The following is a 56,766-nucleotide window of genomic DNA, read 5'->3' on the forward strand; positions in this document are numbered from 1 at the left end:
CCCCCCCCCGCCCCCCCCCCCCCCCCCCCCCCCCCCCCCCCCCCCCCCCCCGCCCACCGCCGCGCCGATGCCAGATTCCCGCGATGCCACAACCGCAGCAATCCCCTCCCCCTGACCCCCTCCCCCAAGGGGAGGGGGAGATTTCGGGTGGCGATTGTCAATCCGTGGCGCGAGGAATAGATTTCGGCGAACCGCCCGCTTCCGCTATCCTGCGCGCATGACCGCCCCGCCGCCGCGACCTGCCGAAACCACAGGCGACGAGTTTCACGACGACCTGGGCGACCGGCGCGGCCTCGATCCCGCCATCATCAAGGAGCTGACGCGGCTCGATCCGCTGCGCTCCACTCTGTCGGTGCTGCAGACCTGGCTGGAAATCGCCGCGCTGCTCGCGCTCGCCGTCCTGTTTCCGGAATGGTGGATCGTCGCGCCCTGCATGGCGCTGCTGGCGACAAGGGCGCAGGCGCTGTTCGTGCTGTCCCACGAGGCGGTGCATTACCGGCTGTACGAAACCCGCTGGCTCAACGACCTGGTCGGCCGGATCTGCGCGGCGCCGGTCGGCATCTCGATGTTCGCCTACCGGGTGATCCACAGGCTGCACCACAACCACCTGTTCGGCGCGCAGGACCCGGACACGCCGATCCACGGCGGCTATCCGCGCGGCCGGGCCTATCTCGCCGGCAAGCTGCTGAAGGACGCCGCCGGGCTGACGGCCTGGAAGACCTACGCCTATTTCTGGGGGGCGCCATCCGCGGCCCGGCTCGACGGAACGAAGACCGATCCGCTCGGCGACACCGCGCCGAAGCTGCGCCGCGACGCGCTCACCGACCGCTGGGTCGTGGCGGGGTTCCATCTGGCGCTACCGGCAGCGGCGCTCGCCTTCGGCTTCTTCGCCGAATACCTGCTGCTCTGGGCGATCCCGCTCTGGTTCCTGCTCCAGCCGCTGATGCGCTTCCGCTCGATCCTCGAACACGGCATGACGACCGAGACCGGCGACGCCTGGCGCGACGCGCGCACCAATCTGGGGCCGAAATGGCTGATGTGGCTGCTCTTCCCCCACAACGTCCATTACCACCTGGAGCACCATCTCTACCCGTCGCTGCCGCACTACAGCCTGCCCAGGGCCCACCGCGCCCTGCGCGACGGCGGGCTTCTGGAAGATGCGGAGGTGCGGCCGGCCGGCTACGCCGCGCGCCTCGCCTGGGGAACGCCGGGCGGATAGTTCTGCGGCCGGAGAGTGCCGAAACATTGTAGGGGAGGATTTGAAACCCTCCCCTGCGTACTAGCGGGTAACCGCCCTTCCCGTCATTTTGACCGGAATGGTCCGGAGGACCATGGAGCGGAGAAATCTTTCACCCGCAGCGCATGGTCCTGAGCGCCAGGCGTGAAAGATTTCTCCGCTTCGCCCCGGAAAAGTCCGGGGCTTCGGTCGAAATGACGGGGAAGGGTCCCGGGTTGTCGATGCCGGAGGGCGCAATGCCCGACCGGAACCGCAACCGGAATCAGAACGGGATTTCGTCGTCGAAATCGGCGCCGGAGGATTGGGGGGCGCCGCCCTGCTGCCGGTCGCCGTAGCCGCCGCCGTCCCGCTGGCCGCCCCCGCCGCCGGAGTCGTAGGAGCCGCCCCGGTCGCCCCGGTCATAGGAGTCGCTCGTGCCGCCGCCGTCGCGCCGGCTGTCGAGCATCGTCATTTCGCCGCGATAGGGGCGGATCACGACCTCGGTCGTATAGCGCTCCTGGCCGGTCTGTTTATCCTCCCATTTGCTGGTCTGGAGCTGGCCCTCGATATAGACCTTCGAGCCCTTGCGCAGATATTGCTCGGCGACTTCCGCGGTCCGGCCGAAAATGACGACGCGGTGCCACTCGGTGCGCTCCCGCATCTCGCCGGAGTTGCGGTCCTTCCAGCGTTCGGAGGTCGCGACGGAGAAGTTCGCGACCTTGTCGCCGCTCTGCATCGTGCGGACTTCGGGATCGCGGCCCAGGTTGCCGACCAGGATGACCTTGTTGACGCTGCCTGCCATGATGTTCCCCGTATGTTCGGTTGGCGACTCTTGTTTAATTCGCCTAGCCCGCGTCGGCAAGCCGTTTATAACCTGCCCGAAAATCAAATCGAATGGAAAAGGCCCCAATTCGAAGGCCCGAACCGGAAAGATTCGCCATGCTTCTCGAAGGCTCCTGCCATTGCCGCGCCGTGACGTTCAGCGTCGAGAGCCGCACGCCCTACCCGTTCAACTATTGCTACTGCTCGATCTGCCGCAAGACGACCGGCGGCGGCGGCTACGCCGTCAACATCATGGGCGACACGCCGACCCTGCGCATCGAGGGCGGCGAACATCTCGCGGTCTACCAGGCGACCATCGACGGCCGGACGAGCACGGCGATGCGGCATTTCTGCAAGCGCTGCGGCAGCCATCTCTGGCTGTGGGACCCGCGCTGGCCGGAGCTGGTCCATCCGCTCGCCGCGGCCATCGACACCGAACTGCCGGCGGCGCCGGAGCGCGTCCACCTCATGCTCGGCGCCAAGCCTGTCTGGTGCCCGGTCCGGGAGGAGTCGGCGGAGGAGCGGCATTTCGAGGCGTATCCCGAGGAAGCCATCGAGGACTGGCACCGGAAGCGGGGCCTGCTGGCGGAATAGGCGGCCTTTCCCCTGGGGAAAGTCAGGAGGTGTGACGGTCTGCCCCTGCACCGTTTTCCGTGATGTCGTATCCGTAGCCTCAAGAACTCCGCCCTCCATGTGCGCGTCAATTCAAGGAGCTTCGAATGCACCCCGCGGTTCAGGCCAGACTCGACAGAACACTGGGCCAGGCCGCTCAGCGCCACAGGGCGCCCGTGGTGCGCGGCTTCGGCGCCTTTCTCTGGGACAAGCGCTGGTTCTTCATCGCGCTCGCGGTCGGCGCCGTGATGATGAGCTTTTCGCCGCCGGAAGGGCTGGACCAGCGCGGCCTCATCCTGATTGCGATGTCCGTCGTCGCGATCATCCTGTTCGTCACAGAGCCGGTGCCGCTGCCCACGGTCGCCCTGATGATCATTCTCGGTCAGGTCGTGCTGCTCGGCATCGATTCAACCTCCGTGGCCGAAAGCCTGATGAGCGATTCCGTCCTGTTCATCATGGGGTCGCTGATGCTGGCGGTCGCGGTCGTCAAGCAGAAGCTGGACAAGCGGATCGCCTACTGGATCGTCCGCATGACCGGCACCGGCACGGTCAACGTCTGCGTCGGCATTTCGGTCGTTTCGGGAATTCTCGCCTCTTTCATCGGCGAGCATACCGTGGCCGCGATGATGCTGCCCGTCGCCATCACGCTCATAACGCTGACGTCGGAAGATTCACGGAAGGTACGCGGCCTCGCCGCGGTGCTGCTGTTTTCGATTTCCTACGGCTGCTCGATCGCCGGCATCGGGACGCCGTCCGGCGGCGCCCGCAACGCGATCATGATCGGCTACTGGAAGGAATTCTTCTACGATCCGGCAAATCCGGAAACGGCCAAGTTCGTCGTCGATTACCTGACCTGGATGCTTTACGCCTATCCGATATTCCTGATCCAGCTTCCCTTCGTCACGCTGATCCTGTTTTACACCTTCAAGCCGGAGCACCGGAACATCTCCCGGGCCGTCGTCCGGCTGCGGGAGCAGATCAGGGCCCAGGGGCCGATGAAATCGGCCGACTGGGTTTCCATCGTCGCCTTTGCCGTTGTCCTGTCCGGCTGGCTGACTTTCTCCGATACGCTCGGGCTTGGCACCGTCGCGATATTCGGCGCGGTCGCCTTTCTGGTCATCGGGCTGGTGCGCTGGGAGGATTTGAACTCCGGCGTCAACTGGGGCGTCGTGCTCCTTTACGCAGCCGCCATTTCGCTCGGCGTCCAGATGAAGGACAGCGGCGCGGCGCTCTGGGTCGCCAACAACTTCCTCGACCTGCTGTCCCCCCTCGGCATCGAAGGCGGCATACCGCTCTGGACGGCGGTATCGGCGCTGACGACCGGCGTGACCAACCTCATGTCCAACGGCGCCGCCGTCGCGGTCATCGGGCCCATTACCCTGAAGATGGCGGCGGCGGCCGGCGAAAGCCCGCTCCTCATCGGATTCATCACCGCCATTTCGTCCGCCTTTGCCTATCTCACGGTCATCGGGACGCCGGCCTGCACCATCGTCTACGCATCCGGCTATCTCAAGACCACGGATTTTCTCCGCGTCGGATACCGCATGGTCATCGTGTCGACGGTTCTGCTGATTATCTCGGCTTACCTTTTCTGGCCCCTGATCGGGTTGTAGGATGGCGGGCGAAGCATCGCGAACGACTCCGGAAACCGGGGAGCCGGCACTGCGCGATTCAGAAAGCCCTGAGGACGTTCCCGAAGCCGCCGGCCCGCCGCGGTTCAGCATTCTCGTCTGCATCGACGGGACCGACGCCTCCTACCGGGCGCTGCGTCATGCCGTGCGCATCGGCTCGGGAACCGACGCCGACCTGACGCTGCTCTACGTCCGGCCGATCGACCGGGACCTGCAGACCGGCGGCATGCAAATCTCGGTCGTGCGCGAGAACCTTCTCGACTGGGGCCTCGAATTGCCGGGCGCCGTGGCCCTGCGCCGCGGCCGCGAAATGCTCGTCGAACTTGGGTGGCTGGGCCGGGACTGGCAGGCGGAGTTCGCCCATGTCGACGTGCAGGGCGATCCGCTCGGCGACAACGCGATCATATATTCCAGCCCGAAAGGCCGCTCGGTCGTGCTGCGGCTGCTGATTGCCCCGTCCGTCCCGTCCGGAATACTCGACGAGGCGAAGCTCGGCGAGTTCGACCTGCTGATCGTCGGCATGCCGGAAGGAGAAAAAGGCTCCGGACCGGGTTTCGTTTCGCGCAAGATTGCAAGACGGGTTGCCCGGGAGCATACCGGCGCCGTTCTCGTCACGCGGGCGCGGGAGGAAAGCGACGGCCATCTCGTCTGCATCGCCAATTACGAGGGCTCCATCGTTGCGGCGCAAAAGCATGCAGATATTGCAGGCCGCTGCGCCGCCCCACTCTTCCTGCTGTCGGTCGCGCGGGCGGCGGATATTCTTGCGGTATCGAGGAAGACGGTCGCGACCGCCAAAGAGCGGATCGAAAAGGCGGGGACCCCGGTATCCGGCACGACGGCGCTGGTCGGAGATCCCGTGAACCTGATCGTCGAGCAGGGCCGGCCGCACTCCGTCATCGTCGTATCGCGGTTCCAGAAACGGACCGGATGGCGCCAGATCTTCTCCAACAGCATCGCTTTCAAGGTGCTCAAACGCGCCGAAAACTCGGTCATGATCACCCGATAAGGTCGGCGAGGCCTAGGCGCTGGCGGCCATCGACACCGAACTCCTGGCGACGCTGGAGCGGGAAGAGCGGAGAAGCTGGCTTCGGGCGTATACGAGACCGGCGTGCCGAGATATTGTTGGCCGCGCAATTCGTACAACGGCGAGACAGATGGCGGTTTGGGGGAAGACGCACGAAGTCGAGATTGCCGCGGCGCTCAGGAAAGGCCGCCGCGCTTCGAGGCCAATCTATGTGACGGACAGCGGTGCTGCCTATTGCGGTGACGCTTTCAAGGTGCTCAAGAGCAAGCCGTTCGAGGAGTACCAGGGCAGGGTCCAGCTCGCGTTCACGTCGCCGCCATTCCCGCTCAACACCAAGAAGAGCTACGGCAACCTGCAGGGTGAAGATTACATTCGTTGGTTTTCCAAGTTTGCCCCCCTTCTTCGAGACATGGTCACGGACGACGGCTCGATCGTTATCGAGATCGGAAACGCGTGGGTGCCGGGCGAGCCAGTCATGTCAACCCATGTTTTGGAGGCGTTTCTCCGCTTTCTCAAGAAGGGCAACCTACACCTTTGCCAGGAATTCATCTGGTACAATCCGGCGCGACTGCCTTCGCCCATCGAGTGGGTTAACAAAGAGCGAATTAGGGTGAAGGATGCCTTCACTCGCATCTGGTGGATGTCCCCTACGACGCGCCCAAAGGCCGACAATCGGAAGGTTCTTCGCAAGTATAGCGCCAGCATGAGGAGGCTAATTGAGACCGGGAAGTATAACCCGGGTATCCGTCCCTCGCAGCACAACATCGGTGCGGAGAGCTTCAAGACAAATAACAATGGTGCCATCCCGCCTAACGTCGGAGCTGCGGACGCGCTTCCCTCTCTGGACGGCATGATCACGCCAAGGGGCTTCTCTGAGTACCTCCAGGAGACGACTAACCTACTCAAGGCGGCCAATACACTTTCGAGCGGCAGCTACCGCAAGTTTTGCCTTGATCGAGGCGTGCCGCTGCATCCCGCACGGATGCCCTCGTCGCTTGTCGAGTTCTTCGTGAATTTCCTGACGGACGAGGGGGACACGGTACTTGACCCGTTCGCAGGCAGCAACACCACTGGAGCGGTGGCGCAATCGCTCGGGCGGCGCTGGCTGTCCGTCGAGGCCGATTGGGTATACGCAGCGCACGCGATTGGACGGTTCGACCCGGAGATCATCACTCCGAGGTGTGACGAACTAGTCGTGACCAAGACCGATATTTCTGAGGTCGACGAGGTGGCTGACGGCAATGATCACGCGACTGCCTCGTCGTCACCCTCCAAGCCAGATATGCCGCTCTTCACTTCTTGAGAGGCTACCATCGCAGCGATTACCGCGAGGCGCGCGCGCTCCTGGCGCCCCATCTCCTCGGCAGCTTCCTCTGGCAGGTTCGGGGCGCTCTCGCTCTGCGTCTCTTGGTACATCAGCAGCGAGTGCACGGCGAGCCATGTCTCGTAGCGCGATCGAAAGGACTTCGCTAGCGTCTCGTGCTGTCTCTCGAAGCGGCGAACTTCGGTAGTGAAGCGCGGGAACGACTCGCAGTAATAGACATAGAGCGTACCCTCATTCATCACGAAGTTGCTGGCGTGCCGCCGCACGTCCGTGTCGTCCGGATCCTCGCAGATGTTTTCCCATTCGTCGTCTGCGGGACCAGCGACAGGAATCACCCGAAAGTCCGGAAATGTGCTGCGCCGCTCCGGCTCCTTGGGCATTGGCGGATCGACGACGCGGTACTCACACTCGTCGCTTAGGGCGGGCAGGCCCTTGCGGTACAGCTCGATCCTAATCGAGCCTGTCGAACCCACGACCACACTGTCTCGACACTCGACTCCAATTCGCATCCGCCCGCCTTTCAGCGGACTGGTGCCGAAAACGCTGAGGTCGTCGCCCACAGCGACGTTAAAGCGCGACGCGCTGGGATCGTCGGGATCGTGATAATCGGAGTTAGCGTCGGTCTCCACGCGGACGTATCTCCGCTGTCCGGCATAGAAGGGTATGTCTTTCTCGTCATCCCAGACGATGCGTAAGAAGGTTGGCGGGTCCTTAGGCTCGATCGGCAGGGGTCTAGGGCGTGGCCGCCGCTGTACGATCTTCTGCTGTCCCTCCTCCGAATCCTTCGTACCGCCGGTTTGTTCAAGCGCCGCTCCGGCGATGCGCAGGAGTTTGGCAACTTCGCGGCGCATATTCTTCTGGGTGTCCTCGTCCTTCTCCTTGAGGCTCTGCTCGCGGGCTTCCTCGTTGAGACGCACCAACTCGTCGTCCGCCTTGAGGGCGCCGATCAATTCTGACCTGATGCGCTCCAGCATATGGCCCTCTCGCGACTGCTCTCGGGTGCTGGCAAATAGCTGTCTTTTCGCGTTGGGCGAGAGCCGGTCACAGTTAACGTGGCAGATCAGCCGTCCCTGAGTCTGGAGAAACGGGAGGTCAGCGCCGTGCTTGGCATCTCTGATGATCCTGCCGGTGAGGTCGCCGTGGTTCTGGCCGTTGTGCGTGAGGACCATGGGTTTGGTCGCGTCTACGAAGTTCTCAGCTGGCTTGGTCCGTTTCTTCCCCTTGATGGTTTCGAGCCGGGCGAGCACCCAGTATTCGATCCCAATAGACCCATAGTCCCCCAACTCCACGCTGAACATTGGGACGTGGTGGTCGAGCGACGGCCCTCTGGTATCGTCGTCCCCTTCGTCCACGGCGCCGTTGAGAGCGTTACGGGCGCCCTTGATGGTACGGTTCCACTTGTTGACTTGGTTTTCGAACCGGATCGCTGAGACGGGATCAAACAGTATCCGCCCAAGAACGCCGTACACACTCTTCGAGCCGAGAACTGAGGTATATCCGGTGAGGTCGTAGCCGAAGTGACGTACGATAGTGCCATGCTCGATGTCACCTGCCGCTGCCGGTACTTCCAACGGTGAGTCGTGGGTGGCAAGAAACACATAGCGTCCGGTCTTGAATTCCTCTGCGGGCAGGTCCTCGTACTTGACCAGCGTAAAACCTAGCCGATCAGATCCTCTGCGCCTCGAAACGATCAGCGTATACTTACAGAAAGCAAACGTGCTGGAGCCACCCTGACCGTAGGTACCCGCGAGGTAGTGTTTCTGAATTTTGTTGCTCTCGTTGAGGCTGAGAATCGTGGTTTCCAAACTATCGGGCTCGATTCCGATACCCTTGTCGATAGTGGTAAGGATCCTGGACTGCGAACCCTCACCAGGCTCTAGTCGGACGATTGCTCGTGCGGCGAGATCCTGGCGCTCTTTCCTAGTAAGAGCGGAAAGCCCGTCCTTCTCCGACACGCCCAGCCAAGCGCTAGCCGCCTCTCGGGGCGAGCGGCAATTCGGGATTCCTCGGTGCTGCTCATGCTCTAGCTCAAGGAGTGCATCTAGCATGTTGGTCACCCGCTCGATCATTGAGCGGCCGGCGTCCGACGCGACTTCGATCGCGCCGCGATTGTTTGGCCTGCGCCCGACGGGCTCAAACCCGATGACGAGAGGACTTGCTGCGACGTAAGTTTCGAGCGCCACCTCCACCTGCTGCGTATTCGTTGCGTGAAGGAGTGCGTTGAGGAATTCCCGTTCATTCATTGGTTATCTGACTCGCGAATCTTGGACTGTGCATGACGCTGACATTAGCTGAGGCGGTGTCGTTCTGATTGCCAGCGGAAACCTCCAAGCGGTCTGTTGGACGGGTAGAGATAGAGTAAATTGGGCTTGTACGGAAGCAATGCTGGCGGAGGGATGGATCCGGAGAGCGCAGGATGTATCGTAAGCATCTCCCAAAAGCTACGGGGTATTCCGCGCCGATTGGTGCGGTGAGTGATACCGGCAATGAAGCGCCGAGCGGAACTCGCCTAGTCCGCGGTGCTGGACGCCTCGGCGCAGGAGCGGCATTTCGACGGATATCCGGATTAATCCATCGAAGACCGCCACAGGAAACGGGGCTTGTTGAGGGAATGACCGCCGCTGACCGTTTCTCTGGCCGGAGCAATGGCCGTCTGTGTTTGATCGAGAGGACGCAAACGTGAAAGGTAAGGATAGCTTTACCGCCGGGGAGGCCAAGGCCATCAGAGACTTGCTCAGGCAAGCAAGGCGTAAGGATCGGAACGAGCAAAAGAGACTCAGGCGTATCCTGAGAAAGCAACATTGTTTCTATATTACTGACTTCGACCGAAGCAGCGCGGGCTTTACCGCGTCGGACTTCGACAACCTGATCGCGCGCGGCGCGATCATCATAAAACGCTCCTGAAGCAGCGGCACCGGCCTGCTGCGCCAATTCCGAGTCGCTTTCCCGGCCTTCCCGTCCCATATTGCCGGCACGCGGACGGGCCGACGGCCGAATTGAATTTTCCTTCCAGAACATGCCCGATTTTCCTGCCGATCCGATGCCCCGGACCCTCGATACTGTTGCCGGACCCGCCCCCGACGCCGATGTTTTCGAGGGGGCCGGCCTGACCCACATCCGCGTCCGCGGCGCGCGCGAGCACAATCTCCGCAACATCGACGTCGAGATCCCGCGCAACAACCTGGTCGTCATCACCGGTCTCAGCGGCTCCGGAAAATCCTCCCTCGCCTTCGACACGATCTATGCCGAGGGCCAGCGCCGCTATGTCGAGAGCCTGTCGGCCTATGCCCGGCAGTTCCTCGAGCTGATGGAAAAGCCGGACGTCGACCATATCGAGGGCCTGTCGCCGGCGATCTCCATCGAGCAGAAGACGACCTCGCGCAACCCGCGCTCGACCGTCGGCACGGTGACGGAAATCTACGATTACATGCGCCTCTTGTGGGCGCGGGTCGGCATCCCCTATTCGCCGGCGACCGGCCTGCCGATCGAGAGCCAGACCGTCTCCCAGATGGTCGACGCCGTGCTGGCGATGCCCGAGGGCAGCCGGCTCTACCTGCTCGCGCCCATCGTGCGCGGCCGCAAGGGCGAATACCGCAAGGAGTTCCAGGACCTGCAGAAGCGCGGATTCCAGCGCGTCAAGGTCAACGGCGAGATCTACCTGGTCGACGAGGCGCCGGCGCTCGACAAGAAGTTCAAGCACGATATCGACGTGGTGGTCGACCGCATCGTGCTGCGCGACGACCTGGCGGCCCGGCTCGCCGATTCCATCGAGACGGCGCTCGAACTGTCGGACGGGCTGCTGTTCGTCGAGGACGCCGACAGCGGCGCACGCACGACCTTCTCGGCCCGGTTCGCCTGCCCGGTTTCGGGCTTCACCATCGACGAGATCGAACCGCGGCTGTTCTCCTTCAACAACCCGTTCGGCGCCTGCCCGTCCTGCGACGGCCTCGGTGTGCAGGCGGAGTTCGATCCCGAGCTGGTCGTGCCGAACCCGACGCTCAGCCTGGACGACGGCGCGCTCGCGCCCTGGGCCGACACCAGCTCGAAATATTACGGCCAGACCCTCAAGAGCCTCGCCGCCCACTACGGTTTCAAGCTTTCGACGCCGTTCGCGAAGCTGCGCAAGAAGGACCGGGAGGCCGTCCTGTTCGGCTCCGGCGGCACGCCGATCACGATGCGCTACGACGACGGGCTGCGCAAATACGAGACGACGCGGCCGTTCGAGGGCGTGATCCCTAACCTGGCCCGGCGCTACCGCGAGACGGATTCGAGCTGGGTGCGCGAGGAATTGAGCAAATACCAGACCGTCGCGCCCTGCGCGGCGTGCAGCGGTTTCCGCCTCAAGCCCGAGGCGCTGGCCGTCCGCGTCGCGGAGATGCACGCCGGCGCGGCGGCACAGATGTCGATCGCCGGCGCGCGCGACTGGTTCGCCGCGCTGCCGGAACGCCTCACCGCCAAGCAGATGGAAATCGCCGGGCGCATCCTGAAGGAGATCAACGAGCGGCTCGGCTTTCTCGTCAATGTCGGCCTCGACTATCTCACCCTGTCGCGCAATTCGGGCACGCTTTCCGGCGGCGAGAGCCAGCGCATCCGCCTCGCCTCCCAGATCGGCTCGGGCCTCACCGGCGTGCTCTATGTCCTCGACGAGCCCTCCATCGGCCTGCACCAGCGCGACAACCGCCGGCTGCTCGACACGCTGGAGCGGCTGCGCGACCTCGGCAACACCGTCATCGTCGTCGAGCATGACGAGGAGGCGATCCGCGACGCCGACTGGCTGATCGACATGGGGCCGCGCGCCGGCGTGCATGGCGGCGAGGTCGTCGCCATCGGGCCGCCGGCCAGGGTCTTCCAGGTCCCGGGCAGCCTGACCGCGGACTACATCACCGGCCGGAAGGAGATCCCTGTGCCGGCGCAGCGCCGTGCCGGCCCGGCGGGCCGGGCCGTTACCGTGAAAGGCGCCGCGGCCAACAATTTGCAGAAGATCGACGCCGCCTTCCCGCTCGGCGTGTTCACCTGCGTGACCGGCGTCTCCGGCGGCGGCAAGTCCACCCTGGTGGTCGAGACCCTCTACAAGGCGGCGGCCCGGCGGCTCAACGGCGCGCGCACCCTGCCCGGCGCCCATAAGGGCATCGACGGGCTGGAGCATCTCGACAAGATCATCGACATCGACCAGTCGCCCATCGGGCGGACGCCGCGCTCCAACCCGGCGACCTACACCGGCGCCTTCGGCCCGATCCGCGACTGGTTCGCCGGCCTGCCGGAATCCGGCGCGCGCGGCTACAAGCCCGGCCGCTTCTCCTTCAACGTCAAGGGCGGGCGCTGCGAGGCCTGCCAGGGCGACGGCGTGCTCAAGATCGAGATGCACTTCCTGCCCGACGTCTACGTCCAGTGCGACGTCTGCAAGGGCAAGCGCTACAACCGCGAGACCCTGGAGATCGCCTTCAAGGACAAGTCGATCGCCGACGTGCTCGACATGACGGTGGACGAGGCGCTGGAATTCTTCCGCGCCGTGCCGGCGATCCGCTCGAAGATGGAGACGCTCCAGCGCGTCGGCCTCGGCTACATCAAGCTCGGCCAGCCGGCGACGACGCTTTCCGGCGGCGAGGCCCAGCGTGTCAAGCTGTCCAAGGAACTGTCGAAGCGCGCCACCGGCCGCACCCTCTACATCCTCGACGAGCCGACCACCGGCCTGCATTTCGACGATGTGCGCAAGCTGCTCGACGTGCTGCACGAGCTGGTCGAGGCCGGCAACACGGTGATCGTGATCGAGCACAATCTGGAGGTCATCAAGACCGCCGACTGGATCGTCGACCTTGGCCCCGAGGGCGGCGACAAGGGCGGCCTGATCGTCGCCGCCGGCACGCCCGAAGACGTCGCCGCCGTGCCCGACAGCTTCACCGGCCAATACCTCGCCCGCTTCCTCGAAACCGCCGGCGAGGCCCGCCGGAGCGCGTGAGGCCGCCCCCTTCGACAGGCTCAGGACAGGCTTTCGATACGCCCCGCCCTTCGATACGCCCCGGCCGGGGGCCGGGGCTACTCAGGGTGAGGGTGAAGGGGAGTGAACGCACTACAACACCCTCACCCCGAGTAGGCGCGCTTGCGCGCCGTATCGAGGGGCGCGCGCCTACACCAGCTCGATCGGCCCCCGCGGGGCGGCGGCGGCGCGGAGGATGGAATACCAGGTCGAAGTGAGCATTTCGGTGCCGGAGACGCCGACCGCGGGCTGGCGCTTCTCGGTGCGCAGCAGGCCGCCGCTGGCATCCCAGGCCTCGACTTCGGCGACCGCGACGTCCAGCGCCGGATCGGCGATCAGCCGGGCCTCGCAGTTGTCGAGGCCGGTCGAGACCAGGGCGCAGGTCACCATGGTGTTGACGTTGCGCGGATAGAGCTTGGCGACGCCGCGCACCGGGCCTTCGTAGATCACCGTCTCGCCGTCGATGCTCGCCGGATCGAGGCCACTCTCGGAGAAATCGAGATTGTCCGGGTGCTTGCGGAAGGTGATGCGCACCCGCTCCCAGCCGCCGCGGCGCATCAGCAGCTCGTCGCCGCCCAGGAGCGCGCCGGCCGGCACGACCAGCCGGGTCCCGTGCGCCGCCGCCGCGGCCTCCAGCCGTTCACGCAGGGCGTCGTCGGCCAGCGCCGTCACCGACAGCGGCATGTAGTCGGCGCATTGCAGGAAGGATTCGCCGTAGCGCGCCGAAATCGACGGATGGGCGCATTCGACGATCAGGCCGGGATCGCGGGTTCCGGCCTGCTCCGGATCGTCCAGCCGCAGGGCCGGGTCGAGGTCCGCGAGCGCCGCCGCGCTGCGGTTATGGACGAACGCGGTCTCGAACCGGCCGCCGCTCTCCGCGATCCGTTCGGCGATGAACCGGCCGATATAGCCGTAGCCGACGATCCCGATGCGCATGGCGGCCGCCCGCGGTCTCTCCGCCCTACCCGAACGCGACCGGCCCGAACGCGACGGGCAGCGTCCGCGGACCGCGCACCGTGCCGTCGGACCAGCGCACCTCGCCGTCGACCCGGTAGTCCGGGATTCGCTTCAGCCATTCCTCGATGCCGACCCGCAACTCCATGCGCGCCAGGTTCGAGCCGACGCAGCGGTGGATGCCGAGGCCGAAGGCGCCGTGGCGGTTCTCCTGCCGGTCGAGCACCACCTTGTCGGCGTCCGGGAACATGGCCGGGTCGCGGTTGGCCGCCGGGAAGGACAGGAGCACCATCTCCCCCTTCTTCATCGGGCAGCCGCCCATCTCCACGTCCTTCTTGATCTCGCGCGCCATGGTGACCGGCGAATAGGCGCGCAGCAGCTCCTCGATCGCCGTCGGCATCAGTTCCGGCTCGTCGAGCAGGCGCCGCCGGTCTTCCGGGTGCTGGCCGAGATGCATGATCGCGGCGCCGATCGAACTCCAGGTCGTGTCGATTCCCGCGATCATCAGCAGGTTGAGCGTGCCGAGGACGTGGTTTTCCTCGAAGGGCACGCCGTTCAGCGAGCCGTCCATCATCACCCGGATCAGGTCCGGCTCCGGCCCGTCGGGATCGGCTTCCGTCCGGCCTTCCTTGCGCAGCGCGATATGGTGGCGGAAATAGTCGCGCATCGCCTTGGTCGCGTTCTTGCCGATCTCGTCGTCGACGATGCCGACCTCCAGAATCTCGTGGATCCACCGGATGAACCGGTCGCTGTCGCGCACCGGCACGCCGAGCATGTAGGCGATGATGCGCACCGGGATGTGGCGGGCGTAGTGCTGGGCGGCGTCGCAGCGCCCGTCGGCGATGAAGTCGTCGATCAGCTCGTTGCAGACCCGGCGCGCCATCGGCTCCAGCTTGCCGACCTCCTGCGGCGTGAAGAAGGGCAGCAGCACCTGCTTGTGCGCCTTGTGCTCCGGCGGGTCGGAGGTGATCGGCGGCGCAGGCAGCGGCGGGTCCTCGTATTTCTTGTGGCGCAGGAGGATGCGGCGCGACGTGAAGTGCTCGGTATCGTAGGCGATGGCCTTGACGTCCGCGTAGCGGGTCGGCAGCCAGGCGCCTTCGAAGCGCTCGGTGCGGGCGATCGGGCCCTTGCGCAGATCGTCCCAGATCGGGAAGGGGTTGTCGCGCCACTGGGGATCGAGATGGTCCCAGTCGGTGCGCCAGTCCGTGACCGGCGGCCGTTCCAGCGCCTCGTGCGGGGATTGCCCGGCCGGCGGCTGGCCGGTGACCGGGCAGGCGCCGGCTTCGGTGCCGGGTTCCGGCCCGGCGTTCCCGCGAGTTTCGCTGCCGGGCTTGCTGTCGCTCATCCCGCATCCTCCGCAATCTCGACGGCGTATTCCGGGCAGTTGGCCACGGCCAGGCGCGCTTTTTCTTCCATGCCGGGCGGCACGGCGCCGTCGCCCACCGCCGTCGCGTTGCCGAAATCGTCCAGCGCGAACAGTTCGGGCGCCAGCGCATGGCAGCGGCTGTGTCCCTCGCACCGTTCCGGATCGACCCGTACTTTCATGCCCGGTTTCCCTTGCAGGTTGTCCGTCCGCCTGCCCGTTTGCGCGCATGTTCCACCGGCCGGCGGAAAAAGGAAAGGGCGCGGCGTGACCCAACGGCCGTTTGGTTGCGGCGGCCGGGTTCCTTTTCAGGCGAGCAGACCGGAGAAACAGGCGTAGAGCGCGGGCATTGTCTCGATGCCGAAGCCGGGCGCGTCCGGCAGCGTCACCCGCCCGTCTTCGACGACGGCGCCGCCCGGCAGGCCGCCGATCGGCAGGGCAGCATCGAGCGCGACCTCGGCCATGCCGAGTCCGAGCGCCGCCACCGTGTGGAGCGCGAGGACATGGCCGGCATGGGGCGCGAAGCGGCGCGGCGACCAGCCCTTCGCGGTGAAACAGTCGACCATCCGGACATATTCCGGCAGGCCGTAGCTGAGCGAGATATCGAACTGCAGCCAATCGCGGTCCGGCCTGAGGCCGCCGTGGCGTTCGAGGTTGCGGGCGTCGTCGAAGGAAAACAGGTTCTCGCCCGTGCCGATGGGCACAGGAAAGCGCCCGGCGAGCGCGGCCAGCCCGGCATAGTCCAGGGGGGAAACCGGCTCCTCGACCCAGGCGAGGTCGTAGTCCGCCAGCGCGGCCAGCCATCCGGCCGCCGTTTCCGGCTCCCAGACACCGTTGGTGTCGAGCGCCAGGGCGCCCGGCCCGGCAATCTCCAAGGCCGCCTCGACCCGGGCGAGATCGGTCGCCAGCGGCGCGCCGCCGATCTTGATCTTGAAGGTCCGGAAGCCGCGACCGCGCGCGTCGGCGAGGCTCTCGCGCAACGGCTCGGTATCGGCGGCGTCCGCGCCGTAATGGCCGCCCGTGCCGTAGACAGTTACGTCCGGCGCGCCGTCGAAGCCGAAATAACCGGCGATCGTGCGCCAGGCCGGCTCGCCGCGCTGGCGCGCCCGCAGGTCCCACAGCGCCATGTCCAGCACCCCGACCGCGCCGGCGCGCTCGCCGTGGCCGCCCGGTTTCTCGTTCGCCATCATGGCGCGCCAGGCGGCGGCCGGGTCGATCAGGCCGTCGCCGTCCACCAGCTCGCCGGGCGGCGCGTCGAGCAGGCGCGGGATGAAGCGTTCGCGCAGCAGCGCGCCGTGGCCGTAGCGCCCGACCGAATCGAAGCCGAGGCCGCGCAGGTCGCCGTCGGTCTCGACGACGACCGCGCTGGCGGTCATGGCATCGTAGGCGATGCCGGCGTTGCGCAGGCCGGAGGCGAGCGAGACCGTCTCTTCGCGGATCGCGGTAATCTTCATGGCCGGCGGCAGCCGCCCCGCCCTGCTATCCGCCCTGTTGCCCGGCCTGGGTCCAGTCGTGGTCGGAAATGTCGAAGACGATGCCGTGATTGTCCTTGTACTTGGTCTCGGCGTCGACGCCGGGATAATGGTCCGGCAGCTGCATGAAGAAGGTTCCGCCGGCGTCCTCGATGCGCCGGCCGGTCTCGTCGAGGTCGTCGACGACGAAGCCCATATGGTGCAGCCCGGCCCAGTCCGGCCCGTTGACCTGGCCGCCCTTGCCGTCCGGGAAATGGAGCAGGGTGAGGTTCATCACCCCGTCGCTCAGCATGACGGCGTTGCCGATCGGGCTCTCCGCCTCGCGCACCCGTTCGAGGCCGAACACCCGCTCGTAGAACCCGGCCGCCTTCTCGAGGTCCGGCACCTGAAGCGCAATGTGGCGCAGTTTGGCCATGACGCGCTCCCTCCGATTGACGATGGCAGAGGCCATTGTCGGCGAAAGGGGGCGGGGCTGTCCAGCCGGAGAGGCGGCGGGGAAGCGGTAAGGATCGTAGGGGAGGGTTTGAAACCCTCCCCTACAAAAGACGGCCGGACGAAATCCCTATCCCGTCATTCCGACCGAGCGAAGCGAGCGGAGGAATCTCGACTCGAACCCGATGAACAAGAACCCTGAGTCCGGCGCCGGGATTCCTCCGCTCCGCCCCGGATTGAATCCGAGACTCCGGTCGGAATGACGGGCGGAGCGAATCGTTGGAGGGCCGTAGGATACGGTGCCGGGCCACGGATTCCGACGGGCCGGGACCGGCGTTCCCGGTTGACGGGCTCTGCCGGAAACGGCCATAATGGAATAAGTCTAACATAGGAGGAAATGAATATGTCCAAGAAAGCCGACCTGTTCGAACTCTACGCCGAAGACCCGGAGAAAGCCGACCGGATCGTGTTCGGGCGCGAGGCGCATCCGGACCGCCGCGGGTTCCTCAAAGGCGCCGGCCTCGCCAGCATGGGCGCGCTGATCGGCGCGGCGATCCCGTTCCACCGCAACATGCCGTCGGGCTTCATCCCCGAAGCGCTCGCCGCCAACAAGATGGCGATCGAGGGCAAGGACGGGCTCACGGTGCTCAACGACCGGCCGGTCAACGCCGAGACCCCGGCCCATCTGCTCAACGACGCGGTGACGCCGACGGCCCGGCATTTCATCCGCAACAACGGCCTCGTGCCGGAGGATATGGACCCGGCGGCCTGGACGCTGCGTATCGACGGCCTGGTCAACAGCCCCGCGACCTACAGCATCGACGACCTGAAGAAGAAGTTCGAGGTCGTGACCCAGCAGCTCACCATCGAGTGCGGCGGCAACGGCCGGGCCTTCTTCGACCCGCCGGCGCGCGGCAACCAGTGGACGGTCGGCGCGGTCGCCAGCTCGAACTGGACCGGCGTGCGGCTGGCCGACGTGCTCAAGGCCGCGGGGGTCCAGCCGAACGTCGTCTACACCGCCCATGTTGGCGCCGATACGCACCTCTCCGGCAAGGAGGGCAAACTGCCGATCTCGCGCGGCGTGCCGATCGACAAGGCGATGAACCCGAGCAACCTGATCGCCTTCGGCATGAACGGCGGGCCGCTCCATGCGATGAACGGCGCGCCGCTGCGCCTGGTGATCCCCGGCTGGCCGGGCTCCTGCTCGCAGAAATGGCTGCGGCGCATCTGGCTGCGCGACAAGGTCCATGACGGGCCGAAGATGACCGGCAGCGCCTACCGGGTGCCCGACTATCCGGTCTCGCCCGGCGAGAAGGTGCCGAAAAGCGCCATGGGCATCATCCACGCCATGCCGGTGAAATCGCTGATCACGACGCCCAAGACCGGGCTGACCATCTCCGGCCGCGAGCTGGAGGTCGGCGGCCACGCCTGGGCGGGCGACGACACGGTGGCGCGGGTCGACGTGTCGATGGACTTCGGCGCGTCCTGGCAGCGGGCCGAGCTCGGCAAGCCGGCGAACCCCTATGCCTGGCAGCACTGGAAGGCGGCGCTGAAGTTCCCGCAGAAGGGCTATTACGAGGTCTGGGCCCGGGCGACCGACTCCCGCGGCGTCATCCAGCCCTTCGCCATCGCGTGGAACCCGAAGGGCTACCTGAACAACTCGATGCACCGCATCTCCGTACGGGTCAGCTGACCGCCATGCCATCGCCGGCACGGGCCGCGGCCTTCGCCGCCGCGGCCCGGACGATCCTGGCCGTAACGCTCGCCGTCCTGTTGGCGATGGCGGGCGGCGCGCTGGCGGCCGACGCGCCGGCCGGCAAGGCCGAACCGGAAAAGGCTGCGAACGCCCCCGCCGCCGGGTCGGGCGACGATGAGGACGAAGACGAAGACGAAGACGACGAGGACGAGAACGAAGACGACGAGGACGATTACGAGGGCATGCCGCCCGGCGACGGCCGCGACGAGGTCTTCGCCTACTGCAGCGCCTGCCATTCCATGAAGCTGGTCACCCAGCAGGGCCTGACGCGCGCGGACTGGGCGGAGGTGCTGGTCTACATGGTCGAGGAGCACGAGATGGCGGAAATCGAGCCGGAGGACGAAAAGCTGGTCCTCGACTATCTCGCCCGCTTCTACGGCCGGGACCGGCGGGCGCGGAAGATGGGACGCTAGCCCGGCGCGCGCGACGGCGGTATCCTGCCGCCGGCAACGGCGTTACGGGCGGGTTTGCGTGGAGCAGGAATTCCAGGCCGTTCTGGACGGCATCGAGGGCGACCGGGAAGCGCTGGCCGAGCTGTGCCTCGCCCTCGGCAACCTGCCCGACTATTCCGGCGAGGAACGGCAGGTCGGCGAGGCGGTCGTCGCCTGGCTGCACGAGGCCGGCATCGAGGCCCGGCTCCAGTTCATGGCGCCGGAGAGCGTCAACGCGATCGGCCTGGTCCGCGGCACCGGCGACCGCGCCGGCGGCGGGCGCTCCCTGATCCTCAACGCCCATATCGACACCCAGGGCGCCCGGCCCGCCGGCGGCGAGGCGGCCGAGCAACGCCTGCGCGGCGCCTGGATCGAGGACGGGCAGGTGTTCGGCCGCGGCCTCGCCAACGACAAGGCGCAGCTGGCGGCCCAGATGATCGCCATGCGGGCCATCGTCCGGTCCGGGCTGACGCTCAAGGAGGATTTTTTCCTCGCCGGAAGCGGCCAGGAAACCTCGGCGCCGCCCGCGGCTGCCGCGGACATCGCCGGCTGGTCCGGCGTCGGGCCGGCAGCCAGCCAGGTGCGCGAGGGCTACGGCGCGCGCTGGCTGGTCGAGCACGGCGTGGTCGCCGACTACGCGCTGATCAGCGAGGTTTCCGATTTCCGCGTCACGGTCGCCCAGGCCGGCTATCTGCGCCTGCGCATCGCCGTGCCGGGCAACCTGGCCTACACGCCCGGCCTGCGCCGCAATGACGGGCCGGCCGGGAGCCCCAACCCGTTCGAGCGTGCTTCGCGCGTGGTCCTGGCGCTGGAAGACTGGGCCCGGCGCTACGAAACCGAAGGGCAGGAGACCTTCCGGGGCGGCACGCTGATCCCCAAGGCGCAGGTTCTGGAAATGCGCCCGGCCGGGCCGCCCTGGACCGAGGAGCGGGACCATTGCCACATCTTCTTCGACGTGCGCCTGATGCCGAATGCCCATGCACCGTCGATCCGGCGGCAGGTGCGCGAGGCCGTCGCCGCGACCGGTATCGAGGCGCAGATCGACGCCTACGATTTCAAGCGCGGCTATATCGCCGAAAACGCCGAACCGCTGCTCGACGCGCTGCGCGCGGCCCATGAAACGGCGGTCGGCGGCCCGCTCGACTATACGTCGGCGCTCGAAATGAGCATGTGGCGCGACAGCAACGCCTTCAACGAAGCCGGCATCCCCGCCATAGGCTACGGCCCGCCGGTCGCCGATCCTGGCGGGCCGCGCGGCGCGGCGGGCGTACAGCGGCCGGTCGCCCTCGACGACCTGGTCAAGCTGGCGAAGGTGTTCGCCCTGACGGCGCTGCAGGTTTGCGGCGTCGCTGCGTGAGACGGCGAAAGCGAACACGACGCCCAGAACGATGTATGGCCCGATCGACAGCCCGGCGGACTGGCGCGGCCCGGACCTGGCAAAACGAAACGACTGGGTCTACCAGCTGACGGCGGGCGACCGGGCGGAGATCGGGGCCGGCCTCGACCGGTGCATCGCCGCGGGCCGCCCGTTCGCCGCCATGACCGCCGCCGACCTGCCGTTGCCGGCCTTTGCGCATCGGCTGCTGCATGCGCGGGACGTGCTGGAAACCGGCTGCGGTATCTTCCTGTTCCGCGGTTTCCCGGCGGAGGGCCGCAACATCGACGATCTGCGCCGGCTCTACTGGGGCATCGGCCGGCATATCGGCACCGCCGTCTCCCAGAGCAAGCGCGGCGACATGCTGGGCGACGTGCGCGACATCGGCACCGACATGTCCGGGCGCGAGGGCCGGGGCTATACCAGCCGGGCCGAACTGGAGTTCCACACCGATTCGGCGGATGTCAGCGCCCTGTTTTTCCTCAGGACGGCCAGGTCCGGCGGACTGAGCCGGTTCGTCAGTTCGGTGGCGATCCACAACGAGATTGCCAGGCAGCATCCGGAATTTCTGAAAATTCTGTATGAACCGTTTATCTGGAGCCGGCAAGGCCAGGAGCAGCCGGGCGAGGCGGCGTGGTACGGGCAGCCGATCTACGGCGTCGAGCGGGGCCATTTCGCCAGCCGCTACATCCACACCCATATCCTGTCGGCCCGCAAGCACCACGATGCGCCGCCGCTGACCGGGCTGCAACGCGACGCGCTGGCGGCCATCGACCGGCTGGCCGGCGATCCGGCCTTCTGCCTCGACATGATGCTGGAGCCGGGCGACATGGTGTTCCTGAACAGCCACACGACCTACCACGCGCGCACGGAATTCGAGGATCATCCGGAACCGGCGCGCAGGCGCCACCTGCTGCGCCTGTGGCTCTCGGTGCCGAACAGCCGCCCGCTGCCGGAGGGCTGGTCGGCCGTCTACCGCGACCGCCGGCCCGGCACCGTGCGCGGCGGCTTTCCCGGCCACGCGGACCGGCCGGCCTACGCCACGGAATAATCGGGCGGGCGCCTACCAGTTCCGGCTGCGGCCGAACCGGTCCTCGGTCGCGGCCCAGTCGTCGAAGCCGACGATCCGCTTGTACTCCTCGAAGCCGACACCGGTCTCCCACAGCTTCATCTTGCCGGAGCGGAAATCGGCGAGCGCGTCCTGCATCGTCCGCGCGATGCGCAGGATCAGCGAGATGCCGTAGACGATGACGTCGAAGCCGAGGTCGTGCAGCCGGTCCGGCGGCAGGATCGGCGTGCGGCCGCCTTCGAGCGGGTTGGCGAGCTGCGGCACGTCGAAGGCGCCGCCGACGATCGCCAATTCCTCCTCGGTCTCCGGCGCCTCGACGAAGATCGCGTCCGCGCCGGCCTCGACATAGGCCCGGCCCCGGCGCAGCGCCTCGTCCAGGCCGTGGACGGCGCGGGCGTCGGTGCGCGCGACGATCATGGTGTCGGGATCGCGCCTTGCGTCAAGCGCCGCCTGCACCTTGTCGACCATGAAAGCGGAGTCGACGACATCCTTGCCCGCCATGTGGCCGCAGCGCTTGGGCCAGGTCTGGTCCTCGATCATGATGGCGCCGGCGCCCATCGCTTCGTAGGTGCGGACCGTGTGGGCGACATTCTTGACGTCGCCGTAGCCGTCGTCTCCGTCGACCAGCACCGGCAGGCCGGTCGCGCCCAGGATGTCGCGCACCCCGGCCGCGATCTCGCCGAGGCCCTTGATGCCGATGTCCGGCACGCCGTAGCGCGCGCCGACCAGCGGAAAGCCGCCGATGAAGAAGGCGGGATAGCCGGCCTGTTCGATCAGCCGGGCGCTCAGCCCGTCATGGGCGCCGATCAGGATCAGCGGGTCGTGGGCGGCGAGAACGCTGCGGAAGGAAGCGCGGTGCATGATCGTCTATCTCCGGGTCGCGACAATGGATTTCGGCCATTCTAGCAGCCGATCCGGCCGCGCTGCGAACATGCCGCAACGCGATCCTGGGATATCTCCAGCGCCAGACCGGAAAATTGCGTTCAAATCTTCCAGCTACACCGGCCGGCAAATCAGCCTGAAGCGCGCAACCGGTTGTCGTCCAGCGAAGGCAGGCGGGCAATCTCCGCGCCTTTTTTCTGCTCCGCACGCCGCAGCTCATAGAGCTTCTGCAGGTTCAACCAAAATTCGCCGGAGGTACCGAAGAAGCGTCCCAGACGCAGCGCCGTGTCGCCGGTGACGGCACGCCGCCCGTTGAGGATTTCCGTAATCCGGTTCACCGGAACTTCGATCCGCCGGGCCAGTTCGGCCGCGCTCATCCCGAGCGCGTCGAGGTCCTCGCGAAGCGTCTCGCCCGGATGGATGGGATCGCGCGTCATGATGTTCCCCCTCCTTGCAATCGCCTCTCTGTCATATCGGCTGAAGCGGTTCCATGAACCGCGAAGTCGAAATGTCTCTCGGCTACTTAGCAGGGTTCGAAACGCCGCACAGAATGAATTCGCCGCTCCGGTCGAAATGATGGATGGAGTGCCGGCTTATTTGGAAGAATCTTGCCGCCCCGGCCTTGAGCCGGGGCCCAGTGCCACAAGCGCAGGCTTTTCCTTGCGGCTCTGGACCCCGGACTTCCGCTTCGCTCCATCCGGGGTGACAAGGATGAGAAGCGATAATGTTTCGTCCGTCGATTGCTGGAATCGCCCTCGCAATTGACCGGCCTTGCGCGGGAATTTACGGTCGCGCGACCGACCGGTTGCGGCCCGCGGGCGGCATCGAACCGATGTCCGGGGGCCGGCCGCACGGGGAAAGGCAGAGATGACAACGCACCGTCTCGGACTGATCATGAACGGCGTCACCGGGCGCATGGGGACGAACCAGCATCTGGTGCGCTCGATCTGCGCCATCCGGGCCGAGGGCGGCGTGCGGCTGGACAACGGCGACCGGGTCGTCCCCGACCCGATCCTGGTTGGCCGCAACGAAGCGAAGCTGGCGGCGCTCGCCGAAGCGAACGGCATCGCGCGCTGGACGACCGACCTCGACGCCGCCCTCGCCGATCCGGACGACACCCTGTTCTTCGACGCCGCGACCACGCAGATGCGCAAGGACCTGCTGCTGAAGGCGATCGCTGCCGGCAAGGACATCTACACCGAAAAGCCGGTCGCCGAGACGCTCGACGACGCGCTCGCCATCGCCCGCGCAGCGCGCGACAAGGGCGTCCGGGGCGGCGTGGTCCACGACAAGCTCAGCCTGCCCGGCCTGATCAAGCTGCGCCGGCTGCGGGACAGCGGCTTCTTCGGCCGCATCCTCTCGGTGCGCGGCGAGTTCGGCTACTGGGTGTTCGAGGGCGACCGGGAGCCGGCGCAGCGGCCGTCCTGGAACTACCGCAAGGCCGAAGGCGGCGGCATTATCCTCGATATGCTGTGCCACTGGCGCTATGTGCTCGACCATACGATCGCGCCGGTCCGGGCGGTCTGCTGCCACGGCGCGATCCACATTCCGCAGCGCTGGGACGAGGCCGGCGAGCCCTACGACGCCGACGTCGAGGACGCCGCCTATGCCCTGTTCCAGCTGGAGGGCGGCATCGTCGCCCAGATCAACTCCTCCTGGTGCACCCGGGTGCGTCGGGACGATCTGGCGACCTTCCATGTCGACGGCACCCACGGTTCCGCCGTCGCCGGGCTGACCCGCTGCCTCGTCCAGCCCCGGGACGACACGCCCAGGCCGGTGTGGAACCCGGACGTGCCCCAGACCATCGATTTCCGCGCCGGCTGGCAGGAGGCGCCGGACGACGGAGCCTACGAGAACGGCTTCAAGACCCAGTGGCAGGATTTCATCCGGTATCTCTACGAGGACGCGCCCTGGGACTACACCTTCCTCTCCGGCGCCAGGGGCGTGCAGCTTGCCGAACTCGGCTACCGCAGCTGGCGCGAGCGACGCTGGGTCGACGTGCCGGAACTGGAGCTCTGACCGTGGCATCGGTCGACCTGCCGACGAGCGACGGCCGGATCGAGGCCTACCGTCTGTCGCAGCCGCTGACCTACGAACCGGCGCGCGCCGACGCCCTGCCCCGCATCGCGTATGCCGCCGCCCATGTCGTCAACGATCCGCGCGCCGACGCCGACCCCTGGCTCGACACCGCCCTCGACTGGGAGGCGACATTGGCCTATCGCGAGCATCTGTGGTCGCTCGGCCTCGGCGTCGCGGAAGCCATGGACACCGCCCAGCGCGGCATGGGGCTGGACTGGCCGACCTCGCACGAGCTGATCCGGCGCTCGGTCGCCGCCGCCAGGGCGCGGGACGGCGGCGGGCTGATCGCCTGCGGCGCCGGCACGGACCATCTGGCGCCGGGGCCGGACACCGGCGTCGACGACGTGATCCGCGCCTACGAGGAACAGTGCGAGGCGGTCGAGGCCGCGGGCGGGCGCATCGTCCTGATGGCGAGCCGGGCGCTCGCCGTCTGCGCCGCCGGGCCGGCGGATTACGAGAAGGTCTACGGCCGCATCCTCTCCCAAGTGCGCGAGCCGGTGCTGATCCACTGGCTGGGCGAGATGTTCGATCCCGCGCTGGACGGCTACTGGGGCGACCCCGACCACATGGCGGCGATGGAGGTCTGCCTGTCGATCCTGGCGGCCCATACGGAGAAGATCGACGGCATCAAGATTTCCCTGCTCGACGACGGCAAGGAGATCGCCATGCGCCGCCGCCTGCCGCCGAGCGTGCGCATGTATACCGGCGACGATTTCAACTATCCGGCGCTGATCGCCGGCGACACGGAGGGCTTCTCCCACGCCCTGCTCGGCATCTTCGACGCCATCGCCCCGGCGGCGAGCGCCGCGCTTCTCGCCATGGCACGGCAGGACATGGACGGCTATTTCGCGACCCTGGCGCCGACCGTGCCCCTGTCGCGCCACATCTTCCGCACGCCGACGCGCTTCTACAAGACCGGCGTCGTCTTCATGGCCTATCTGAACGGCCACCAGGACCATTTCACCTTGGTCGGCGGCCAGGAGAGCGCGCGCTCGACCCTGCATCTGAGCGACCTGTTCCGCCTCGCCGACAAGGCCGGCCTGCTGCGCGACCCGGAGCGTGCGGCGGCGCGCATGGCCGCGGTGCTCGCGGTTCGTGGCGTCGCCTGAGGCCCCGGATCGTTCGCGATGCGCGACTTTTCCGGCGATACGGCGCTGCTCTCGCTCAACACGGCGACGGTGCAGGCGCAGTGGACCCTGGCGCAGTGCATCGAGGGCTGCGCCCGCCACGATATCGGCGGCATCGCGCCCTGGCGCGACAAGCTGGCGGAATGCGGCGCCAGGCGGGCCGCCCGGCTGATCCGGGACGCCGGCCTGCGTGTCACCGGTCTGTGCCGGGGCGGCATGTTTCCGGCAGCAACCCCGGCAGGGCGGCGGGCCGCCCTGGACGATAACCGCCGGGCCATCGACGACGCTGCGGCCATCGGAGCGGAATGCCTGATCCTGGTCGTCGGCGGCCTGCCGGAAGGCTCGAAGGACATTGCCGGCGCCCGGATGCAGGTGCGCGACGGCATCGCCGCCCTGCTGGACCACGCCCGCGCCGCCGGCATGCCGCTCGCCATCGAGCCGCTGCACCCGATGTATGCCGCCGACCGCGCCTGCGTGAACACGCTGAAGCAGGCCAACGACCTGTGCGATTCCCTGGGCGCCTCGACGGATGGGGGCGTCGGCGTGGCGGTCGACGTCTACCACGTCTGGTGGGATCCGGAACTGGAGGCGGAGATTGCGCGCGCCGGTGCTGCGGGCCGGATTCTCGGCTTCCATGTCAGCGACTGGCTGGTGCCGACGATCGATCTGCTGCTCGATCGCGGCATGATGGGCGACGGCGTCATCGACATTCCGAAAATCCGCGGCTGGGTCGAAGATGCGGGTTATAGCGGCGCTTCGGAGGTCGAGATTTTCTCGAAAGACAACTGGTGGCGGCGGGAGCCGGACGACGTGCTGGCGACCTGCATCGAACGCCACCAAACCGCGGTGTAACGGCGATGGCGCGGAGCGTCGCGGATATCCCGGAGGCGGCGCTGGCGCGCTTCCGAAAAGGCACGGCGATCCCGGCCCATCCCCTGGCGCTGACCGCAGCCCGGGCTCTGGACGAGACCCGGCAGCGGGCGCTGAGCCGCTACTATATCGACGCCGGCGCGGGCGGACTGGCGGTCGGCGTGCACACCACGCAGTTTGCGATCCGCGAGGCCGGGCTGTACGAGCCGGTGCTGCGGCTGGCTGCGGAAACGGCGACCGATCGGGCCGATGTACCGCTTTTCCTCATCGCCGGGGTCACCGGCCGCACCGGACAGGCCGTCGCCGAGGCGCAGGTTGCGGCGGCTCTCGGCTATCACGCCGTCCTGCTCAGCCTCGCCGCATTCCGGAATGCGTCCGAGGACGAAATGATCGCCCATTGCCGGCGGATCGGGGAAGAAATGCCGGTGGTCGGCTTCTATCTGCAGCCGGCGGTCGGCGGCGTGCCGCTGCCCCATTCCTTCTGGCGGCGTTTCGCCGAACTGGACACGGTCGTCGGCATCAAGATCGCGCCCTTCGACCGTTACGGCACACTGGACGTCGTGCGCGGCGTCGCCGAAGCCGGCGCGGAAGACCGGATCGCCCTCTACACCGGCAACGACGACAATATCCTGCTCGACCTGCTGACGCCCTGGCGCCTGAAGCGTGGCGACGAAACGGTGAACCTGCGCATCGCCGGCGGCCTGCTCGGCCATTGGAGCGTGTGGGTGAAGTCGGTCGTGACCCTGTTGGACCGGGCCCATGCCGCGGCCGGCGCCGACCGGGTCGGCCGGGACCTGCTGGCGCTCGCCGGACAGATCACCGATTGCAACGCCGCCTTCTTCGACGTCGCCAACGATTTCCGCGGCTGCATTGCCGGAATGCACGAGGTGCTGCGCCGGCAGGGCCTGCTCGAAGGCATCTGGTGCCTCGATCCGGACGAAACCCTGAGCCCCGGCCAGGCTGCGGAGATCGACCGGGTGTGCCGGGACTATCCGCATCTCAACGACGATTCCTTTGTCGCGGAAAATCTGGAAAGATGGCTGGCGCCCTGAACCGGCCGGCCAGGGCCTGAGAAGAGCCCGGCCGGGACCGAAGGACGCCGAAAGGAGGCGCGACATGGGAGCGGGACTTTCCGCCCAGACGATCTGGCGATGGACGGCCATCGTGCTCGTGCATCTGGCGGTCGTGCTGATCTGGTACATTGCGGTCAAGGTCGGCGAGGTGCCGAAATTCGTTCTGGCCTCGCCCCATGAAACCCTCCTGTCGCTGTTCGACACCTATCCCTGGTTCCACAACACCATGGTGACGACGGCGGAAATCTTCGGCGGCTATTTCCTTGCCGTCGTCGTCGGCGTCGGCCTCGCCCTGCTGTTCTCCTGGTTCCGCACCGTCGATACCCTGTTGATGCCGCTGGTCGTCAGCCTCAACATGATCCCCAAGGTGGCGCTCGGGCCGCTGATCATCGTCTGGTTCGACTACGGCATCCAGACCAACATCATCATCGCCTTCTCGATCAGCTTCCTGCCGATCCTGATCACCACGGCCCGCGGCCTGCGCGAGGTCGAACCCGACCTGATCGACCTGGTCAGGACCCTGCGCGCCACGCGGCGGCAGATTTTCGTCAAGATCCAGCTTCCCGGCTCGCTGCCCTACATCTTCTCCGGCATGAAAGTGGCGGTGGTGCTCGCCGTCGCCGGCGCCGTGGTCGGCGAGATCATCGCGTCGGATTCCGGCCTCGCCTACCTGATCGGCCAGGTCCAGGTGACACTGGATACCGCCGCGATGATGATGGCCGTCATCCTGATCACGCTGGTGGGCGTGGCGCTCTACCTGATCGTGCTCGGACTGGAGCGGCTCGTCGTGGTGCGCGATGCGCGGGTCGAAACCGTATGACCGCACAACCGGCCAGCGGCAGGGAGCCCTTCATCCGCCTCATCGGCGTCAAGAAGGTGTTCCGCGCCCGCCGCGAGGAATTCCTGGCGGTCTCCGACGCCACCTTCGACGTCAACGAGGGCGAACTGGTTTCCATCGTCGGGCCGTCCGGCTGCGGCAAGACCACCCTGCTCAAGATCGTCGCCGGCCTTTTCCCCCACGACGGCGGCACGCTGGAGATCGGCGGCGCCGGCAGCGATTTCGATCCGGCGCGCGACGTCGGCATGGTGTTCCAGCAGCCGCTGCTGCTCAAATGGCGGCGGGTGCTGGAAAATGTGCTGCTGCCCGCCGAAATACTCGGCCTGCCGATGGGCGAGGCGCGCGAGCGGGCGCGTGGGCTGATCGACATGGTCGGCCTCGCCGGCCACGAGCAGAAATATCCCTACGAACTCTCCGGCGGCATGCAGCAGCGCGCCGCCATCGCCCGCTCGCTGGTCCACGATCCCCGGCTGATCCTGATGGACGAACCCTTCGGCGCCCTCGACGCGCTGACCCGCGAGCGCATGAACCTGGAACTGCTGCGCATCTGGGAGCAGAGCCGCAAGACGATCCTGTTCGTCACCCACGGCATCGCAGAAGCGGTATTCCTCGGGACCAGGGTGGTGGTGCTCACCGCCGGCCCGGCGCGCATGGCCGACCGGATCGACATCGACCTGCCCCGGCCGCGCACCCTCGACATGAAGACCCATGAACGCTTCGGCAGCTACGCGCGGCGCATCTACCACCTGCTCGGCGTGGAGTGAGGCGGGCCGCAACCGCTCAAGCGACCCAACAACAAGGTTGTGACCCGCCGCGCTGCACCGTAAGATTTTGTACCCGGTCGGTTACTTTCGGGAAGAAACGCGGGCGGGAGGAATCGCGGGCGCGATGGCGGCTCGAACGGCTGCCGGATGCGGTTCCGCGCATGCGCCTGCGCACGGTTTCGAACCAGCAGCGAAATGGGGAAAATGATGATTGGGCGAAAATCAGTGGCAGCGCTGGCCGTCGCCGTGGCCGGCAGCCTTGGCGCGACGCAGGCCGGCGCCGCCGAAAAGGTTGATTTCATTCTCAACTGGATCGCCGGCGGCGACCACGCACCCTACTACTATGCCAAGAAGATGGGCCTGTACGCCAAGGCGGGCATCGACCTGAACATCCAGCAGGGCAAGGGCTCGTCGATGTCGTCGCGCCGCACCGGCGCCGGCAAGAATCCGATCGGCCTGGCCGATCTCGGCACCGCGCTGGTCACCATGGGCAAGGGCGCCCGCATGGTCGCGGTGATGAACGTCTACGCCAACTCGCCCTATGGCATGTACTGGCTGAACAGCTCCGGCATCAAGGGCCCGAAAGACTTTGCCGGCAAGAAGATCGGCAACCCGCCGTGGGACGCCGCGCGCCAGATGTGGCCGGCGCTGGCCAAGAAGGTCGGCGTCGACCCGGCAACGGTGAAATGGGTCAATATCCAGCCGAACGCGAAGCTGGCGGCGCTCAAGGCCGGGTCGATCGATGTCACCACCTCCTTCTACAACATCCACCACATCTTCAAGCGGGTGCTGGGCAACGACATGGGCTTCTTCCCGTGGAGCAAATACGGCATCAACCCCTACGGCAACTCGATCATCGTCAACATGGATTATCTGAAGGGCAACAAGAAGACGGTGGCGGCCTTCGTTTCGGTGACTCAGAAAGCCTTCGCAACCTGCGTAAAGACGCCTGCGCCCTGCATCGCGGCGCTCGTCGAGGCCAACAAGGGCCTCAAGGCCGCCAACGAAACCGAGAACTGGGGCCTGGTGACCGAGTTGATGAGCGACAAGATCTCGCGCACGGTGGCGCTCGGCTATTTCGATCCCGGCCGCATGAAAGCCGACCACGAGCTGGTCAACACCTACTTCAAGATCGAGACGAAGTACGCCATCGAGGAGCGCTACACCAACGAGTTCCTCGACCGCAGCATCAAGATGCCGAAGATCGACCGCAAGTCGGCCTTCGAATAGTCGTCGCGATGCCCGGCGGCGGCCCGCTCCTGTGCCGGGCCGCCGCCGAGGCCCCTGAATGGACGAAACCTACGACGCCATTATCCTGGGAGCGGGCCACAACGGCCTGATCCTGCAGGCCTATCTGGCGCGTGCAGGGCTGGAGACCGTAGCCGTCGAACGCCGGGACGAGCCCGGCGGCGGCCTCGCCGCAATGGAGGATCCGCTCCATCCGGGGCTGATCCACAATTCGCACGCCTTCTTCCTGCGCGCCATCGACGCCATGCCCTGGTACCGGGACCTCGATCTGGAGGGCCACGGCGCCCGCATGATCGAGCCGGAACTGAACGTCGCCATGCTGACCCGGGACGGCGGCGCGCTGGAGTGGTGGACCGACATCGACCGCACGGTGGCATCCTTCGCCCAGGTCAGCGAACGCGACGCCCGCACCCTGCGGCGCTGGTTCGACGAATTCGGCCCGGTGGTCGAGGGGATCCTGATCCCGGAGGCGACGTCGCCGCCGATCCCGCCCGGTGAGCGGCGCGCCCTCCTGGAGCGGAGCGCCGAGGGGCGCCGGCTGCTCGAGGTCAGCGCGCTCAGCCCGCTGGAGTTCGTCCATCGGGAGTTCGAGAGCCCGGTCATCCAGGCCGGGTTGCTGTTCTTCAACGGGCTGCGCGAAGTCGATTTGCGGATCCGCGGCTTCGGCCACCATATCGCCTTCCTGCTCGCCAACCCGTCCAAGGCGCAGATGTCGGCCGGCGGCAGCGCCGCCCTCGGCCGCGCGCTGGCCCGAGCGGTGACGGCCGCGGGCGGCCGGATCGCAACCGGCGCCGCCGCCCGGCGCATTCTGGTCGAAAACGGCCGGGCGATCGGTGTCGAAACCGCCGACGGCAGGCGCATCCGCGCCCGCCGGCTGATCGCTTCGTCGCTCAATCCGCAGCAAACCTTTCTCGACCTGATCGATGCCGATGCCCTGCCCGGCAGCTGGCGGGAAAAGGCGGCCGCCTTCCGCTACAACCTTCTGGCGCCGCTCTTCGCCCTCAACCTGGCGCTCGACGCGCCGCCGGCCTATGCCGCGGCCGAACGGTATCCGGAACTGGCCCGGCCGTTCATGACGGTGCTGGGCCTCGATCATGTCCGCCAGTTCGACGACATCGTGCGCCATCACGAAGCCGGCACCTTTCCGCCGACGGTCATGTGGGGCGCCTGCCCGACCCAGTTCGACCCCGGCCAGTCCGCCGGCGGCAGGCACACTGCCTTCATGTGGGAGAAGCTGCCCTACGCCCTGAACGGCGACCCGGCGAACTGGGACGCCGCGAAAGACGCCCATGGCGCGGCGATGCTCGACCTGTGGGAAGAATACGCGCCGGGCCTGCGGGATTCGGTGAGCGGCAGCTTCACCCGCAGCCCGCTCGATATCGAGCGGGAATTTCCCAACATGGCCGCCGGCGATCTCCTGGTCGGCGCCTTTACCGACGGGCAGATCGGCTACCACCGGCCGTTCGAGGGCGCGGGCGACTATCGCACCTGCATCGGGGGCCTGTATCTCTGCGGCTCGTCCTCGCATCCCGGCGGCAATATCACCGGGCTGCCGGGCTACAACGCAGCGCAGACCATATTCCACGACCTCGGGCTCGACGGCGACTGGCTGCCGCCGCCCGCGGCCCGGCGCATCGCCGAACTGGCGGCGTAACCTACCCCAGTTCCGGACCGGCGATGGCGTAGAGCCACGCCGGGTCGCCGAAACCGGCCTCCCGGCCGCGCACCATGCGGATGTAGGGGCGCTGCAGCGCGAAGCCGCTGGCCTCCAGCCACGCGATGAAATCGGCGCGGGTCTCGGCGACGTCGATGTAGACCGGTCCTGCCACCGCGTCGAGCGCCGCCGCGGCGAGCGATTGCGCCACCGTATCGTCGATTGCCGCCAGGGGGCCGAGTTGCGTCGCCTCGCGGCCGTTCCGGGCCAGCGCGTAACCGGCGAGCCGGCCCTCGCGCCACGCGCCGAAGGCGGCGCCGGGCTGCCGGCGGCGCAAATGGAACAGCAGCTCCATCCGGTCGGCGCCGAACAGGCCGCGGTCCACCGCCGCGATCCGGGCCAGGTCGGCCGCCGCCAGCGGCCGCACGCGCAACTCGTCCCGCAACAGCCCCGGCAGCACATCCGGTGCTTCGGGCGCCGCGGCGACCGATTCCCCCCGGTAGCGCCCGAGGCGGTAAACGTCCCGGAAGCCGATCCGCCGGTAGACCGTGCGCCCGTCGGGCGTGGCGTCCAGGCCCGGTACCCGGCCGGCGGCGTCCTGCCGCGCGACCACCTCGTCCATCAGGCGGGTGGCGATGCCCTGCCGGCGATAATCGGGCGCGACCAGCACCAGGCAGATCCACGCGAACCGGCCATAGGGCAGCGCCATCGCCGTGGCGACCAGCGTTTCGTCGGCGTCCAGCAGGCCGACGCCGTCCCCGCGCGCCAGCACGAAACGCCAGTCCTGCGCAGTCTGGTTCCAGCCGATCAGGGAGGAGAGATTGAATCCGGCTTCGGCATGGACGGGCGACAGGTCAATCTGCCGGAGCGATTCGGTCGTTGCCGCCATGACGGTCAGAACGCGCCGTCCCGGCTGGCATATTCGGTCGGTTTGCCATAGGCGCCGCCGCCGGCCACGAGCCATTCGGCCACCCAGTCGACCATCGTGAGAAGCGGCACCGAAGGATTGCCGAACAGGCGCGCCGCCTCGCCGGAATTGACCAGCCAGCACTGCTCCGCCTCGGCCCCCTCGAACCGGGGCGTGCGGCCGAACCGCTCTCCGAAAGCCAGGGCGAGCGCGCGCACGCTGGCCGTCTCCGGGCCGGACACGTTGATCGGCGTCGTCGGCGCGGTGCATCGGGCGAGGCAGCGCAGGACATGGCTGTTGGCGTCGCCCTGCCAGATGACGTTGACATTGCCGGTTGTCAGATCGACCGGCTCTCCGGCCAGCACCTTGCTGCCGATGTCGTGCAACACGCCGTAGCGCATGTCGATGGCGTAGTTGAGCCTGACGATGCGGCCCGGCGTGCCGTATTGCTCGGAAAAATGCTCGAACATGCGCTCGCGGCCCAGGCAGCTCATCGCATATTCGCCCATCGGACCGGGCGTATCAGACTCGCGCGAACCGCCCTCCGCGACCCGGGCGAAGGGATAGACGTTGCCGGTGGAGAAGGCGACGATCCGGCTGTCGCGGAACGTCTCGGCGACGATCGCCGGCATCGCGACATTCATGGCCCAGGTCAGCGGAAGCGCGCCGGCCGTGCCGAACTTGCGGCCGGCCATGAAGATGACGTTCGGGCAGCGGGGCAGCGCGGCGACCGCCTCCCGATCCATCAGATCGCAGGCAATCATCTCGACGCCGCAGGCTTGCAGTTTCTGCTCGACCGCCGGATCGGAGAAGCGCGCGACGCCGATGACCCGCCTGTCGGGCGCGGCGCGCCGGGCAAGCCGCGCCAGCGTCGGCCCCATCTTGCCGCCGACGCCGAGGATCAGGATGTCGCCGTCGACCGATTCCAGGTCGCGCACCAGCGCCGCCGGGGGCCGGGTCATGAACTCTTCCAGTTCCGCCTCGTCGGCAAATCCCGCGGGCAGACCGGCCGCGTCGTGCACTGCCATCGCTCCGTCTCTTTCCCGCTATCGAAGCGGGCGAGCCGCGCCGTTCCCGCGCGCCTTGCAGCCTGCCTCGATTGTGCGATGTCCCGAATCCTGCCATTCTGACCGGGATTTGGGAATAGGCTGAAGGAGACGGCAATGGAAGCCGACAGCCCGCGCATCGGGACGACTGTCGTCGGTTCCTACCCGGCGCCCGACTGGCTGATCCAGTGCCCGTCGGAGCAGGCGCTGGCCGACGCGACGAGGGTCGTGCTGCACACCCAGGAGCGGGCGGGCATCGACCTGGTGTGCGACGGCGAGCTCTACCGTTTCGACCCGAACCATCCCGAAACCAACGGCATGATCGAATATTTCGTCCGGCCGATGGGCGGTGTGGCGACCGAAATCGACTTCGACGAGTTGACGCGCTACCGGTCCCAGCCGGGTATGCAGTTCCGCAGCCGGCCGCCCGGCATCGTGACCGGGGCGGTCTCGGCCGGCCATCTCGACCTGCCGGGTGCGTGCCGGATGGCGCGGCGGCTGACGCAGTCGCCGTTAAAGTTCACGCTGACCGGCCCGCACATGCTGGCAAAGACGCTTGTCAACCGCCACTACCCGGACGTGCCGGCGCTCGCCCTCGCAATCGCCGATGTGCTGGCCGAGCAGGTCCGCCATCTCGATGCCGACGTGGTGCAGGTCGACGAGGCCAACCTGCCGGGCGCACCGGAGGAATGGCAGTGGGCGGCGGAAGCCATCAACCGTGTGCTCGACGCGGTTGACGGCCTGCCGGCGGTCCATCTCTGTTTCGGCAATTACGGCGGCCAGTCGATCCAGAAGGGCAGCTGGGACCGGCTGATCGACTATCTGAACGCGCTCCACGCCGACCATATCGTCATGGAAGTCGCCCACCGGCCGCCCGACGAACTTGCCGCCTTCCGGGGCCTGCGCCCGGACATCGGCCTCGGTCTCGGCGTCGTCGACATCAAGACGACAGAGGTGGAGAGCGCCGACGGCATCGCCCGCGCCATCGAACGCGCCGAACGGCTGCTCGGCGAAGGCCGGGTGCGCTGGATTCATCCGGACTGCGGCTTCTGGATGCTCAAACGCCCGGTCGCCGACGCCAAGATCCGCGCCCTGGTCGAAGGCCGGGATCTGTACGAAGGGCAGCAGGGCCGCGCAGCGGCGTAGCGCGCCTACCACACGCCGATCAGCACACCCCGTTTCCTGGCGATGCCGAGCGCATCCTCGATCTCGCGGTCGGATTTGGTCGTCCGGGTCCGGCGGGTGCGCAGCCAGTGGAACAGCCGCTCGTGCAGTCCGGCGCGAACGCTTTCGTGTTCCTCGCTCTCGCCCAGATCGACCAGTTCGTCCGGGTCGTTCGCCATGTCGAAAAGCTGCGGCCGGAAGCCCTCGTAGAGGATGTATTTCCAGTCGGCCGTGCGGATGCAATACGCCTTGGCCTGGTGGGCGCGCAGGCCGAGCGCGTCCCGGGCGCCGCGGTAGGAATAGTCGCATTCCGAGAAGGTGGCGTCGCGCCAGTCGCCGGCCGCATCGCCGTTGCGCAGGAGCGGCAGGATCGAACGGCCCTCCATCCAGTGGTCCTGCTCCGCCGGGTCGCCGCCCATCGCCTCGTAGAAGGTCGGCAGCATATCGATGCATTCGACGAATCGGCCATCCTGCGCGCCGCGGCTCGCATCCGCCGCCGGGTCGGGGTCGTAGACGATCATCGGCAGGCGCAGGACGCAATCGTGGAACAGTTCCTTCTCGCCGAGCCAGTGGTCGCCGAGATAGTCGCCGTGATCCGAGGTCAGCACGATCATCGTGTCGTCCATCCGGCCGGCCCGTTCCATCCAGCCGAACAGCTTGCCGAGATGGTCGTCGATCTGCCTGACCAGCCCCATGTAGGTCGGGATCACTGTCTCCCGCACCGCGTCGCGGCTGAAATTCAGGCTGTCCTCATGCTGCTGGAAGGCGGCGTAGACCGGATGGCTGGTCTGGCGCTCGCGCGCGCTGCGCACCGCCGGCAGGATATCGCCGGGGCCGTACATCGTGTGGTAGGGCGCCGGCGCCAGATAGGGCCAGTGCGGCTTGATGTAGGAGAGATGCAGGCACCAGGGCTGCCCGTCGCCGCATTCCTCCATGAAGTCCTGCGCCCGCCGGGTCATGTAGGCCGTTTCGGAGTGCGCCTCCTTCACCCGCGCCGGCAGGCCCGCATGGCGCATCTCCCAGCCGCTGACCACATTACCGCCGGCGTCGAGCGCGCTGGCGCAATAGTCCTGCCACGGGTTGTCGCTTTCATAGCCCTGTTCCCTCAGATACCGGTTGTAGGCGAAGTCCTTCGCGCCGTAGCCGCCCGGATGCAGGCCGTCGTCCCGGTCGAAGGGCTCGAAGCCGGCCTGGGTCGCCAGCACGCCGTGCGGCGAGGCCCTGTCGATCCCGAGCCGGTCGAGGCCGGGCTCGTCGATCTGCATGTGCGTCTTGCCGGCCAGCGCGACCCGCGCGCCCAGCGTGCGCAGGTGATCGCCCATCGTGCGGATATGCAGCGGCAGCGGCACCCGGTTCCAGTTCGCGCCGTGGGTGACCATGTAGCGGCCGGTGTAGAAGGACATGCGCGACGGGCCGCAGACCGACGACTGGGTGAACGCGCGGGTGAAGCGCACGCCCCTGGCCGCCAGCGCATCGATATGCGGCGTCTCGAGCGTCGGATGGCCCATGCAGGACAGGTAATCCGCCCGCAGCTGGTCGCACATGATGAACAGGACGTTTCGGACTTTGCCCATAGCGGGGCCCATGCGGAGTATCGGCTTGTCGGCGGACCGGATCGACCGGACCCTATAGGCGGCAGCCGCAACATCGGCAAGGTGCACGATGCCATGCGCCACCCGCTGCGCCGTTTGCCGGCGGACCGAAGCGCAGGCGCGGTGTACCGCCGGCCGGCAAAGGACCTATTGCCCGTCCAGTTCCGCCATCTTCATGCGCATGGCCCGGAGCAGGCCGGCCATGGTGCCGCCGTAGCGCCGATAGGCCGAGGCGAATTCCCGGCGCTGGTTGAGCGACATGGAGACATTCTCGAACACCATATCGCGGACCTTGAGCGTTCCGCCGGACGGGCGCATGCGCCACTTCATGTGAAACGGCCGCCCGCTGCGCAGGCCGACCATCCTGGTGGTGACGACAACGCCGGTCCGGTCCGGTCCAGCAGCGATGACCTCAAAATTCCCGTCCCGGTAGCGCCTGAGCTTTATTGTGTAGACCTTTACGACATAGTGCAGAAACAATTCGAGAAACTGCGCCCGTTCGTCGGCTGAAGCTTTCGACCAGGCGGCGCGGCCGAGGACGAAACGCGCGATCCGCGGCACGTCGAAATACATGGTGAACAGCGTGCGGAAGGTCGCTTCCTGTGCACGGCGATCGCCGTTATCGCGCAAAACGGTAAAAACCGTCTGCGAAAGGGAACGGATAATCGCCTCCCCCTTCTGGATCGAATTGACGGGCGCGTCCGCCGCTCCCGCTGCGCCGGGCGAAAGGGCGCCGGCGATCAGCATGACAGCGGCAAGCGCCGTGCCGCGCACTCTCCCGATTTGGGGCCGCGAAGCGTTGGTGTCAGCGTTCACCCGGGTCATAGACGGTATCTCTCGACGGATAGTGGCAGGTTTCATTGGCTGATGGCGGCGCGGCGCGCTTCGGTTCCCTCGGGCTTCGGCGCGGCGGCGACCGGCTTCAACTCGGGTTCTTCCTCGTCGTCAATGTCGATATCGTCGTCACCGGGCGCCCCCGGCAGAATCCTGCCATTATGGATTTCGGCAAGGCGGGCCTGCCAGTAGCTGCTTCGCGCGGAGGCATAGAAATCCAGCGACGTCTTCTTCAGGCCGTCGACCGCTTCGATCAGGCGTTCTCTCTGATCGATGATTTCGACCGTCCGCTCGACGAGTCCGACCCAGGCGTAGTCGGTCGTCGCCAGCAGGTAGCCGATCGGGTTGACCGCAACATCGGCGACGCGGCCCACAAAATGGCGCGTCGTCGACGGTCCGAGAAACGGAACGACCAGATAGGGACCGGAGCCGACTCCCCATACCGCGAGGGTTTCGCCGAAATCCGCCCGGCGGCCGGGCAAGCCGGCCTTTGTTGCGACATCGGCGACGCCGCCGATGCCCGCCGTCGAATTGACGACAAAGCGGGCCAGCGTCACCTGCGCGCGCCCGAATTCGCCCTGCAGCAAATTGTTGATGAAGACGACCGGCGAATTGAGGTTGTCGGCGAAGTTGCGAATGCCGTCCCGGACCCCCCTGGGGAGCGCGTCGCGATATGCTACGGCGACGGGCTCGCCGATCGCCTCATCCAGCTTGTTGTTGAATTCGAAGGTCGCGCGATTGACGTTTTCCGCAGGATCGTAAAGGCCGCCGCCGAGATTGGCGCCGTCCTGAGTCGCGCAGGCAGCCAGCGAAATAGCCGCAGCCGCCAACAGGCTCCGTCCTGTTGTTGCTATCACGCAACACCCCCCTGCTGCGCGCGCCGCCGCCTTTTTTCTGCCGGTCTTGCGGTGCGCGCCGAAGCATGCGGTTAGCATACTGCGAGGCCGAATTCCACGCCGTAACAGCGCAGTATCGGTATTTATCTGCCCATAATATCGCGATTTGCGGCCTTATTTTGGCGGGGCGGCGCACGCCGGTCTTATTGAACCGAATAACAACGCGCCGGCCGGGACTCCCGGCCCTTGGTCAGTTCGTCACAGCGAAATTGCGGCCGGCTGGGCCCAACTGCCGAATCGAGTCTGCCGCACCCCTTCCGGTACACCAGTTCCGGTACCGGGCGTGCGAGGCCGATCCGCAGAACCCGGCAGACGGACCGGGCAGCCGGGGACATGGGAATGAAGCTGCTGATCGCGGTCCTTTTCGGAATTCTGGTGCTGTCCGCGGCGGCGGCCTGGCATATCTGGTCGGGGCTGGACGGCGCCGCCATGACCGGGCACGGCTACCTGGCCCTGATCGCCGGGGTGACGCTTTCCATGATCGTCGGCGGCGGTCTGATGGCGCTGGTCTTCTACAGCGCGCGCCGGGGCTATGACGACATTGACGATCCATCGCAGGACGGCCGATAGGACGGCTTCCCCGCCACGGTGGCGATCCGCGCGGCGCTGTCCGGCTTGCGCCGGCCGCGGGCGGCGTGGCATCTGATACCCGCCTCGCAGGCCCTTTGCGGTTCTTCCTCCGGTCTCCCCTCCCCCCGATCGCGCTCGCACCATGTCAGCACCGTTACGTCCGCCCCGGGACCCTGCGGGCCCGGGCCTCGAAATTCGCAGGAACGAGCGGCTGGTCGTCCACCGGTCCGCCGTCCAGCCGGAGTGGATCGACTATAACGGCCACATGAACGTCGCCTATTACCTGCTGGCGTTCGACCTGGCGCTGGATGCGCTGTTCGACCGGATCGGCCTGACGCAGCCCTACCGCGAGACGCACGGGGTTTCGACCTTCGCGCTGGAAGTCCATCTCTCCTACATTCGCGAAGTCAGGCTGGAAGATCCGCTGCGCTTCGAGGTCCAGATGCTCGATCTGGACGAAAAGCGGTTCCACCTCCTCATCTATATGGTCGACGACCGGACGGGCGATCTCTGCGCCGCCGCCGAGTGGATCAGCGCGCATATGGATATGACGTCCCGCAGGATGGCGCCGTTCCGCGACGACCTCAGGGTTCCGCTCGAGCGAATCCGCGACGCCCACCGGGACATGCCCTGGCCGGACCACGCCGGCCGGAAGATCGGCATCCGCCGCCGCAAGGCTTCCTGAGTTTTCGCCGGTCGCCCCGGCGGCCGGTTTCTGTGGAGCCGCCGGCGCCTCTCCGCTCCGTGCCTGTTGGCATTGGCGTTGCCGCCATGCGATACCGCGGCGATGGCCGCAAACCGCGACGAGAGGAACGGCCGGCCGGAAGCGGGCGGCGACAGCGCCCCGGCGAGCGCCGGTCAGCGGCGGCTCCGCAGGGCCGTTGCCGGCGAAACCCGTGCGCGTCTGGCCCAGCTTGCCCGCGGGATCCGGGGCGAGGAAATGCAGATCGCCCTGCTCGCCCTGCTGGTCGGCGGCCTTGCCGGCTATGCCGCGGTCGGCTTCCGGCTGCTGATCGGCTGGATCCAGTTCCTGTTCTACGGCGAGTCGGCGGAGAAGCTCTTTTCCGCTGCGCAAGCCCTGCCGTGGTGGCAGGTGCTGCTGGCCCCGGCCGCCTGCGGGCTGCTGGTCGGGCTGTTCATCCGCTACCTGATGCCGAACGGCCGGCCCCAGGGCGTCGCCGATGTGATCGAGAGCGCGGCCCTGCACGAAGGGCGCATGTCGCTGCGCCATGTCGCGCTGGCCTCGCTGGCCAATGCGGCGTCGATCGGCGGCGGCGCCTCGGTCGGCCGGGAAGGTCCGGTCGTCCTGCTGGGGGCCGGACTCGCTTCGGCTGTGGGCAAGCGGCTCGGCTACAGCCGGGGCAACATGCTGACCCTGCTCGGATGCGGGGTCGCGTCGGCCGTCGCGGCGTCGTTCAACGCGCCCCTCGCCGGCGCCCTGTTCGCGCTTGAGGTCGTGGTCGGCCACTATCGCTTGAAGGCGTTCGCCCCGGTCGTGATGGCGTCGGTGACCGGGACCATCGTATCGCGCATCCATTTCGGCGATTTTCCGGCCTTTATCAAACCGCAATACACCCTCGTTTCCTTCTGGGAATTTCCGGCCTTCGCCCTGCTGGGCGTAACGGCCGCCATCGCCGCTGTCGCGATGATGGGTGCGATCATCGCGGTGAGCTACGTCGCCACGCGCAGCCGGGTGCCGGCCTGGGGCTGCCCCGCGATCGCCGGGCTGGCGGTCGGCGCCATCGCGCTGTTGTTTCCGCAGGTGCTCGGCGTCGGCTATGAAGCGACGGACCGGGCCCTGAACGGGGAGTTCGGCCTCTGGCTGCTCTTCGGCATTATCGTGGCGAAGATCGCGGCAACCGGCCTGTCCATCGGCAGCGGTTTCGGCGGCGGGGTCTTCAGCCCGTCGCTGATGCTGGGCGCCATGGTCGGTGCCGCGTTCGGCACGGTGGCGGCTTCGATCTTCCCCGAACTGGCCTCCGACCGCGGCGCGTACACGCTGGTCGGCATGGGCGCGGTCTCCGGCGCGGTACTCGGCGCGCCGATCTCGACCATCCTCATCATTTTCGAACTGACCGGCGACTACAAGGTCACGCTGGGCGTGATGTTCGCGGTCGTGATCGCTTCCGTCATCGCCCGGGCCGTGTTCGGGCGGTCATTCTTCCATTGGCAGCTCGGTCAGCGCGGCGTCATGGCCGAGATGGATCCTGCGGAACAAACGATCCGCCGAACGACCATGGCCGACCTGGCGCAAACGGCGGTCCCCGCAATGAACGAGGCCTGTTCGGTTGCCGACGCCCGGACGATGCTGATCGAAGTGCCCGACCGGCCGGTCTATGTGGTGGACGACGACGGCCGTCTGCGCGGGTGGGTCGGCCTGGCCGATCTCTTCGCCTTCGGTTTCGATGCGGCGCCGAGCGCGGGCGGATCGGTCGAGCATGTGATGGATACGCCGCCTTTCCTCCTGGAATCCGATAATGTCGATGAAGCCATGCAGGTGTTCTCCCGCACGGCGGAGACGATGCTGCCGGTGGTCAGCAGTCAAACCGACAGGGTGCTGAGGGGCGAGGTCCGGCAGCGCGACGTCATGGTCGCCTATCGCGACGCCCATCGGGCCGCCCGCGACCTGTAGCCATTTTGTTGCGGGAACGGCCGCCGCGCAGGGCATGCCCGGAGGAAATGTTGGGCGTTTCGAAGGAATATTTTTTCCGTTCCCGGGCGATGACAGCGGCGCTCCGGAGGAACGATTCCCCGGTGCGTGCGCACCCGGTGAAGGCCCGGTCGGGACCGGTCGGGGAGACCGGCGCAACGCCTTGCGGCCGCGTCCGGAAATAACGTGCATAAACACTTTTTCCGGCGAAAAAAGACGCTTTGAAACAAACGGTTACTTTACAACAATTGCATCCTGCCGAGACCGCCGGATCGCGCAGGAGCCGGATCGATCGACCGCCCGGAGGATCGGGATGGCCCCGCGGCCGCGCATTTGCGCACAAAGTTATCCACAAGACGGAACGCTTCGCGCGGGCCTTTGGTCAGCCCGGTTGCGTTCGGCCGGCGCCGCAATCGAAGCAAATCCGGCGCGAATTCCTGCCCGAGCATATTGTCGGCGGGCCCGCCTGACGATTCAGCCGGAGAGCATAAAAATTTATTATAAAAAACAGGTTAGCGGCAAAGTTCCGCCTTCCACGCCGGCCGAAACCCGCAAACCGTCACCTGACATGCGCCGCACCCGCCGGCGCCGCCCGATCGCCGTTCAGTCAGGAATGATTGCCGCAACCGCAGCGGACTCCGGCGTTCCGAACCAGTGTTCTTCGAGGTTGTCCCCCGGGCCGCCCCGGTCGACCACCAGGAAGTCCTGCGGCCGCAGAACGAGCAGCGGATGGTGCCATGTGCCGGGCCGGTAATTGACTCCCTGCTCGCCGGTCGCGCGGAAGCAACGGAGCGTCGACGGGTCCGGCGCCGATGCACCCCGGCACACGACGACCAGCCAATCGTGCGGCGCCAGCGGATAGAACGCCTGCGAGCCGAGCGGGTGCCGCTCCATCATCCGGATGGCGATCGGCGCGGGGCGCGGCTGCGCCCGGAAGATCGAGATCAGGGGATGGCCGCCGTCGCGGCCGACATCGACCGCCGCCAGGTCGTGAAACCGCACCGTCGTGCCTTCGTTGATGAGCAGCCGCTGCGCGTCCGCCCGTTCGATGACATCGCCGAACGGCGCGAAGGCCTCCCCGGTCAGCGGTTCGGCCGAAAGCGATACGGGCAGGATTCCGGTCATCGGCGGTCGAGCCGGCCGAAGACGCGGAAGCGCGACACGCCGCCGTCGGGATAGATGTTCAGGCGCACTGTATCGACCGGCCCGGCGGACGCCATGTCCCCTGCGTCGAAGACGTGGATCGAATCGGCTTCCAGCTTGTTTTGCTCCAGAAGGAAGGTCCAGCCGCCGGCGGCAGCGAGCAACGCCTCGTCGCCGTTGCCATCGCCCGAAGCGCCGGCAACGGCGCCCTGAACCGAGCAGCGGTCCGGAAAGTTGCCCTTGAAATGGGCGGTATCGACCTCGATCCGCTCGATCAGGCCGCGATGGCCGAGCGCGATGACGATCCAGTCGTGGCCCGGTTCGCGCCGCCGGCGGGTCTCCCAGCCGTCGCCCATCGTCCTGCCGCGGCCGGCGGAGAGCAGCGCCGCGACGTCGCCGTAATGGGCATCGTTGTAGCCGACGATCCGTCCGCCATTCTTCAGCGAGGAAAGCTCTATCGCGCCGTCGTCGGCGACCGCGTCCCAGTCGACGACCGGTTCGCCGTAAACGCGCAGCCGCGCCACGCCGCCGTCCGGATAGATGTTGAGCCGCAGCCAGTTGACCGGCATCCCGTTGGTCGACGCCTCGAAATTGTTGCAGGACGAGCCGAGCGCGCAGCGCGGCACCAGGGTCGTCCATTCGGCGCCGTCACCGGGCTCGGTTTCGCTCCGGCAGCCTTCGAGCATCGCTTCGGGCGGATAGTTGCCGGTGAAATGCGTGGTATCGATATCGACGCCGCGGACGATGCCCGGCACGCCGAGCCGGATCAGGCACCAGTCGTGGCCCGGCGTGCGCTTGCGGCGGCTTTCCCAGCCGTCCATCCACTTGCCGCGGTCGTCGTATTTGTCGGGGATCCAGACCGGATCGTGGTCCTGCAGCATGCGCGCCATCGGGGCGAAGAAATCGTCGGAGCAGGCCACAGCCTCCGTGCCCATCTTCGGCGATGCCAGGTTGACGAAGCGGGTGGCGAATTCAGGTGTCTCGGTCATGCAGCCTCTTCGGGCGGGAACCGTTCGATCCAGGCGCGGGCGATGTCGATACGGCGGGCGATCCACACCCGGTCGTGAGACAGGACATAGTCGACGAACCGCCTGAGCGCCGCGAAGCGGCCGGGCCGCCCGACCAGCCGGCAGTGCAGGCCGACCGACATCATCTTCGGCGCCGCCGCGCCCTCTTCGTACAGGGTATCGAAGGCGTCCTTGAGATAGGCGTAGAACTGGTCGCCGCTGTTGAAGCCCTGGGCCACCGCGAAGCGCATGTCGTTGTTATCCAACGTGTACGGCACGACCAGATGCGGCCGGTCCACCACCCGGCTCCAGAAGGGCAGGTCGTCGGAATAATCGTCGGAGTCGTAGACGAAGCCGCCCTCTTCGGCGACCAGCCGGCGCGTGTTGGCGCTGGTCCGGCCGGTGTACCAGCCGAGCGGCCGTTCGCCGGTTATCCGGGTCTGGATCTCGATGGCGCGGGCCATATGCTCGCGCTCCTCCTCTTCCGGCATGCCGTGATAGTTGATCCAGCGATAGCCGTGGGAGCAGATTTCGTGGCCGTCGTTCAGCACCTCGTCGGCCACGTCGGGATGGCGTTCCAGCGCCATGGCGACGGCGAAGACGGTGAGCGGGACCTGCCGGTCGCGGAACAGCTTGAGGATGCGCCAGACCCCGGCGCGCGAGCCGTATTCGTAGATCGACTCCATCGACATGTGGCGCGCGCCCTGGAACGGCGCGGCGCCGACGATCTCCGACAGGAAAGTTTCGGAAGCGGGATCGCCGTGCAGGATGCAGTTCTCGCCGCCCTCCTCGTAGTTCAGCACGAACTGGACGGCGACCCGAGCCGCACCCGGCCATTCAACGGCCGGCGGCGTGCGGCCGTAGCCGATCAGGTCGCGGTCGTAGGCGGCCGGCCCTGTCATCGGTCACTCTCCTTGCTCCGCCCTTCGACCCAGGCGGCGATCTGCCGGCGTTCGGCGAGCGTCATGCCGCTGACATTGTTGGGCGGCATCGCCGTCGTCAGCACCGAGTGCAGGTAGATCGACTGCGCGTGGCGCGCGACCGCCTCGGGCGTGTCGAGAAGGAGGCCGTTCGGCGCCATGCCGACAAGCGGATAGCTCGTCCGGCGGGCGTGGCACATGCTGCACCGGCCGGCGACGATATCGGTAATCTCGTCCGGCGCGGCGGCCGTTTGCATGGGCACCCCGCCGTCGATCTTCGGCGCGATCGCCAGCGCCTGCCGGCCGAGCGGCGTCGAGGACAGGCTGATCGCCGCCGCTGCGGCGAGGCAGACCGCCGCCACGGCCCAGGTCCACCACAATTCGCCCTTCCCGGCGTTGCGGTGGTTGAAATAGACGCGGATCAGGGCGCCCGCGATCAACACCAGGGCGACTATGACGAAGGCGTAGGGCGTCGAGAAGGTCAGCGGGTAGTGGCCGGACAGCATGAGGAACAGGACCGGCAGGGTGAGATAGTTGTTGTGCGCCGAGCGCTGCTTGGCCTGTTCGCCCAGGGCCGGGTCCGGCGCCCGGCCGGCGATCAGGTCGGCGACCACAACCTTCTGGTTGGGGATGATCACGAAGAACACGTTGGCCGACATGATGGTCGCCATGAAGGCGCCGGTATGGATCAGCGCGCCGCGCCCGCTGAATACGGACTGGAAGCCGTAGGCCGCGGCGACGACCAGGACGAAACAGGCGATGGAAAGATGCGTGTCGTTCGCGCCCAGCCCGGACTTGCAGAGCTGGTCGTAGATCAGCCAGCCGGCGGCCAGCCCCGCCATGCCGAGCCCGGCGGCGACCCAGGGCGACATCGGCATCACGGCCGGATCGATCAGGTAAAGGTCGGCGCTCAGATAGTAGATCCAGACCAGCAGGAAAAAGCCGGTGATCCAGGTCGTATAGGCCTGCCACTTGTGCCAGATCAGGTGGTCGGGCAGGAACTCCGGCGCAACCAGGAACTTGCGCACCTGGTAGAAACCGCCGCCGTGGACCTCCCACGCCTCGCCGCCCTGCTCCGGCGGCATGTCCGGCGTGGCCCGAATCGCGGCGTCGAGATGCATGAAATAGAAGGATGCGCCGATCCAGGCGATCCCGGTGATGATATGAACCCACCGGATCAGCAGCCCGCCCCATTCGATGATGGCGGCTTCGATCATGCGTCGTGCGCCGGGCTGAGCGGCAGCCGGACTCCTTCGCGGATGACTGCGGGATCCCAGGCCGTGCGCGCGAAGACCTCGCAGACCATCGGTGCGAAATGTTCGAGCGGGGGCGTGTCGTAGTCCGGATCGAAGGAGGCCTGGTCCCAGCGCTCGCAGAAGTCGACGCAGGCCGGGTAGTTCGGATCGCCGCGATAACGGTCCCGCGCATCGGGATCGAGGCCGATATGGTGGCCGTAATAGATCATCTGGAACGCGCCGTGATGGCGCACGACCCAGCTGCATTCGGCGCGCACGAATGGCTCGATCACCGCCGCGGCGAGCTGCGAATGGTTGTGCGGCGCCAGCGCATCGCCGATATCGTGCAGCAGGGCGCTGACGATCCAGTCGATGTCCGCGCCGTCGCGCTCGGCCCGCGCCGCGCTTTGCAGCGAATGGTCGAGGCGCGAGACCCGGTAGCCGCCCATGCTGTCCTGCAGCGCGCGCAGCGCCGCCAGGACGCGCTCGGCCGTGCCCGCCGCGAAGGCCGCCTCCTCGCGCTGCAGGAAGGCGTACTCCTCGGCCGTACCGTCCTTCATTCGGACGAAATCGACAGCAGATCGTTCATCGAGCATGATCGATACCCTTGGCCGGCCCGCCGGCCGGATCAACGGTCCGGGAGCGAATTTTCCGCATACGCCACATCCCGGCAATCCGCAAACCTCGAAACGCGGTTGAGCAGACCCTCCAGAGCCTGCCGCCGCCCGGTGCCGAAACTCACGCCGGGCTCCGGCCACAGCCGGCGGACGTTGAGCACACCGGCGGCCCGGTCGGCGGTCATGTCGATGCGCCCTACCATCCGGTCGCCTTCGAGCAGCGGGAAGACATAATAGCCGTATTGCCGCTGCGCTTCCGCGACAAAAATTTCGATCCGGAAGTCGAAACCGAAAAGATGCCGCAATCGCTTGCGGTCGCGAACCGCCGGATCGAACGGGCTGAGCGCCCGCAGCCCCGGCGGCGGATCGGCCGTTGCCGCGATCCGGGCTTCCAGATCGGCGGGCGCAAAGAGTCGTCGCGGGCGGCTGTCCGGATCGGCGCCCCCGACGACGGCTTCGATGACCTCCCGGCCCTGCCGGGCGGCGATCCAGGCCGCGGCCTCCCGCGTCGTCACCAGGTTCCAGTAGCCGGCGATCTCGCCTGCCGTGCCGAAGCCGAGCCGGTCGAGGGCCGAGCGGCAGGCCCGGTCGATGAAGGCCCGCTCGTCGGGCTCGTCCTCGAAGGCTTCGGGCGGCAGCACCCGCGGGGCGAGATCGTAGACCTTCTGGAAATTCTCGCGCCGGGCCACCGCCAGTTCGCCGGTGCGCCAGAGGAATTCGAGCGCCGTCTTACCGGCGTGCCAGTCCCACCAGCCGCGCGGGTTGCGCGCCGGCCGCCGTTCCAGGTCGCGGGCGCGCACCGGGCCGTTCTCGCTGATCAGATCGAGCAGCGGCCCGGTCTCGGCCTCGAAATCCGGGCCGTGCCAGCGGCGGTATTTCTGCCGCAGCGCCGCCGCCTCGCGCCGGAACTTGCGGCGCCACACCGGGAAGAAGGCCGTCGGAATGACCGAGGCATCGTGGGTCCAGTGTTCGAACAGGCTGCGGTCGCGTTCGAGCAGCCGGTCCAGCATGGCGGGCCGGTAGGTCCGGTTGCGGCTGTGCAGGATGGTGTGATGGGCACGCTCGACCGTCCGGATGCTGTCGACCTGGACGAAACCCATGCGCGTGATGAGGTCGAGCAGTCCGCCGCATTCGAAGCGCCGGTGCGGCGGATCGGCCAAGCCCTGGAGATCGAGGATCAGCCGGCGGCCCTGCGCGGCCGTGACGGGAAGCGGCGTCACGATCCGCTTTCCGGCAATACGCAACGCCGGTCCGCCCTCACGCTTCTTGCATCCGGCGAAGCACCGGGCTTTTGTAGCGCCGGGCCGGCGCACGGCCTCTTGCGAACTATCGGGAACGGACGGGAAGCATGACGGAAGCGGGAGGCCGGGTCGCCGGCAAGATCGCCATCGTTACCGGCGCCGCATCGGGCCTCGGCAAATGCACGGCGGAAATGCTGGCGGCCGAAGGCGCACGGGTCGTCCTGACCGACATAGACCTGGCGGGCGCGCAGGCAGTCGCCGCCGGGATCGGCGACGGCGCCGTTGCGCTGGAACAGGATGTGACCGACGAAGCGCGCTGGCAGGCCGTGATCGCCGAGACGGTCGAGACTTTCGGCGGGCTGCATATCCTGGTCAACAATGCCGGCATCGGCACGCCGGGCACGGTGGAGGAGACGAGCTTCGAAGACTGGCGGCAGGTCCATGCGGTCGATCTCGATTCGGTGTTCCTGGGTTGCAAATACGCCTGCCGCCCGATGGCGGACAGCGTGCGCGGCAGCGGCGCGACCGGCGCGATCGTCAATATCTCCTCGGTCGCCGGCATCATCGCCGCGGCCAACCTCGCCGCCTATAATTCGGCCAAGGCGGCGGTCCGGCACCTGACGAAATCGGTCGCGCTGCATTGCGCGCGACAGGGATACAACATCCGCTGCAATTCGATCCACCCGGCCTTCGTCGACACGCCGATCCTCAACCAGGTGAGCGGCCGGCACACGACCGACGAGATCAAGGCGAAGATGGCCCGGCAGCTGCCGCTCGGCCATATCGGCACACCGAGCGACGTCGGCTACGCCGTGCTCTACCTGGCGTCGGAGGAATCCCGCTTCATGACCGGCGCCGAACTCGTCATCGACGGCGGCGTCAGCGCCATGTGAGCGGTGCATCCACTGCCCCTTTCCCCGGGCTTCAAAAATATTTCCTTTTTTTCGATAATATTCCTTGACACGCCGATTCCCGCGCCCTATATCGGTCCCGTCAACGCCCGAAGTGCGCCTGCCGCGGCCGGCCGACACCAGTCGGCTACCCTGTGCGTCATTGGGCTTGTCGGCCGGACCACATCCGGTTCGACCTCCGAATCCGCCGGGCCGCCCCTGATCCTGCCCCCGATCCTGTAGGGCGGTGATGCCCCTGGTGTCGAGCGGCGCTCCCCTTCGGCCGGAAAACTGGAAAATTTCCTATCGGGATTGTTTTTGCGCAATCCCGAATAACGTCTTTCCAACGATTCCAAGGAGTTAGGGTTACCGGATGCAAAAAAAAACGTAAGAAAGACCGGTCTGTCTTATTTTAAAACCAAACGATTTCAAAGACTTAGCGGACTCGATTTTAAACAACCATTCAAAAACAGCCGGCCCGGCGGCCCGTCCGGCACACCCTTTCGCAGAGGAATCCCCAAGGAGAGCGGGATTCGGCCAGTGCGCTTTTCGCAAAGGAGTCCTTCAGGGAGGTAGTGCAGGATGGTGCTGCCGCCTTACCGGCCCCGCAACCGCGCGCGCACCCTCACTGCGTGCCGTAGCCCGCCATGATGGAGTCGACCAGGCCCTCGTAGTCGTCCCAGGGGACGTGGCGGAAGTTGTAGTCGCGGACGATGAAGCGCGGGCCGACGTAGAATTTCTCGTACTGGTCGTGGCGCATGGCGAATTCCGAGCCCAGCAAATCCCAGGCGAGGTGGAACAGCTTCATGCGCTCCGTCGCTGATTCGTCCGCCGTCGACCAGTAGTCCTCGAAGACCGGGCCGAGCGCCGGGTCGCCGGCCACGTCGATGCTCGCCGGCATCTGGAACACCCCGCCGCCCATCAGCGTGCGGACCCGGTCGCAGACTTTGCCGTAATGCTCGACCGCGTAGTTGATGCCCGCATACATGTAGCGCCGGTTGACGTGGACATAGCCGTTGCCGGCCGGCTGGCAGGCCTGGAGCTGGCCGTCGACGATGCCGCCATAGGCCGCTTCCATCGAGGCAAGGTCGGCCAGCACTTCGCGCACCGCCGGGATGTCGCGCGCGCCGTTCGACCGGGCAATCTTCGACGCGAGGCCGACGAGCAGCCGGAGCTTGGCGGCGAAGCGCACGTTCGACTGGTGGTTCGACATGTAGTGCGCCGGCGTCTCGACATAGATGTCGCGCGAGAGCGCCGGGTTGTCGTGGACGAAGACGCGTTCCCAGGGCACATGCACGTCCTTGAACACGATCATGGAGTCCGATTCGTCGAAGCGGTGGGAGAGCGGGTTGTGGAACTCGATCCCCTGGGCCGCGCCGAACGGCTTGCGCGCCCACAGCGCAACGCCGGGCGCGTTCACCGGCACCGCGCAGGTCACCGATTCCTTCACCTGGCTCGGCGCCAGCGGGATGATGTTGCCGATCCACAGCTCGTCGGCGAACACCGCGCCGGTCGCCAGCATCTTCATGCCGTTGAGGACGACCCCCTCGCTGTCCTCCGCCGTCACGCGCAGCGTCGGCGGGCTGCGGTCGGCGCTCTGGTAGAGTTCGGGCTTGCGCGCGCCCTGGGGCGGCAGGATGGCGTAGGCGAGGTAGAGATCGCGCGTGCGGGCGTGCTCGTAATAGGCCTCGATGCGTTCGGAGAACCCGCCGCCGTCGCGGTCGAACACGGACGATCCGATGGCGAGCCCGGTAATCGACGACGCCACATGGTCCGGCGAGCGCCCGAGCAGGCCGTGCGAGAAGGCGGCGATGGCGCGGTGCGCGGCGGTGCGGATCCCGAGGTCGCGGCGGTCGCGCGGTTTCAGGAAATACGCCGGATACCGCGCGCCGCCGTCCTCGACCCAGAGGACGTCGCGCATGTCCTCGGCGCGCTTGAGGTCGTACATCGCGGCGTACATCCGCGCCGCGTTGGCGAAGGCCGGATGGTCGGTGACGTCGGTCACCCGCTCCTTGCCGATATAGACCGCCCGCCCGTCGCGGATGCCTTCGAGATACGCCTCACCCGAACGCAGCATCGGCGTTGCCGTCCCATCGCCTCGTTCCCGGACGATGTTCGCACCCGCCCGGCACGGACGCAACCGCGCCGGCGAACGACGATGCGGCCTCAAACCTCCGCCCCGCGCCGGTCGTAGAAGGCGGTGGTCAGCACGCTGGTCTTGACCTCGCCGGCTTCGTCGATGACCAGGTGGCGCATCCTGACGATGCCGAGGGCCGGGCGGCTCCGCGAGACGCGCGTCTCCAGGATGCTGGTCCGGACGTGCAGCACGTCGCCCGGCCGGGTCGGCGCCAGGAAGTGCAGTTCGTCCCAGCCCGGCGAGCCCTGGGACGGAACGTTGGCGAAGCCGTCGGCCTGCATGCGGCGCAGCATGGCGGCCATGTGGATGCCGCTGGCGATCAGGCCGCCGAACATCGTGTTCTTGGCCTCTTCCTCGCCGATATGGAAGGGTTCGGGATCGAACTCGCGGCCGAAGCGGATAATCTCTTCGGCGGTCACGGTCGCCCGGCCGTACTCCATTTCCTGCCCGACCTCGAAGTCCTCGAAATGGGTGTGCGGCATGACGGCGGTGGTTTCGATGGGCATGGCGTTCCGGGCGGTGCTGTGACAGAAACGCGCCGATCAATGGCGGGTGCAGGCCCGCTTGGCAAGGGAAAGACCGACGGGAAAAGACCGATGGCGAATACCAGCACCACCACCCCCGCGACCGAACGCGGCACCCATCCGCTCAATGCGCTGACGCCGGCCGAGATCGAAGCCGCCGGCGGCATCGTCCGGGCCTGGGACGGATGGACGGAGACCGCGAAATTCGAATCGATCCGGCTGCACTATCCGGACAAGGAACAGTGCCGGGCCGAGATCGCTTCGGGCAAGGCGGGCGACAGCCGCAAGGCCTATGTCAGCATCTACGACACGGCGGACAACAGCGTCTCCGAACTGATCGTCGATCTGGCCGGGGAAGCGGTGGAGGCGGCCGTCGGCGCGCCCGGCGCCTGCCCGGCGATCAATGTCGACGAGTTCATGGTCTGCGCCGAAACGGTGCCCCAGCACCCCGATTTCATCGCGGCGATGGAGCGGCGCGGCGTCACCGACCTGTCGCATATCCAGGTCGATCCCTTCTCCGCCGGCAATTTCGGCTTCGAGGACGAGGAGGGCCGCCGGCTCGTCCACTGCCTCGTCTATCTGCGCAAGGATCCGGGAGACAACGGCTACGCCCATCCGGTCGAGGGCCTGAACGTGCTGTTCGACCTTAACAAGGTGGAGGTCCTCCGGGTCATCGACCACGCGGTTCACGACGTGCCGATGGCGTCCTCGAACTACCATGCCGACCGGCCGGAGATCGCGGAGATCCTGCGCAGCGACCTGAAACCGATCGACATCGCCCAGCCCGACGGCCCGACATTCACCGTGGAGGACCGGGTCGTCACCTGGGCCAACTGGCGCTTCCATGTCGAGTTCCATCCCCGCGAGGGGCTGGTCCTTAACGACATCCAGGTGCGCGGCGGCGAGAAGGCGCCGTGGCGGCCGCTGATCTGGCGCGCCTCGATCGCGGAAATGGTCGTGCCCTACGGCGATCCGTCCTTCAACCACTACCGCAAGAACGCCTTCGACGTCGGCGAATACGGCCTCGGCCAGGTCGCCAACCCGCTCAAGCTGGGCTGCGACTGCCGCGGCAACATCCATTACTTCGACGGCGTGTTCAACCTGACCTCGGGCGAGCCGGTGGTGGTCGACAACGCGATCTGCCTGCACGAGGAAGACGACGGCATGCTGTGGAAGCATACCGACTACATGACCGACGAGATGGAGCACCGCCGGGCGCGCCGGCTGCTGGTCTCGATGATCGCGACGGTCGGCAACTACGAATACGGCTTCTACTGGGTCTTTCACATGGACGGGACGCTGGAGCTGGACATCAAGGCGACCGGGATCATGAACACCCAGGGCCTGAACGCGATCTCCGGCACCGACTACAGCACTGAGATCATGCCGGGCGTCACTGCGCCCAATCACCAGCACCTGTTCTGCGCCCGGCTCGACATGGCGGTGGACGGCGACGCCAACCGGCTGGTCGAGATGAATGTCGTGCAGCCGCCGATGGGCGACGGCAACCCGAACGGCAACGCCTTCCGCGTCGAGCAGACGGTGCTGGAGACCGAGGGCGGCCGGACGCGCAACGCCGATACCGAGCGCTTCTGGCGCGTCGAAAGCGCCGCGGCGACCAACGGGCTGGGCCGGCCGACGGCCTACCGCCTGCATTCCAGCGGCATGCTGCGGCCCTGGTTCCATCCCGGAACGATGATGGAAAAGCGCGCCGCCTTCATCTTCAACCATGTCTGGTGCACGCCCTACGATCCCGCCGAGCGCTACCCCGCCGGCCGCTTCGTCAACCAGAGCGACGGCTCGGAGACCATCGCGGCCTGGGTGAAGCAGGGCCGCTCGATCCGCGATACCGATATCGTTCTCTGGCACAGCTTCGGCCTGCTGCACCTGCCGCGGCTCGAGGACTGGCCGGTCCAGCCGGTCGCCCGCACCGGCTTCCGCCTCGAAGCCGACGGCTTCTTCGACCGCAACCCGACGCTGGACGTGCCGCCGGGGGCGTGACAGGGGCGCGAGTCGGACCGAACGGCGCCGGACCGCGCAGGTTGCAGGGGAAACAGCCGGGCACGGGAGAACATGGCGGGTCAAGTTGACGGTGCAGCGGACAGGGATACATATTTCTGTATGAAGACCACGCTCAACTTCGACGGTCGCCTGCTTCGCGCCGCCAAGACGCGCGCGGCCCAGGACGGCGACACGCTCACGCGGCTGATCGAGCGCGCCCTGCGCAATTATCTGCAGCCCGCGTGCGAGCGGCCGACCGGCTTCCAGGTCGAACTCCTGACCAAGCGGGGTGCGCCAGCCGCAGGCGTCGACCTCGACGACCGGGACGCGCTTCACGAGAGAATGGACGGACGCGATTGATCGCGGTTGACACCAATGTCTTGGTCCATGCACATCGCAGCGATTCGCCCAAACACGGTGCAGCCCATGCGCGTGTCGTAGCGCTTGCCGAATCGCCTGCCCGCTGGGCGATTCCGGTATTCTGCATCGGCGAGTTCATGCGGGTTATCACACATCCGAGGCTTTTCCATTCCCCGCACTCAGCGGCCGAAGCCTGTGAGGCGTTGTCCAGGCTGCTTGCTTCGCCGAGCCTGACGGTGCTCTGCCCCGGTTCTAGCTATCCGGTTCTGCTCACCGAGGCGATTCGCGAGGCAGACGCCGTAGGAAATCTGGTTTTCGATGCCCAGATCGTAGCGCTTTGCCGGGAAGGCGGCGTTTCCCAACTCGTCACCGAAGACCGCGATTTCGACCGCTTCAAGGGACTGCAAGCGGTACGCATCGAGGCCTGAAGGACGACCGGCGCGAGTCGGCCGACGGACTTCATTGCCGGATCAGCGTAGCCATTCGGCCAGATCGACCGCATCGCCGCCGGGAATCCGCTTGCGCTCGAATTCGGCCTCGCGGCCCCAGGGTTTCGTGGCATCGATGCCGAGGCGGCCCCAATGGTCCTTGTGGGGGTCGCGGTAGAAGCCCGGCACATCGGGGACCACGAGGCTGCGGGTATCGGCCCGGCCCCGGGTGACGAAGGCCCACCAGACGTCGTTCAGGTCGTGGATGTCGACATCCTCGTCGGTCACCATGCAGGTCTTGCTGTAATCCATATGCGCGCCGAACGCCGCCAGGAGCACATGCCGGGCATGGCCCTCATACTGCTTGTTTATCTTCACCACCGTGTTGAGCAGCTGCGGATTGCAGGACACGTCGACGATGCCGGGCAGCAATGCCGTCAGATGCCGGTAGATTTTCGAGGCGATGGCGGTCTCGAGCGGGATCAGGTCTTCCGGCGAGCCGCAGACCAGGGCGTGGTAGACCGGGTCGGCGCAGGCCGTGACCGCCGTGACCTCGAAGACATGGTTGTCTTCCTCGGGAACGTAGTAGCCCATGAACTCGCCGAACGGCCCCTCCGGCCGGCGCTCGTGGGGCAGGATGCGCCCCTCGACGACGATCTGGGTGTCCGCCGGAACCGACAGGCCGACGGTTTCGCAGGGCGTCACCGCAATCGGCCCGCCCGCCACGGCATTGGCGACCGCCAGTTCGTCGGCGTCCGGCGGGATGGACGCACAGGCGGCCAGGAAGATTTCCGGCGCTGCGCCGAGCAGCATCGCCGCCTCCAGCGCCTCGCCCTTCGCTTCCGCGGCTCGCTGATAGCGCGTCAGGTCGTGGCTGCTGCCGATCCGGATGCGCAACTCGCCGTCGCTGACATGCATGGCGCGGTGGAAGGACAGGTTTGGCACGCCGGTTTCCGGATGCTTGGCGAGCAGGATGCCCGCGGTGATGTAGGGGCCGGCGTCTTTCTCGAAATAGGTAACGTGGGGCAGCTCGGAGAGTGCGATCCGGCGGCGGTCGGCCGGCCCCTCCTGTAATTCGGCGCGCTCCGGCGCGCGCGCCACCAGCCGGTCCCAGGCCGGGCAGAAGGCAAGGTCCGGCGCCCCGATCAGGGCGCACAACCGCCGCCGGCTGCCATAGACGTTGCTGACGACGGGCATCGGGGCGCCGCGCACAGTCTCGAACAGGATGGCGCCGTAATGCCGCTTCTGGAACGCCGCCGTAACCGCCGCCAGTTCGTGCTTCGGATCGACCTCGCGGCGGACGACATGCAGGTCGCCGGCGGCGCGCAGACTGTCCAGATAGGCGCGCATGGCGCAATCCTCCGTGCCGGTGCCCGTATACCATGACGGTTCCGTCCCCTCTCCATACGGAGTATGAGCGCTTCATGCAAAAGGACAGCAGGCCAGGCGGCGGCGCGGCGGATCCGGGCGGATGGCGCATGGGTGTCGATATCGGCGGCACTTAAATTGACCCCTATTTTCGGATATCTGGACACCAGTACCCTTGAGGTGCCTTTAGGACGCAGGAGACGACATTTTCATGATTACTCCCTATAGTACAATGGCTTGTGCCCACGTCGACGCCTCTTGAAACCCTCGTTCTGCTACGCTACAAGACCCTGGAGAACGACTCCGGTCGCTTACGCCCATCTTACGCTTACGACGAATAGCAAATCGGCGGCCGACCGGGAACGCTGAGAACCATTCTCAACAAGGGGCATCGCATGGCCAAGCTGAAGTTTCGCACCATCTCCAAGCGCACCGTCGACGCGCTTGTCGTCGAGGACCGCGATGAGGTCTTCTGGGACGACCGCATTCCGGGCTTCGGGGTCAGGGTCTATCCGTCCGGGTCGAAGATGTATGTCGTCCAGACCCGGCACAAGGGGAAGTCGCGCCGGGTGACGCTCGGGCGCCACGGGGTCATCACCGCGGATCAGGCGCGCAAGAAGGCGGCCGGGACCCTCAACCGCATGAGGAGCGGCGAGGACCCGGTGGAGCGGGGCTCGGTGACGGTGGCCGAGCTCGCCGCGCGCTATCTGGCGGAGCATGTCGACATGCGCTGCAAGGAGAGCACGCGGAAGGCGTACCGCAGGGCGGTCGAGCGTTTCATCGTGCCGTCCTACGGCGGCATGGCGGTGGAGGACGTGGAGCGCGAGCACATCGACAAGCTGCACCGCGATCTGCACCACATTCCCTACCAGGCGAACCGGGCGCTGGAGATCGGGACCAGCCTCTTCAACTTCGCCGAAGAGTGGAAGCTGCGCAGCGGGGGCAACCCGTGCAGGTACGTGCGCAAGTATCAGGAGACGAAGCGCGAGCGGTTCCTGACCGAGGCGGAGTTCCGCCACCTGGGGGCGGTGCTGAACGAGATGGAGGCGGAGGGAAGGCTGCCGGTCCATCCGGCGGCGGCGATCCGTCTGCTGATGCTGACCGGGTGCCGGCGCAACGAGATCGTCGCGCTCGAATGGAAGCATGTCGATCTTGAAGCGGGCGAGTTGAAGCTCGCGGATTCGAAGACCGGTGCGCGGCTGGTGCCGCTGTCGCCGGCGGCGGCGCGGGTGCTGGCGGAACTGCC

51 protein-coding genes are annotated in these 56,766 nt (G+C 67.0%); 28 read left to right on the top strand and 23 right to left on the bottom strand.

Annotation, left to right across the window (positions count from 1 at the left end; translation table 11 throughout):
* Window positions 1–217: 217 nt before the first annotated feature.
* Window positions 218–1,219 (top strand): fatty acid desaturase family protein, encoded by a 1,002-nt coding sequence (locus OXM58_13695; GenBank protein ID MDE0149418.1) that lies wholly within the window; start codon window positions 218–220, stop codon window positions 1,217–1,219.
* A 280-nt stretch (window positions 1,220–1,499) separates the two neighbouring features.
* On the opposite strand, the gene ssb is transcribed toward OXM58_13695, so the two are convergent.
* Window positions 1,500–2,021, bottom strand: a complete 522-nt coding sequence (gene ssb, locus OXM58_13700) for a single-stranded DNA-binding protein (GenBank protein MDE0149419.1) — start codon at window positions 2,019–2,021, stop codon at window positions 1,500–1,502.
* 134 nt (window positions 2,022–2,155) lie between these two features.
* Here ssb and OXM58_13705 point away from each other — a divergent pair, with 134 nt between their 5' ends.
* The 4 genes from OXM58_13705 (at window position 2,156) to OXM58_13720 (ending at window position 6,608) form a co-directional block, all read left to right on the top strand.
* The gene (locus OXM58_13705) at window positions 2,156–2,632 is read left to right on the top strand and encodes a GFA family protein (protein ID MDE0149420.1); all 477 of its coding nucleotides are present in this window, start codon (window positions 2,156–2,158) and stop codon (window positions 2,630–2,632) included.
* Window positions 2,633–2,757: 125 nt separating this feature from the next.
* Entirely contained in the window at window positions 2,758–4,263 is a 1,506-nt protein-coding gene (locus OXM58_13710) for a DASS family sodium-coupled anion symporter (GenBank protein MDE0149421.1), read from the top strand.
* Window position 4,264: 1 nt separating this feature from the next.
* The gene (locus OXM58_13715; GenBank protein ID MDE0149422.1) at window positions 4,265–5,287 is read left to right on the top strand and encodes a universal stress protein; all 1,023 of its coding nucleotides are present in this window, start codon (window positions 4,265–4,267) and stop codon (window positions 5,285–5,287) included.
* Between the two features lie 148 nt (window positions 5,288–5,435).
* On the top strand, window positions 5,436–6,608 hold the full coding sequence (locus OXM58_13720) for a site-specific DNA-methyltransferase (protein MDE0149423.1): 1,173 nt from the start codon (window positions 5,436–5,438) through the stop codon (window positions 6,606–6,608).
* On the opposite strand, the gene OXM58_13725 is transcribed toward OXM58_13720, so the two are convergent.
* The gene (locus tag OXM58_13725; protein MDE0149424.1) at window positions 6,551–8,872 is read right to left on the bottom strand and encodes a hypothetical protein; all 2,322 of its coding nucleotides are present in this window, start codon (window positions 8,870–8,872) and stop codon (window positions 6,551–6,553) included. The genes OXM58_13720 and OXM58_13725 overlap by 58 nt on opposite strands.
* Window positions 8,873–9,308: 436 nt before the next feature.
* Here OXM58_13725 and OXM58_13730 point away from each other — a divergent pair, with 436 nt between their 5' ends.
* Together OXM58_13730 and uvrA are read left to right on the top strand one after the other, a co-directional pair.
* Window positions 9,309–9,533, top strand: coding sequence for a hypothetical protein (locus tag OXM58_13730; protein ID MDE0149425.1), 225 nt, complete (start codon window positions 9,309–9,311; stop codon window positions 9,531–9,533).
* A 112-nt stretch (window positions 9,534–9,645) separates the two neighbouring features.
* Window positions 9,646–12,585 (top strand): excinuclease ABC subunit UvrA, encoded by a 2,940-nt coding sequence (gene uvrA, locus OXM58_13735; protein MDE0149426.1) that lies wholly within the window; start codon window positions 9,646–9,648, stop codon window positions 12,583–12,585.
* A 168-nt stretch (window positions 12,586–12,753) separates the two neighbouring features.
* Here uvrA and OXM58_13740 read toward each other — a convergent pair whose 3' ends face one another.
* The 5 genes from OXM58_13740 to OXM58_13760 form a co-directional block, all read right to left on the bottom strand.
* Entirely contained in the window at window positions 12,754–13,539 is a 786-nt protein-coding gene (locus tag OXM58_13740) for a DUF108 domain-containing protein (protein MDE0149427.1), read from the bottom strand.
* Between the two features lie 25 nt (window positions 13,540–13,564).
* Window positions 13,565–14,902, bottom strand: a complete 1,338-nt coding sequence (locus OXM58_13745; protein ID MDE0149428.1) for a cytochrome P450 — start codon at window positions 14,900–14,902, stop codon at window positions 13,565–13,567.
* Window positions 14,899–15,102 carry a ferredoxin gene (locus OXM58_13750; protein ID MDE0149429.1) on the bottom strand — a complete coding sequence of 68 codons (204 nt, stop codon included), beginning with the start codon at window positions 15,100–15,102 and terminating at the stop codon, window positions 14,899–14,901. Before OXM58_13750 ends, OXM58_13745 begins: the two co-directional genes overlap by 4 nt.
* Before the next feature lie 126 nt (window positions 15,103–15,228).
* On the bottom strand, window positions 15,229–16,374 hold the full coding sequence (locus OXM58_13755) for a mandelate racemase (GenBank protein MDE0149430.1): 1,146 nt from the start codon (window positions 16,372–16,374) through the stop codon (window positions 15,229–15,231).
* Between the two features lie 25 nt (window positions 16,375–16,399).
* Window positions 16,400–16,807, bottom strand: coding sequence for a VOC family protein (locus OXM58_13760; protein MDE0149431.1), 408 nt, complete (start codon window positions 16,805–16,807; stop codon window positions 16,400–16,402).
* A gap of 420 nt (window positions 16,808–17,227) precedes the next feature.
* Here OXM58_13760 and OXM58_13765 point away from each other — a divergent pair, with 420 nt between their 5' ends.
* The 4 genes from OXM58_13765 to OXM58_13780 are packed head-to-tail and all read left to right on the top strand — an operon-like array spanning window position 17,228 to window position 21,437.
* Window positions 17,228–18,517, top strand: a complete 1,290-nt coding sequence (locus tag OXM58_13765; protein MDE0149432.1) for a sulfite oxidase — start codon at window positions 17,228–17,230, stop codon at window positions 18,515–18,517.
* 5 nt (window positions 18,518–18,522) lie between these two features.
* Entirely contained in the window at window positions 18,523–18,993 is a 471-nt protein-coding gene (locus OXM58_13770) for a hypothetical protein (GenBank protein MDE0149433.1), read from the top strand.
* Window positions 18,994–19,051: 58 nt separating this feature from the next.
* On the top strand, window positions 19,052–20,368 hold the full coding sequence (locus tag OXM58_13775; protein ID MDE0149434.1) for a M20/M25/M40 family metallo-hydrolase: 1,317 nt from the start codon (window positions 19,052–19,054) through the stop codon (window positions 20,366–20,368).
* Window positions 20,369–20,399: 31 nt separating this feature from the next.
* Window positions 20,400–21,437, top strand: a complete 1,038-nt coding sequence (locus tag OXM58_13780; GenBank protein MDE0149435.1) for a TauD/TfdA family dioxygenase — start codon at window positions 20,400–20,402, stop codon at window positions 21,435–21,437.
* A 12-nt stretch (window positions 21,438–21,449) separates the two neighbouring features.
* Here OXM58_13780 and OXM58_13785 read toward each other — a convergent pair whose 3' ends face one another.
* Together OXM58_13785 and OXM58_13790 are read right to left on the bottom strand one after the other, a co-directional pair.
* Window positions 21,450–22,316: an isocitrate lyase/PEP mutase family protein gene (locus OXM58_13785; GenBank protein ID MDE0149436.1), complete on the bottom strand. Its 867-nt coding sequence runs from the start codon at window positions 22,314–22,316 to the stop codon at window positions 21,450–21,452.
* Window positions 22,317–22,468: 152 nt separating this feature from the next.
* The gene (locus OXM58_13790; GenBank protein ID MDE0149437.1) at window positions 22,469–22,774 is read right to left on the bottom strand and encodes a HigA family addiction module antitoxin; all 306 of its coding nucleotides are present in this window, start codon (window positions 22,772–22,774) and stop codon (window positions 22,469–22,471) included.
* A 430-nt stretch (window positions 22,775–23,204) separates the two neighbouring features.
* Between OXM58_13790 and OXM58_13795 the strand changes: the two genes are divergently transcribed.
* From OXM58_13795 to OXM58_13830, 8 genes are all read left to right on the top strand, one after another.
* Entirely contained in the window at window positions 23,205–24,356 is a 1,152-nt protein-coding gene (locus OXM58_13795) for a Gfo/Idh/MocA family oxidoreductase (GenBank protein MDE0149438.1), read from the top strand.
* 2 nt (window positions 24,357–24,358) lie between these two features.
* A complete protein-coding gene (locus tag OXM58_13800) occupies window positions 24,359–25,525 on the top strand; it encodes a dihydrodipicolinate synthase family protein (protein ID MDE0149439.1) in 1,167 nt (388 codons plus the stop codon).
* A gap of 18 nt (window positions 25,526–25,543) precedes the next feature.
* A complete protein-coding gene (locus OXM58_13805; protein MDE0149440.1) occupies window positions 25,544–26,395 on the top strand; it encodes a sugar phosphate isomerase/epimerase in 852 nt (283 codons plus the stop codon).
* A 5-nt stretch (window positions 26,396–26,400) separates the two neighbouring features.
* Window positions 26,401–27,465 carry a dihydrodipicolinate synthase family protein gene (locus tag OXM58_13810; GenBank protein MDE0149441.1) on the top strand — a complete coding sequence of 355 codons (1,065 nt, stop codon included), beginning with the start codon at window positions 26,401–26,403 and terminating at the stop codon, window positions 27,463–27,465.
* Window positions 27,466–27,529: 64 nt separating this feature from the next.
* Window positions 27,530–28,306 carry an ABC transporter permease gene (locus OXM58_13815; GenBank protein MDE0149442.1) on the top strand — a complete coding sequence of 259 codons (777 nt, stop codon included), beginning with the start codon at window positions 27,530–27,532 and terminating at the stop codon, window positions 28,304–28,306.
* The gene (locus OXM58_13820) at window positions 28,303–29,088 is read left to right on the top strand and encodes an ABC transporter ATP-binding protein (GenBank protein MDE0149443.1); all 786 of its coding nucleotides are present in this window, start codon (window positions 28,303–28,305) and stop codon (window positions 29,086–29,088) included. Before OXM58_13815 ends, OXM58_13820 begins: the two co-directional genes overlap by 4 nt.
* Window positions 29,089–29,313: 225 nt before the next feature.
* Window positions 29,314–30,318, top strand: a complete 1,005-nt coding sequence (locus OXM58_13825; GenBank protein MDE0149444.1) for an ABC transporter substrate-binding protein — start codon at window positions 29,314–29,316, stop codon at window positions 30,316–30,318.
* 58 nt (window positions 30,319–30,376) lie between these two features.
* Window positions 30,377–31,990, top strand: a complete 1,614-nt coding sequence (locus OXM58_13830) for an NAD(P)/FAD-dependent oxidoreductase (GenBank protein ID MDE0149445.1) — start codon at window positions 30,377–30,379, stop codon at window positions 31,988–31,990.
* Window position 31,991: 1 nt separating this feature from the next.
* Here OXM58_13830 and OXM58_13835 read toward each other — a convergent pair whose 3' ends face one another.
* Together OXM58_13835 and OXM58_13840 are read right to left on the bottom strand one after the other, a co-directional pair.
* On the bottom strand, window positions 31,992–32,879 hold the full coding sequence (locus OXM58_13835) for a GNAT family N-acetyltransferase (GenBank protein ID MDE0149446.1): 888 nt from the start codon (window positions 32,877–32,879) through the stop codon (window positions 31,992–31,994).
* Between the two features lie 5 nt (window positions 32,880–32,884).
* Window positions 32,885–33,925, bottom strand: a complete 1,041-nt coding sequence (locus OXM58_13840) for an NAD(P)-dependent oxidoreductase (GenBank protein MDE0149447.1) — start codon at window positions 33,923–33,925, stop codon at window positions 32,885–32,887.
* Between the two features lie 135 nt (window positions 33,926–34,060).
* Between OXM58_13840 and OXM58_13845 the strand changes: the two genes are divergently transcribed.
* Entirely contained in the window at window positions 34,061–35,089 is a 1,029-nt protein-coding gene (locus OXM58_13845) for a cobalamin-independent methionine synthase II family protein (protein ID MDE0149448.1), read from the top strand.
* 5 nt (window positions 35,090–35,094) lie between these two features.
* Here the strand turns inward: OXM58_13845 and OXM58_13850 are convergent, their stop codons facing one another.
* The 3 genes from OXM58_13850 to OXM58_13860 all read right to left on the bottom strand — a co-directional run bounded on the left by OXM58_13850 (window position 35,095) and on the right by OXM58_13860 (window position 38,363).
* Entirely contained in the window at window positions 35,095–36,681 is a 1,587-nt protein-coding gene (locus OXM58_13850) for a sulfatase-like hydrolase/transferase (GenBank protein MDE0149449.1), read from the bottom strand.
* Window positions 36,682–36,846: 165 nt separating this feature from the next.
* Window positions 36,847–37,524: an ABC transporter substrate-binding protein gene (locus OXM58_13855; GenBank protein ID MDE0149450.1), complete on the bottom strand. Its 678-nt coding sequence runs from the start codon at window positions 37,522–37,524 to the stop codon at window positions 36,847–36,849.
* A gap of 32 nt (window positions 37,525–37,556) precedes the next feature.
* Window positions 37,557–38,363 carry a VacJ family lipoprotein gene (locus OXM58_13860; GenBank protein MDE0149451.1) on the bottom strand — a complete coding sequence of 269 codons (807 nt, stop codon included), beginning with the start codon at window positions 38,361–38,363 and terminating at the stop codon, window positions 37,557–37,559.
* 405 nt (window positions 38,364–38,768) lie between these two features.
* Between OXM58_13860 and OXM58_13865 the strand changes: the two genes are divergently transcribed.
* The 3 genes from OXM58_13865 (at window position 38,769) to OXM58_13875 (ending at window position 41,631) form a co-directional block, all read left to right on the top strand.
* The gene (locus OXM58_13865; protein ID MDE0149452.1) at window positions 38,769–38,999 is read left to right on the top strand and encodes a hypothetical protein; all 231 of its coding nucleotides are present in this window, start codon (window positions 38,769–38,771) and stop codon (window positions 38,997–38,999) included.
* Between the two features lie 142 nt (window positions 39,000–39,141).
* Window positions 39,142–39,684: a thioesterase family protein gene (locus OXM58_13870; GenBank protein MDE0149453.1), complete on the top strand. Its 543-nt coding sequence runs from the start codon at window positions 39,142–39,144 to the stop codon at window positions 39,682–39,684.
* A 102-nt stretch (window positions 39,685–39,786) separates the two neighbouring features.
* Entirely contained in the window at window positions 39,787–41,631 is a 1,845-nt protein-coding gene (locus OXM58_13875; protein ID MDE0149454.1) for a chloride channel protein, read from the top strand.
* Between the two features lie 621 nt (window positions 41,632–42,252).
* Here the strand turns inward: OXM58_13875 and OXM58_13880 are convergent.
* The 6 genes from OXM58_13880 to OXM58_13905 are packed head-to-tail and all read right to left on the bottom strand — an operon-like array spanning window position 42,253 to window position 47,791.
* Complete coding sequence (locus OXM58_13880; GenBank protein MDE0149455.1) at window positions 42,253–42,774, bottom strand: ureidoglycolate lyase; 522 nt, start codon at window positions 42,772–42,774, stop codon at window positions 42,253–42,255.
* Window positions 42,771–43,781, bottom strand: coding sequence for an allantoicase (alc, locus tag OXM58_13885; protein MDE0149456.1), 1,011 nt, complete (start codon window positions 43,779–43,781; stop codon window positions 42,771–42,773). The genes OXM58_13880 and alc overlap by 4 nt, the downstream gene beginning before the upstream one ends.
* A complete protein-coding gene (gene puuE / locus OXM58_13890; protein ID MDE0149457.1) occupies window positions 43,778–44,701 on the bottom strand; it encodes an allantoinase PuuE in 924 nt (307 codons plus the stop codon). The genes alc and puuE overlap by 4 nt, the downstream gene beginning before the upstream one ends.
* Window positions 44,698–45,936, bottom strand: coding sequence for a urate hydroxylase PuuD (locus OXM58_13895; protein ID MDE0149458.1), 1,239 nt, complete (start codon window positions 45,934–45,936; stop codon window positions 44,698–44,700). Before OXM58_13895 ends, puuE begins: the two co-directional genes overlap by 4 nt.
* The gene (locus OXM58_13900) at window positions 45,933–46,550 is read right to left on the bottom strand and encodes an HD domain-containing protein (protein MDE0149459.1); all 618 of its coding nucleotides are present in this window, start codon (window positions 46,548–46,550) and stop codon (window positions 45,933–45,935) included. The genes OXM58_13895 and OXM58_13900 overlap by 4 nt, the downstream gene beginning before the upstream one ends.
* Window positions 46,551–46,582: 32 nt before the next feature.
* A complete protein-coding gene (locus OXM58_13905) occupies window positions 46,583–47,791 on the bottom strand; it encodes a winged helix DNA-binding domain-containing protein (protein MDE0149460.1) in 1,209 nt (402 codons plus the stop codon).
* Between the two features lie 128 nt (window positions 47,792–47,919).
* On the opposite strand from OXM58_13905, the gene OXM58_13910 reads away from it, so the two are divergent.
* Window positions 47,920–48,705, top strand: coding sequence for a glucose 1-dehydrogenase (locus tag OXM58_13910; GenBank protein ID MDE0149461.1), 786 nt, complete (start codon window positions 47,920–47,922; stop codon window positions 48,703–48,705).
* A 622-nt stretch (window positions 48,706–49,327) separates the two neighbouring features.
* Here the strand turns inward: OXM58_13910 and OXM58_13915 are convergent.
* Complete coding sequence (locus tag OXM58_13915) at window positions 49,328–50,779, bottom strand: hypothetical protein (GenBank protein MDE0149462.1); 1,452 nt, start codon at window positions 50,777–50,779, stop codon at window positions 49,328–49,330.
* A gap of 89 nt (window positions 50,780–50,868) precedes the next feature.
* Window positions 50,869–51,345, bottom strand: coding sequence for a MaoC family dehydratase (locus OXM58_13920; GenBank protein MDE0149463.1), 477 nt, complete (start codon window positions 51,343–51,345; stop codon window positions 50,869–50,871).
* Window positions 51,346–51,435: 90 nt separating this feature from the next.
* Between OXM58_13920 and OXM58_13925 the strand changes: the two genes are divergently transcribed.
* The 3 genes from OXM58_13925 (at window position 51,436) to OXM58_13935 (ending at window position 54,152) form a co-directional block, all read left to right on the top strand.
* A complete protein-coding gene (locus OXM58_13925; GenBank protein MDE0149464.1) occupies window positions 51,436–53,364 on the top strand; it encodes a primary-amine oxidase in 1,929 nt (642 codons plus the stop codon).
* Between the two features lie 120 nt (window positions 53,365–53,484).
* A complete protein-coding gene (locus OXM58_13930; GenBank protein MDE0149465.1) occupies window positions 53,485–53,724 on the top strand; it encodes a hypothetical protein in 240 nt (79 codons plus the stop codon).
* Entirely contained in the window at window positions 53,721–54,152 is a 432-nt protein-coding gene (locus OXM58_13935; protein ID MDE0149466.1) for a PIN domain-containing protein, read from the top strand. Before OXM58_13930 ends, OXM58_13935 begins: the two co-directional genes overlap by 4 nt.
* A 42-nt stretch (window positions 54,153–54,194) precedes the next feature.
* Here the strand turns inward: OXM58_13935 and OXM58_13940 are convergent, their stop codons facing one another.
* Window positions 54,195–55,502, bottom strand: coding sequence for a UbiD family decarboxylase (locus tag OXM58_13940; protein ID MDE0149467.1), 1,308 nt, complete (start codon window positions 55,500–55,502; stop codon window positions 54,195–54,197).
* A gap of 413 nt (window positions 55,503–55,915) precedes the next feature.
* Here OXM58_13940 and OXM58_13945 point away from each other — a divergent pair.
* On the top strand, window positions 55,916–56,766 hold an 851-nt coding region (locus OXM58_13945; protein ID MDE0149468.1), incomplete at its 3' end, for an integrase arm-type DNA-binding domain-containing protein.

This window comes from Rhodospirillaceae bacterium (assembly GCA_028819475.1).
In the GTDB taxonomy this organism is placed as follows: domain Bacteria; phylum Pseudomonadota; class Alphaproteobacteria; order Bin65; family Bin65; genus Bin65.

Excerpts from the sequence above, each read along its gene's own strand:
- OXM58_13780 (MDE0149435.1), top strand. The coding sequence starts at position 20,400 with ATGTATGGCCCGATCGACAGCCCGGCGGACTGGCGCGGCCCGGACCTG.
- OXM58_13795 (MDE0149438.1), top strand. The coding sequence starts at position 23,205 with ATGACAACGCACCGTCTCGGACTGATCATGAACGGCGTCACCGGGCGC.
- OXM58_13830 (MDE0149445.1), top strand. The coding sequence starts at position 30,377 with ATGGACGAAACCTACGACGCCATTATCCTGGGAGCGGGCCACAACGGC.
- OXM58_13880 (MDE0149455.1), bottom strand. The coding sequence starts at position 42,774 with ATGACCGGAATCCTGCCCGTATCGCTTTCGGCCGAACCGCTGACCGGG.
- OXM58_13725 (MDE0149424.1), bottom strand. The coding sequence starts at position 8,872 with ATGAATGAACGGGAATTCCTCAACGCACTCCTTCACGCAACGAATACG.
- OXM58_13895 (MDE0149458.1), bottom strand. The coding sequence starts at position 45,936 with ATGATCGAAGCCGCCATCATCGAATGGGGCGGGCTGCTGATCCGGTGG.
- OXM58_13845 (MDE0149448.1), top strand. The coding sequence starts at position 34,061 with ATGGAAGCCGACAGCCCGCGCATCGGGACGACTGTCGTCGGTTCCTAC.
- OXM58_13910 (MDE0149461.1), top strand. The coding sequence starts at position 47,920 with ATGACGGAAGCGGGAGGCCGGGTCGCCGGCAAGATCGCCATCGTTACC.
- OXM58_13870 (MDE0149453.1), top strand. The coding sequence starts at position 39,142 with ATGTCAGCACCGTTACGTCCGCCCCGGGACCCTGCGGGCCCGGGCCTC.
- OXM58_13770 (MDE0149433.1), top strand. The coding sequence starts at position 18,523 with ATGCCATCGCCGGCACGGGCCGCGGCCTTCGCCGCCGCGGCCCGGACG.
- OXM58_13925 (MDE0149464.1), top strand. The coding sequence starts at position 51,436 with ATGGCGAATACCAGCACCACCACCCCCGCGACCGAACGCGGCACCCAT.
- OXM58_13840 (MDE0149447.1), bottom strand. The coding sequence starts at position 33,925 with ATGGCAGTGCACGACGCGGCCGGTCTGCCCGCGGGATTTGCCGACGAG.
- OXM58_13930 (MDE0149465.1), top strand. The coding sequence starts at position 53,485 with ATGAAGACCACGCTCAACTTCGACGGTCGCCTGCTTCGCGCCGCCAAG.
- OXM58_13755 (MDE0149430.1), bottom strand. The coding sequence starts at position 16,374 with ATGAAGATTACCGCGATCCGCGAAGAGACGGTCTCGCTCGCCTCCGGC.
- OXM58_13750 (MDE0149429.1), bottom strand. The coding sequence starts at position 15,102 with ATGAAAGTACGGGTCGATCCGGAACGGTGCGAGGGACACAGCCGCTGC.
- OXM58_13815 (MDE0149442.1), top strand. The coding sequence starts at position 27,530 with ATGGGAGCGGGACTTTCCGCCCAGACGATCTGGCGATGGACGGCCATC.
- OXM58_13900 (MDE0149459.1), bottom strand. The coding sequence starts at position 46,550 with ATGCTCGATGAACGATCTGCTGTCGATTTCGTCCGAATGAAGGACGGT.
- OXM58_13820 (MDE0149443.1), top strand. The coding sequence starts at position 28,303 with ATGACCGCACAACCGGCCAGCGGCAGGGAGCCCTTCATCCGCCTCATC.
- OXM58_13745 (MDE0149428.1), bottom strand. The coding sequence starts at position 14,902 with ATGAGCGACAGCAAGCCCGGCAGCGAAACTCGCGGGAACGCCGGGCCG.
- OXM58_13710 (MDE0149421.1), top strand. The coding sequence starts at position 2,758 with ATGCACCCCGCGGTTCAGGCCAGACTCGACAGAACACTGGGCCAGGCC.
- OXM58_13715 (MDE0149422.1), top strand. The coding sequence starts at position 4,265 with ATGGCGGGCGAAGCATCGCGAACGACTCCGGAAACCGGGGAGCCGGCA.
- OXM58_13835 (MDE0149446.1), bottom strand. The coding sequence starts at position 32,879 with ATGGCGGCAACGACCGAATCGCTCCGGCAGATTGACCTGTCGCCCGTC.
- OXM58_13790 (MDE0149437.1), bottom strand. The coding sequence starts at position 22,774 with ATGACGCGCGATCCCATCCATCCGGGCGAGACGCTTCGCGAGGACCTC.
- OXM58_13765 (MDE0149432.1), top strand. The coding sequence starts at position 17,228 with ATGTCCAAGAAAGCCGACCTGTTCGAACTCTACGCCGAAGACCCGGAG.
- OXM58_13720 (MDE0149423.1), top strand. The coding sequence starts at position 5,436 with ATGGCGGTTTGGGGGAAGACGCACGAAGTCGAGATTGCCGCGGCGCTC.
- OXM58_13760 (MDE0149431.1), bottom strand. The coding sequence starts at position 16,807 with ATGGCCAAACTGCGCCACATTGCGCTTCAGGTGCCGGACCTCGAGAAG.
- OXM58_13915 (MDE0149462.1), bottom strand. The coding sequence starts at position 50,779 with ATGCTGCGTTCGGGTGAGGCGTATCTCGAAGGCATCCGCGACGGGCGG.
- OXM58_13785 (MDE0149436.1), bottom strand. The coding sequence starts at position 22,316 with ATGCACCGCGCTTCCTTCCGCAGCGTTCTCGCCGCCCACGACCCGCTG.
- OXM58_13940 (MDE0149467.1), bottom strand. The coding sequence starts at position 55,502 with ATGCGCGCCTATCTGGACAGTCTGCGCGCCGCCGGCGACCTGCATGTC.
- OXM58_13705 (MDE0149420.1), top strand. The coding sequence starts at position 2,156 with ATGCTTCTCGAAGGCTCCTGCCATTGCCGCGCCGTGACGTTCAGCGTC.
- OXM58_13805 (MDE0149440.1), top strand. The coding sequence starts at position 25,544 with ATGCGCGACTTTTCCGGCGATACGGCGCTGCTCTCGCTCAACACGGCG.
- OXM58_13695 (MDE0149418.1), top strand. The coding sequence starts at position 218 with ATGACCGCCCCGCCGCCGCGACCTGCCGAAACCACAGGCGACGAGTTT.
- alc (MDE0149456.1), bottom strand. The coding sequence starts at position 43,781 with ATGACCGAGACACCTGAATTCGCCACCCGCTTCGTCAACCTGGCATCG.
- OXM58_13740 (MDE0149427.1), bottom strand. The coding sequence starts at position 13,539 with ATGCGCATCGGGATCGTCGGCTACGGCTATATCGGCCGGTTCATCGCC.
- OXM58_13810 (MDE0149441.1), top strand. The coding sequence starts at position 26,401 with ATGGCGCGGAGCGTCGCGGATATCCCGGAGGCGGCGCTGGCGCGCTTC.
- OXM58_13850 (MDE0149449.1), bottom strand. The coding sequence starts at position 36,681 with ATGGGCAAAGTCCGAAACGTCCTGTTCATCATGTGCGACCAGCTGCGG.
- OXM58_13865 (MDE0149452.1), top strand. The coding sequence starts at position 38,769 with ATGAAGCTGCTGATCGCGGTCCTTTTCGGAATTCTGGTGCTGTCCGCG.
- puuE (MDE0149457.1), bottom strand. The coding sequence starts at position 44,701 with ATGACAGGGCCGGCCGCCTACGACCGCGACCTGATCGGCTACGGCCGC.
- OXM58_13920 (MDE0149463.1), bottom strand. The coding sequence starts at position 51,345 with ATGCCCATCGAAACCACCGCCGTCATGCCGCACACCCATTTCGAGGAC.
- OXM58_13855 (MDE0149450.1), bottom strand. The coding sequence starts at position 37,524 with ATGACCCGGGTGAACGCTGACACCAACGCTTCGCGGCCCCAAATCGGG.
- OXM58_13875 (MDE0149454.1), top strand. The coding sequence starts at position 39,787 with ATGGCCGCAAACCGCGACGAGAGGAACGGCCGGCCGGAAGCGGGCGGC.
- uvrA (MDE0149426.1), top strand. The coding sequence starts at position 9,646 with ATGCCCGATTTTCCTGCCGATCCGATGCCCCGGACCCTCGATACTGTT.